Genomic DNA, 57,671 nt, shown 5'->3' on the forward strand with positions numbered 1-57,671 from the left:
GAGCGGCGCGAGCGTGCGCGCGAGTGAATCGGGCAGCGTCGCGGCCGATTGCGCGATCCACGGTTCGTCGAGCATGGCGGCGCGCGTGCCGGCGTTCGCCGGCTGCGGCACCGGCAGCGCGGCGAGCTGTTCGTCGAGCCGCTCGATGCTGTGATCGAAATCGAGCGCGGCGAGCGCGACATGTTCGATCGCCGAAAGCCATTGCCAGAGCGCGGCGACTTCGCCGCCCGTCGATGGCGCCGCCTGCAGCGACGCCGCGATCGTCAACGGAAAATGCCGCCCGACGCGGTCCACCGACGCCATCACCACGCCCGTCCAGCATGCGCCGAGCGCCGGCGCGATGGCGCCGGGCATCGCGAAAAAGCGCCACACCGGGCACGTCAGATAGATCGAGAGCCACGCGTCGCCGAGCGCGAGCTGCGTTTCGCCGACGCGCTCGGCGAGCCATGCGTCCCACGGCGCGACGAACGCGTCCGACAGCCGCCGCGCCGCGAAATCGCCGAGCGACGGCAGCTTGCCGTACCAGCCTGCGATCGCCGCGCCGTCGTCCGCGAGCGTGCCGCCGAGCGCGTCGTTCATAGCCGCTCCGGACAGGAGAACTTGCGCAGATCGGCGAGCCGGAACGGATTCTCCACGCTGTTCGCCGTCACTTCGAAGCGCGTCTTGCGCCCTTCGACATCGAACGTGACGATGAAGCGCTCCGGCTGATCGGTCGGCTGCACGTCGAGCCGGTCGAACATGCGAAACAGCGCCCACGGCCCCTCGAACACCAGATTGCTCGCGCCGCTCGTCGGCGGCGGCGTGAGTTGCAGGCTCACGCGTCCCGAGCCGCGCGTGCCGGGCCACTGAATCGCGGTCGCGATCTGCGGGCCGTGCGCGTAGGTGAGCACTTGCCCGTCGACGTCGAGCGTGAAGGAGAGGATCGACGGGTCCATGTCGAGCGGCTTGAACTGCAGCGCGAGCGCGGGCGACTTGCCGCCGCCGCGGAAGAACACGCCGCGGATCGTCGCGGCGCGCTCGAACTGCGCCAGACCGGCCGGACTGATCTGCGACGCCGACGAATCCGACTTCTTGAACGCCCACGGCTTCGCGGAAACATCGACGTCGGGCGCGAGGTTCTTCTGGAAGAAATCGTCGAACTTGCCGCCCGGCGCGAACAGCGTGCCGAAGTCTTCAGGCAGCACGTCGCGCGCGGAATTCGGGCTGAACGGATAACGCCCGCCGACCGCGCGAACGCAGAACGCCGAGATCGACTCCTTCAAGTCCGCCGACAGATTCACGCGCCGCGCCTCCTGCGACTGCGCCGCGCCCTGGCTGCCGAGATCGAGCAGCGCGGTGCGGATCGGCTCGGGGATGCGCGCGGCCTGCGTGCGCAGCTTCGCCGGCGCGTCCGATGGCGGCGGCGCGGTCTTCTGCTGCAGGGCTTCGTCGGTGGCGCTGAGATACGTGTAGACATCGTTGATGACGGCGAGCGTCTGCGCGATCGGCGCGGGCTGCCCCGCGCCCGGGCTCGTCACGAGCGCGCGCAGGCCGGTGAACCGGTCATCGACGATGCTTTCCAGTTGAGCGCCCGGCGCGACCGGCGCGATCTGCGTCGGATCGGCCCCGCGAATCACCTTCAGCAGCTTTTCGCGCGCCGCGCCGAGCTTGTCGCCCGCGCGATCGACGACGGTCGTTTCGCTTTCGGGCTTCGCGCTGAGCGTCGTTTCGCGCGACGCCGCCTTCGCGAGCGCGGCGAGCGGCGAATCGGGCGCGGAGAGAATGCGCGCGATCTGCGTCGATTGCGACAGCGTGTCGGCGCGCACGATGCGGACATCGTTCAGGAACTCGGTCCAGATCCGCGCGTAATCCTGAAGATAGAGCAGCCGCACGTCCTCGGTGATGCGCTGCATCGCCGCCGGATCGCCGCGCGGCAGGCCGCCCTGATCGCGGATGCCGAGCACCCACGGCTCTTCGGCGGCGAGCTGGGCGGCGGTTTCATCGACGGCTTTCAGGAACGCCTTGTGATAGCCGTCGAACGAATAAAGCCCCGCCACGCCGCGCGTGAGCGGCGCGCCGCTCGAACGCGTGAACACGAGCGACGCGTTCGGCCCGCCCGCGTGCGCGATCGTGAACTCCGGATAATCCGCGCCGACGCCTTGCTGCTTCACGCGCCCGTACACGCGCTGCGCGAGCGTGTTGGCGGCCAGCATGGCGCGCAGATGCGCGACGAGACGCTCGTCGAACGGCAGATTCGGATGCACGAGGCCGCGCGCCAGCAACGCATCGAGATGCCCGGCGAGCGCCGCGCGCTCCTCGTTGCCGACCTCGCGCGGCAGCGAGCGGTCCCAGTCGGTGAGAATCCACGCCTTGAGCGCATCGGCATCCTGATGATCGGGCTGATTCAGCATCAGATACGCCTTGAGCGCTTCGTACGCGTAGCCGGGATTCGCGGGCGTCGCGCCGCGCGCCTGTTGCTCGATGCGCGCCGCGAGCTTCGGCAGGAACAGATCGGTCAGAAGGCGCTCGTACGCGAGCGTCGCGGCGGCGTCGAGTTTCGCGCCTTGCCAGAGGCCCCATTGCATCGCGATCGGCGGATGCGCGGCATCGACCTGAGGCGTCGATGCGAGGCCGCGCACCGCCGACAGCAACGGCAGCAGCGCGACGAGATTCGTGCCCGCCGCCGATGTCCCCGCCACGGCTTCCTTCGCCGCGCGCGCGGTGTGATCGACGTTCGCGACATAGCTGCGATTGCGCACATAGCTCGTGCCCCAGAGTCCGAGCACGCCAGCCGTTACGGCCGCGATGACCGCATACGCGCCGAGCCGCCACAGATGCCGCTTGCGCGCCCATTGCAGATTCGATCCGGCGAGTCCCTGTTCGGCGAACACGACCTGCGTCAGAAGCCGCTCCAGAAAGAAGCTGCGCCCGCTCGACGGACGCGGCGGCTGCACGCCCCGCTCGATGCCGAACGCGCGCGCGAGCGAGCCGAGCACGCGATCGATCGGCGTGCCTTCCTGCGTGCCGCTCGTGAAATAGACGCCGCGCAAAAGCGGTGCATCGTCGTGTTTCGACTGGACGAAGGTCGCGCGCAGCGCATCGGCGACGAGCGGCTTCAACGCGGCGAACTGCTGCGGAAAACTCATGATCGCGGCGCGTTGCGCGAGTCCGCTTTCCGCGTTCAGGCGCTCCGGCAGACGCGCGACGAGCCGGGCTTCGAGCGCGTCCAGCTCGGCATCGATCCGTTCGCCGAATGCGGCCTGCGTGAGCGTGCGTTTCGGCTCGTAGGCAAACGTGAAGCCGAACACCTGCGCGCGCTCTTCCTTCGACATATCCGCGAAAAACTCCGTGAAGCCCGCGAGCAGATCCGTCTTGGTGACGAGCACGTAGACCGGAAAGCGCGTGCCGAACGCCTGCATCAGTTCGCGCATGCGCGCGCGCAAGGTCGATGCGGTTTCGTCGGTGCTCGCGGGCGTCGCGGCGAGCAGATCGGGGACGGCGAGCGTCAGCAGCACGCCGTTGATCGGCTGGCGCGGGCGCGTCTTTTTCAGGAGCGCGAGGAAGCCTTGCCATGCGGTCTGGTCGGCGTCGCGGTCGCTTTCGTGGGTCGTGTAGCGCCCGGCCGTGTCGATGAGCACGGCGTCGTCGGTGAACCACCAGTCGCAATTGCGCGTGCCGCCGACGCCGCGAATCTTGTCGGTGCCGAAGCGCTCGGCGAGCGGAAAGCGCAGCCCCGAATGCACCAGCGCCGTGGTTTTGCCCGCGCCCGGCGCGCCGATGAACATGTACCACGGCAATTGATACAGATATTGCCGGCCGGAGAGCGTGACCCAGTCGCGCCAGCCGGGTTTTCTGCCGGACGCGGTAACGCGCGCCTCGCGCAGCACGGCGAGCGCTTCGTCGAAACGCTTGCCGAGCGTCGCGACTTCCGCTTCGCCGGCGCTCGGTGCGGCAGCCTCGCGGCGCGGACTTTCGCTCTGCGCGGCGAGTCCCGCCGACAGCGCCGCCTGCGTGCGCCGCGCGCGCCACGCGGCCCAGAGCCGCCGCAGCACGAAGAGCAGCACGACGCAGCCGATCGCGATGTAACGCGACATCGCCGATTCGAGCGGATAGCTGCGCGCGAACGACAGGAGCGGCCCGGCGATCCAGATCGCAGCCGCAACGAGCAGCAGCCCGACGATCAGCAGCAGCACCGGATGAAACAGGATCGAGAGGATTTTTTTCATGTCAGGACCCGGGCTTCGCGAACAGCGTCACTTCGACGCGCCGGTTGCGCGCGCGGCCGGCGGGCGAATCGTTCGGCGCGACGGGATCGGCGTCGCCCTTGCCTTCCGCTTTGAGACGCGAAGGCGCGATTGTCGCCGCGAGCAGGTCGCGCACGTTCGCCGCGCGTTCCTGCGACAGCTCCCAGTTCGAAGGAAAGCGCGCCGAGCGGATCGGCCGGTCGTCGGTGTGGCCCGTCACGAGCACGTTGCCGGGCACCGCCTTCAGCGCCGCCGCGATCCGTTCGATGAGCGGCCGCGTCTGCCCCGACACTTCGGCGCTGCCGGGTTTGAAGACGTTGTCGCCGTGCAGCGTGACGACTGAACGGTCGACGCGGTCATCGACGGCGACGAGGCCATCGCGGATTTCCTGCGCGAGGAATTCCGCGAGACGGGGTTTCGCCGCCTGCGTCACGACGAGAGGACGCTGCGCACCCGCGCGGATCGAGGCGAGCGTGCCGAACGCGGGATCGGAGAGGCGTCCGAGCTGGAAGCTCATCGCGAGCCACGCCAGCGCGAGCACGAGCAGCGCGAAGGCGCCGACGACCCAAACCGGCAGCACGTCGGTCGTGCGCCGCCGCGCCGTCGGCACGCCTTGCCAGTGCGGCGACAGCGCGCGCTCCGGTTCGCCGCGCTCCTTGCGGATCAGTTGATACAGCCGCGCGCGGATCGCGTCGAGCGTCTGCCGGCCTTGCGCCGCCACGCGGTAACGTCCCTCGAAGCCGAGCGCGAGCACCATGCTCGCCAGTTCCAGCAGATGCAGATGTTGCGCGGGCTTCTGCGCGAGCCGCGCGAGCAGTTGAAAGACCTTCTCGCCGCCCCACGCCTCGTTGTGAAACGTCACGAGCAGGCTTTGCCGCGCCCAGACGCCCGCGCCCCACGGCGTGCCCGACGCGGCTTCGTCGAGCATCGTGCAGACGATGTAGCGCGCCGCCGTCACCTGTTCCGCCGGGATGCCATTGGTGCGCGCCTCGTCCTCGAAGCGGCGCACGCCCGCGGCGAGCGCGTCGCGCAGCGCGGCGGGATCGGCGCACGCGCTCATCGTGCGGATGCGCGCGGCGAGCTGCAACAGCGGCGCGCACGCGGCGACCAGCGGATTCACCGCGCCGCCCGTCGCGAAGGCGGCGTCGAACGCGCGCTGCCCGGAGGCCGCCGCGCCGCTCGCCGAGAACGGTCCCTGCGTGCTTCCGCCGCCCGCGCGGCGCCGCCGCGCGCCGGGGTTGGGCTTGATCATCGTCTGATCGGATTCGAATCCGGCGAAGGGATCGTCGTCGTTCGTCATGTTCGTCGATGACCTCGCTCAATGACGGATCGCCCAGAATTCGAGTTCGAGCGCCGGAAACTCGCCAGCGATGTACATCGCCAGATTGCCGGTCTGCTCCAGCTCCTTCCACAGCTCGCCGCCGCGATCCAGCTCGAAATACGAAAAGCCCGCGTGAAACGGAATCTGCCGCGGCGCGACCGGCATCGCGCGCAGGCCGATGCCCGGCAGCGCGAGATTGACGAGATCGCGCAGCTTTTCAGCGGGCGCGATCTTCACCTGCGTCGGAAAGCGCGTGCGCAGCGCTTCGCCCGGCATTTGCGCGTTCGCGGCGAGCACGAAGCCGGCGCTCTTCACGAGCTCCAGATCGTTGATGAGCGCGACGCGCACGCCGGGCTTGCGGCTTTGCAGCTCGATCGCGACGGCGTCGGGTTCGCGCACGATGCCGATCAGTTGCCGCACGTCGCGCATGAGCGGCTCGAACGACGTCGCGACATCGTCATGGCGATACGGCGGATACGCGAGCACGCGGCGGCGCTCGTCGAACGCGGCGAGATCGCCGGCGAGCGCGAGCGTCGTCTGGTACAGGCGTTCGGGATGCAGCAGCGGCACCTGCAACAGATGCGCGTACTGCGGCTCGAAGCGATTGAGCGTTTGCAGCAGCAGAAAATCGGCGATCTCCGCGACGCCGCCGCGCCCCGGATTCGCGAGGCGGCTCGCCAGGCGGTCCGCATGTTGATGCACGAGGCCGGCGAGTTCCTGCGCATAGCCGAAGAGACGCGGGTCGGCGTGCGCGTGGAGCATCGGCGGGATGTAGCCGGGATCGAGCACGACGCGGTTGTCGGCGCGCCGTTCCAGCACGCGCGCAAGCCCGATGGTCGCGAAGGCGTCGGTCGCGTCGCGCGCGAGCATGAGCCGCACGTTCGGCGCGCCGACGCGAATCTGCGCGACGCGGTCCGTGCTCGTCGTTATATCGGCGACGGAAGTATCCGTCGTGCGAAAGCGCAATCCGTCGATGCGGCCATCGGCAGCGCCATCGGCGTCGAATTCCTTTGCGCCCGCGCGCGCGAGCGGCAGCGCAAGCAACACGAGCTCGTCGCGCGTGCCGGCGGGAATGTCGAGCGGCGGCGGCGCGGGGAAGTCGTCGGGAAAGGAGAACGCGGTGCCGTCGGGCAGCACGCCGAACGCCGACGCAAGCGCGATCTTGCCGAGCCCGAGCGCGATTTCGTCGAGCATCACGGCGGCCCAGCCCCACGACCACGCCTCGGTCGCGCGCGCGTGCGAGCGCACGAGATGCTCGATGAAGCGGTCGTGCTGCTGGAAGTGCTGGGGTTCGAGGAACAGGCCCTCGGACCAGATCATGCGTTGGTGCCAGGTCATGGTGCCTCGTATGGGCTTGGGCTCGATGCTGAAAGAACGATTCAGCGCGGCGGATTTGCAAACCGGCGCGCGCTGTCACTTCTTCTTGCCCGATGGCGGCGGCGCGGGCTGCGCGGCGATCGATACGTCGGCGGCGTCGATACGCACGTTCATCAGCGTCGTCTGGTTCGGCGGCACCGGCGCGCTCGCCCGCCAGCGCGATCGCTCGATGTCGCGATACGCCGCCACGACCGCGACGAACTTCGTGCCGGGCTGCACCGTCTGCTCGACGCTGCGGCTGTCGCCGGGCCGCAGCACGTATTCGTTCTTCGCGTTGAGATCGCCGCCGAGCGTCGCCTGCTCTTTGCCGTAGAGCGTGAAGAAGTCGGCGCTGTCGAAGGCGGCCGTCGTCTTCAGCTCGTACACGCGCACGACGACCGGCGACGGGCGGCCCGCGTGATCGGGATTCGCGCCATCCAGCGCGCTCACGCTGATACGCACGACCGTCGGCGCGGGCGGCGGCGGCGGCGACTTGCAGGCGCTCGCCGCGAGCGCGCAAAAGAGCAGTGCGCAAAGACGCGGACGCGGGTTCTCCATCATCGGATCGTGTGACTTCGCAAGTGGCTTCGGACACCACAACAGACGAACGAAAACGCCGCGCTTTTCAAATCGCTCGCGGTGTTTCGTCTAGTGAGGGCACCGCGCTGGCGCTTCGCCGGTAGCGCCAGTGCGAAGCGGCGGTCATCGAGGAGGGCGTTCGTGAAACCGATCGGGCGGACATGCGCGGGGCTCGCGCTCTTTGCAATGCTTAACGTCTGCGCGCAGACGGCGCAGAAGGCGCATGCGGCCACGGCGGATCAGGCGCTCACGCCGGCCGCGCGTCAGGCCGAAGCCCGCGTGCGCGACGCGGAAACCATCGCGACGCTGTCGCAGGAAGGGCGGCTCCTGCTCGCGCGGGATCAGGTGAAGCTCGACGGCTACGCGTATTGCAGCATGTCGGTGGCGGCGGCCGAGCGCGGCGATTTCCGCGAGAGCATCGAGGCGGCGTCGCGGGCGCTCGTCGTCGCGCGGGAGACGGACAACGCCCATCTCGCCGCGCTGTCGCGGCGCGATCTCGCCATCGCGTACAGCTATGCGGGCGATCTCGACGATGCCGAACGCTACGCGAAGGAAGCCATCGCGGCGGGCGGGAAGAATCCGGAGCAGGTGCTCGCGCCCGCGCACAAGATCCTCGGCGATATCGCGGCGCGGCGCGGCGATCCGTCGGCGGCGCTCGGGGAATATCGCGCGGCGCTCGCGACGGCGTCGGCGCGCTATCGGCCGATGGTGCTCCTCTCGATCACCAACGCGCAGATCGCGACCGGCGACGCGGCCGGCGCGCGCGCCACGTTCGGAGAAACGTCCGGCGTGAAGGACACGTTGCTTGCGCCGTTGCGCAGGCGCATCGAAGGCAATCTGCTGCTCGCGGAGCACAAGCCGCAGGCGGCGCTCGAAGCGTTTTCCGCAAGCGCCACAAAAGGCGGCTCGGACGCGAGCTACGACAACCTGTGGGCGCACGAGGGCATGGGCCGCGCGTATCTCGCGCTCGGCGACCGCGGCAAGGCGCGCGAAGCCTGGCTCGCCGCGCTCGACGATTCGGAAACGATCCGCGCGCGCTTTCGCAGCGACGAGTTCAAGACCGGCCTGTTCTCCGATACGCAGACGGTCTTCGAGGAAACGATCGCGCTCGTCGTCGAGGACGGCGACTACAAGCAGGCGTGGGCGCTTTCCGAGAGAAGCCGCAGTCGCGCGCTGCTCGATGTCGTGCGCAACCGGCTCGCGACGAACGTCGATGAAACGCAACTGAACGGCCGCGCGCTCTCGCTCGACGACGTGACGAGCGCGCTGAATCCCGGCGAGGCGATCGTCGAATATCACGGCCTGCCCGACAAGCTGATCGCGTGGGTCGTGCGCCGCGACGGCATTCAGGGCTTCACGCTGCCGGTTCCGCGAAAGGATATGACGCTCGCCGTCGGCGATTTCCGCACGTCGATCATCCGCGGACGTCCGCAGGCGCTGACCTACGGCGCGAAGCTCGATGCGCTCCTGATCCAGCCGCTCGGCTTGCGGCCGAACGAACGGATCGTCATCGTGCCGAACGGCTCGCTGCATTACATGCCGTTTCAGGCGCTGAGGAACGCGCAAGGGTTTCTGATCCAGCGGCATGCGCTTGCGCTCGCGCCATCGGCGAGCATCGCGGTGCAGCTCGTGCGGCGGCAGCAGCGCATCGCGAGCAATCTCGTCGCGTTCGGCAATCCGCGCATCTCGCCGGAATTCGATCTGCCCGGCGCGGAAGCCGAAGTCCGCGCGATCGGACCGCTCTTCGCGCAGCGCGAGACCTTTCTGCAAGGCGACGTCACGCGCAAGACCTTCAGCGACAACGCGCCCGAGGGCCGCATCGTGCATGTGGCGACGCATGCGCAGGCCGACACCATCGATCCGCTGCATTCGCGCGTGCTGCTCGCGCCCGCGAAACAGCCCGCCGACGGCCCCGACCCGATGCTCGCGCAGGACATCTACAACCTGAAGTTCGATTCGGTCGCGCTCGTCACGTTGTCGGCGTGCGAGACGGCGCTCGGGCGCATCGAGCGCGGCGACGAAATCATGGGCTTCACGCGGGCGTTCTTCTATGCGGGCGCGTCGGCATTGCTCGTGTCGATGTGGCCCGTTTCGGACGAATCGACCGCGCTCACCATGCGCACGTTCTACGGCGCGCTCACGAAGGGCGAGGAAGCCATCGACGCGATGCGCGACGCGCAGCTAGCCGTGCTCGCCGACGGCAAGTTCGCTCATCCGTTCTACTGGGCGCCTTTCGATCTGATGGGCAACTGGCGGCTCTCGGTCGCGCGCTGAAAGACGTTTTCCGATCACCGGTGAGGATTGCAGAAGTGAACCAAGCTACGAAATCCCCATGCTTTTCCTCACGTTCGAAAGCGCGTGCGGCGGGCGTCGGCATCGTCTGTGCAAGCGCGTTCTCCGCGTGGGCGCAGCAGGTGCCGATGCCGGGCACGGCGCAAGTGCCGAGCGCGGGCACGCTGCTCAACGAGCAGCCGCGTCCGTCGACGTCCGCGCCGCCGCCGGGCGGTTCGAGCGCGCTGCCCGCGCCGCCGGCCGCCGCGCCGGAAGTGCCGGACGGCAAGAAGTTCACGCTGAAGAGCATTCGTTTCGCGGGCAACGAAACGCTGCCCTCGGACACGCTGCTCGCGCTCGTTTCCGACAGGATCGGCCAGGAAGTGTCGATCAACGATCTGAACGCCATGAGCACGAAGGTCGCGCAGGCGTATCGCGAGCGCGGCTATCCGCTCGCGCAGGTCGTGATTCCGCCGCAGGACGTGACGAACGGCGACGTCACGTTCACCGTGCTCGAAGGCAAGATCGGCCGCGTGCGGCTGACGATGGCGCCCGGCGCGCCCGTCAAGGAATCGATGGTGCGCGCGCGGCTCGCCGCGATTGAGCCCGGCAAGCCGCTGCGGCAAAACGAACTCGAACGCACGATGCTCCTGCTGTCGGACCTGCCCGGCATTCGCGTGAGCTCGGCGCTGGAAACGGGCAGCGCGCCCGGCACCGTCGATCTGAACGTGACGGTCGAGCCGACGCGCCGCTGGAACTTCGCGGTTTCCGTCGACGACTACGGCGCGGCGCCCGCCGGGCGCTGGCGGCTCGGCGCGGTGGGACGGCTCGCGTCGCCGTTCGGCATCGGCGACAACCTGGACATCAACCTGCTCGCGGCCGAGCGCGCCGATACCGTCTACGGACGCATCGGCTACGACGCGCCCGTCGATGCGAGCGGCACGCGCGTCGGCATCGCGTATTCGCATCTGTATTACTACCTCGGCGAGCAGTTCTCCTCGCTGAACGCGCATGGCGATGCGGATGTCGTCACCGCGTCGGTGTCGCATCCGCTGATCCGCTCGCGCAGCCAGAACCTGCTGTTGCGCGGCGCGCTCGAATACCGCTCGCTCACCGACAAGATCGACAGCGTCAACTTCGACAATCCGCAGAAGCTGTATGTGGCGAGCGTCGGGCTGTCGTACGAGAGCCGCGACAGCTTTCTCGGCGGCGGCTTCAACAGCGCGGACGTGCAACTGGCGTTCGCGCATCTGAACATCGATTCGGCGCTCGCCGAGGCCATCGATCAGGGACCGTTCGGGCGCAACACGCAAGGCAACAGCGTGCGCCTCACGATGCAGGCCAATCGCCTGAACGCGATCACGCGCAATACGAGCTTTTTCATCGGCGTGTCGGGGCAATGGGCGAACCAGAACCTCGACAGCTCGTCGCGCATCACGCTCGGCGGGCCCCGTGCGGTGCGCGCGTATTCGCCGTCGGAATCCGTCGTCGATGAAGGGCTGATCGCCACGGCCCAGCTTCGCTATGCGGTGATTCCGTCGCTGACGCTGTCGACGTTTTTCGATATCGGCGTGGGCCGCTACAACGCGCGCTCGATTCCCGGACAGGGCGCGAACACCGTGACGCGCAGCGGCGTGGGTCTCGGCGCGTTCTGGAGCGGGCCGTACGGCATCACCGTGGATGCGAGCGTAGCCTGGCGCACGACCCGCGCCGACACCACCGGCGACGACAAGGTGCCGCGCGTCTACGTGCAGGTATCCAAATCGTTCTAGCGCGGAAACAGGAAACGAGGAGTTCGACATGAGCGACATCACCTGCCTACGGACCCGCAGGCATCGCCGGGAATGGGAGCGCGCGATCAGGCGTTTCGCCAGACGCGCCGCCCGTCACATGGGCGCCGATCTGAGGGTATCCGCGCTGTTGCCGCTCCTCGTGGTCGTCGCGGCGCCGGGCGCGTTCGCGTTGCCGGTCGGCGAGCAGGTTCAGGCGGGCAGCGTGACGGTCAACCGGCCAAACGCGACGTCGATGACGATCACGCAAGGCTCGCAGAAGGGCATCGTGAACTGGAACGGGTTTTCGATCGCGGGCAACGAGCGCGTCGATATTTCGCAGCCGTCGGCGCAGGCGGTGCTGCTCAATCGCGTCGTCGGCAATGAAGTCAGCCGCATCGCGGGGCAGCTCAACGCGAACGGGCAAGTGTTTCTCGTGAATCCGGCGGGCGTCGTGTTCGCGCGCGGGGCATCGGTGAATGTGGGATCGCTCGTCGCATCGACGCTCGGCATTTCGAACGACGCGTTTCTCGCGGGCAAATATCACTTCGCGCAGGGCGGCGCGGCGGCCGGCAAGGTGTCGAACCAAGGATCGATCACGGCCGCGACCGGCGGCGCGGTCGCGTTGCTCGGCGCGCAGGTCGACAACAGCGGACTCGTCAGCGCGACGCTCGGCAAGATCGCGATCGGCGCGGGCAGCGACATCACGCTCGATTTCGCGGGCGACGGCCTCACGATGCTGAAGGTGAACGACAAGGTCGCGAACGCGCTCATCGGCAATTCGGGGACGCTGCAGGCGGACGGCGGACAGATCGTGATGTCGGCGCGCGCCGCCGACGACGCCGCGGCGAGCGTGCTCAACCAGACGGGCACGGTGCGCGCGAGGAGCGTCGAGTCGCGCAACGGGCGCATCGTGCTCGATGGCGGATCGGCGGGCGAGACGGATATCGGCGGCAGCGTCGATGTCAGCGCGCCCGATTCGGGCAAGGGCGGACAGATCGACGTGACCGGCTACCACGTCGCGGTGAGCGACGGTGCGCGTGTCGACGCGAGCGGCGCGGGCGGCGGCGGCCGCGTGCGTGTGGGCGGCGGCGCGGCGGGCAAGGCGCCGGACATCGTCAACGCCGATGCGCTCTGGATGAGCCCGAACGCGCACGTCATGGCCGATGCGCTCGTCGCGGGCGACGGCGGCAACATCGTCATGTTCGGGACGGAAGCGGCGCGCGTGTACGGCGAGCTTTCCGCGAAGGGCGGGCCGGGCGGCGGCAACGGCGGGCTCGTCGAGACGTCGGGCAAGTATCTGGCGACGGACGGTGCGCGGATTCACGTCGAGGCGCTGCGCGGGCACGGCGGGCAATGGCTGCTCGATCCGTCGAGCATCGAAATCGTCAATACGGCGCCGTCGAGCGTGAGCACGGGCACCACCGACAGCACGTCATGCTGCTCGCTTCAGGCGCTCAGCACGAGCCTGGGTCCGGCTCTTTCCACGACGACGAATCCGGTGACGTTCACGCCGGGCGCGGGCGACAGCTACGTGCTCGCGTCGGACATCACGTCGCAACTGAACCGGGGCGCGTCGGTGACGATCTCGACCAGCAAGGACGGCGGAGGCGAATACAACGGCGACATCACGATGCTGAAAGGGACGAGCATCACAAAGACCGCCGCCGACAACGAAGGCACGCTCACGCTGAGCGCCAACGGCTCCATCACCGTGCTCGGAACCATCGGCGGCGCGGCGGGCGACCAGCGGCCGGCGGGCAAGCTGAACGTCGTGCTCGACGCGAACACGGGCGCCTCGGGGCAAAGCAACATTCTGCTTTCCGGCGCGTCGATCAGCACGAATGGCGGTTATCTGGCCATCGGCGTGCCGCAAAGCGTTGCCGGGACGCCCGCGGCCGCGAAGCGCTTCGACGGCGCGGCGGTCGGCATCATCGACTCCAGGATCGACACGACCGTGCCGCAAGGCCCGACCGGTCTCGCGAGCGGCTCGGTGACGGTCAACGGGCAAGGCACGCTCAAGGTTCCGGACACGATTTTCGGGATCAGCGACACGGACGTGGGCCTAACGAAGAACCAGGCCTATGCGCCCGTCACCATCAGCAGTTCGAGCATCGCCACTTCGGTCAGCGACATTTCCGTGTCGGGGCAGGCCGGCGGCGACTTCGGGGCGCCGGCGGGCGTCGCCATCGGCGGGACATCGAGCCTGCGCACGTCGTCGGGCAACATCAGCATCACAGGCAGCGCGCCGACCACCAAGGAGCGCGTGCAGACGTTCACCGACATCTACGGCGTCGCGCTTCGTCCGGCATCGCTCAGTCCGTCGACGGCGCTATTGAGTACCACGACGGGCAACATTTCCATCACCGGTACGGGACCGGCGATGGATAGCGCGGTCAGCTCGGTGAGCGGCGGCGGCGTCCTGATCGCGCCGACGGCACGCCTCGACCAGAGCACCACGGTCATACGGACCGGGTCGGGAAACGTGAACATCATCGGCAACGGGATGTCGATCGGCACCGCGTTCGGCGGCGTGAGCGGCGCGGGCGTGATGTTGCGGCCGGAATTCCTCGGCTCGGGCGTCGGTCCGCTCGTGCATACCGGCTCGGGCAACGTCTCGATTTCGGCCTCCGCGACCACGATCGCGAACCTGAACGGGGGAACGCTGTCCGGCTCGGGCGTGAGCATCGCGGCGGACGGGGGCCAAGGCTTTCCCTTCAGCCCGTCCGTCGTTTCGGATGCCGGCGATATCTTCGTTACGGGCAACGGGGCGAGCGTCACGGGAACCGTGAGCGGCGGAACGGTCGGCGGCTCGGGCATCGCCATCGGCGGATCGTCGGTCGCGCTGAGCACAGGCGGCGCGGGCAGCATCACGCTCAACGGCAACGGGCCGAAGGTGCAGGCGCTCAACACCGGATCGGTGTCGGGTTCCGGCGTGAGCATGGTGGCGGCGTCCGTCTCCACGAACATCAACTCGATCAGCACGGCGAACGCACCGCTCGTGCAGACGCAGACGGGCCGCATTTCGATCGACGGCAAGGGGCCCGCCGTGCAGACCGTGGCCTCGCTTTCGACTTCGACCTCGGTGTCGACCGGCATCGGCAGCGTGACCGGCGACGGCGTGAGCCTGCTGCGGGCTTCGCTCAGCACGAGCGCTGGCGGGATCGTTCCGGTGATTTTGTCCGCGAGCGGCGACGTCGATGTTCACGGCACCGGGGCGGTCGTGCAGCGTTCGCCCGGGCGTGTCGGGGGCAACGGCGTGCGGATCATCGGCACGTCGCTCGGCACCGGCGGCGCGATGAGCATTACGGGAACGGGCGCGACGGCCGGCGGCGGCAGCGCCGCCGTCGCGGGCGCGGGTGTGTACGCGCAGAACGCGCGGATCTCATCGACCGGCGCGGACGTGTCGATCACCGGCACGTCGGCGAACGGCAAGCGGCGCTACGTTCCGGCGATCGAGGGCAGCGAAGAACCGGTTCATTTCGACGGCGTGCATCTCGAAGCATCGGATGTCGCGGCAAGCGGCGGCAGGCTGTCGATTCGCGGCACCGCGCCCGATGGCATCGCCGCCTACGGCGTGTTCGTGGCGGGCATGAGCCCGGCGCTCGGCTTGCACGCCGACGGCGCGGTCACGATCTACGGTCTGGGCAGCGGCGCGGACGGCGTGGCGCTGGCAGGCACGTCGTCGTCGAATCGCGGCGTCGTCGGCTCGGCGAACGGTTCGATGGATATTCGCGGCGGCACCAACGGCCAGCTCGACGCGAACGGCGCGCATGGCAAAGGCGTATCGCTCGCCGATGTGACGCTTCAGGCCAACGCGCCCGCGCAGACGGTGTCGGTCACGGCATCGACACCCGCCGACGCCGCCACCGCGCTGTATATGAACCGGGCGACGCTCTCGGCGGGCGACTACGGCACGATCGTCGTGCGGGCGTCGAACTCGGGCAAATACGGCTTCGTGTTCGACGATTCGGGCAGCACGTTCTCGTCGCGCTTCGGCACGGTCGTGTTCGTGCCCGGCAAGGTCGGCGCGGACTTCGACATCGTCGGCGACAACGCGCAGGCGATCAACGTGCTCGGCGCAAGCAGCGGCCTCAGCATCGGACCGTCGATGCTCGGCGCGATCGCGTCGAACATCGCGACGGTCGTCATCGGCTCGTCGACCCAGACCGGGAAGATCACGGTCAGCCTGCCGCAAGGCTTCGCGCACGACCTCACGCTGCAGAACACGGGCGCGGGCAGCCAGGGCATCGATCTGCCGTCGGGCGCCGCGATGCCGGACAGGACGCTCGCGCTCGATTCGTCCGGTCGCGTCACCGATCCGGGCGGCATAAAAGCGCAGACGCTTTTGCTCGCGGGCGGCGGCGACTTCGATCTCGCCGACGCGGGCAACGACGTCAAAGTGCTCGCGCTGTCGGGCGCGCATGACGTGCGGTTTGCGACGGCGGGCGGCTTCACGATCGGCACGGCGAGCGCCAATGGTTTCGACGGCGCGACGGGCAACCTCGCCAGAATCGGCGGATCGCAGCCGAACGTCACCGGCAACCTGACCGCGATTTCCGATGGCGGCGCGATCGCGATCGGAACACCCGGCACACCCGGCACGCCCGGCGCGCCGACGCACCTGAGCGCGGGCGGCAGCATCGACCTCGTGATGGAGCGCGGCGTCTTCGACAACGCGTCGGGCGGCACGATCGGCGCGGGCAACGCGTGGCGCATCTGGGCGGCGACGCGCAACGGCGAGAACCGCAACGGCGTCGATCCGGGCGGCGCGCTGCCGAACTTCTACGGCTGCGTCTACGGCGGATTCTGTAGCTGGAACAAGCAGCCGTCGCAGAGCGTCGTGCCGGCGGACGGCAACCACTTCGTCTACGCCGACCGGCCGACGGTCACCGTCACCATCGGCAGTCAAACGCGCGAGCAAGGCGGAGCGAACGGCGCGTTCGGTTTCGACGTCAGCGGTCTGCTGGCCGGCGATCGGCGCAGCACGTCCGTCGTCGCGGGGCGGCTCGGCTCGTCCGCGACGACGATATCGGCGGCGGGCGTGTATGGCATCGACGGCACGTTTTCGTCGCCGGTTGGCTACAACGTCGTCGTGGAGCCGGGCACGCTGACCGTCACGCCGATGCAGCTTCAGGGCGCCGTTTTCAACACCAGCGGACTTCAGCCGCTTTTCACGGCGCAGGAACAGACCTTCGTCTACGAGAGCAATCTGGGCGCGGTCAACATCTGCGTCGGCACGAACGAGCCGATCCTCGCGCTGCAACAGCCCGAAGGCGACGCCGACGCGCTCGCGGCGGAATGGAAGCGCGTGCGCTCGCGGCCGAATCTGAACAACTGTCTGGTCGTGAACGGACAGCACGGCTGCGGCGAGTTTTGAGGAGCCGCGATGATCGACATCGAACCGCTCCTCGCGCCGACAGAAACGACGCCGCCCGCAGGCATCGATCTGGAATACGACCCGGCGTTTCTCGAATTCGAAGCGCTCGCGCGCGGCATGCCGCAGCGTCAGTTCGACGTGCTCGTCGAGCCGCCGCCGTGGAACGACGTGCTGGAGCAGGGCGACGCGCTGCTCGCGCGCTCGAAGGATGTGCGCGTGGCGATTGCGTGGACGCGCGCGGCGGCGCATGTCCACGGACTCGCGGGCTTTCATGCGGGTTTGCGCCTGCTGACGGGCCTCGTCGAGCGCTATTGGGACGGCCTCTTCCCGCCGCTCGATCACGATGACGACAACGATGCCGTATTGCGCATCAACGCGCTTGCGCCGCTCGCCGATGCCTACACGCCGTTCGCGGAAGCCGAGACCTTGCTGCACGATCTGCGCGAATGCGAAGTGTGTCGCGTGCATGGCGAGCGGCTCGCCGTGCGCGACATTCTGGTGGCGCAGGGCAGGCTCGCGCCGGAGGAAGGCGCGAACGCCGCGACGCCGGCGCGCGTGGAAGGCATGCTCGCCGATGCCGTGGCGCAGGATGCCGAGCTTCTCGCGAATGGGCTCGATCTGCCGCGCGCCGTGCAGACGCTGTGCGCTTGCCTGACGGAGAAGCTCGGCGCGGAACGCGCGCCTTCGATGACCGCGCTGACGATCGCGACGCGTCACGTCGCCGCGCAGTTTCGCGCGTTCGCTTCGACGGACGCGCCCGAAGCATCCGCCGACATCACGAAGATGAAAGCAGCGCCGACGCTTCGTCGCGCGATTGCTCGCCCCGGCGAGATCGCGACGCGCGACGATGCGCTCGCCGCGCTCGACGCGGTGTGCGCGTTTCTCGAACGCACCGAGCCGACCAATCCCGCGCCGCTGTTGATCCGCCGCGCGCGCGGATTGATGGGCAAGGATTTTCTCGCGGTGATGCAGGATCTCGCGCCCGACAGCCTCGCGCAGATTCATCTGATCGCGGGGACGAGGCCGCAGTGAGCGCGGGTTCTCGAATCGAGTCTTCAATCCGGCCACAACTCGTTCGTTTTAATTGCGTGGCTCATGCCCACTCGAAGGAGACGTCATGGCAACCAGCAGTCAGAAATTCATCGGGCGCAATCGTGCGCCGCGCGTGCAGATCGAATACGACGTCGAAACTTATGGGAGCGAGAAGAAGATTCAGCTTCCGTTCGTGATGGGCGTGATGGCCGATCTCTCCGGCAAGCCCGCCGAAGCGCTGCCGCCCGTCGATCAGCGCAAGTTCCAGGAGATCGACATCGACAACTTCGACAGCCGCATGAAGGCGATGCATCCGCGCGTCGCGTTTCAGGTGCCGAACAAGCTGACGGGCGAGGGCAACATCAGCGTCGATATCACGTTCGAGAACATGGACGATTTTTCGCCCGCGGCCGTCGCGCGCAAGGTCGATGCGCTCGCGAAGTTGCTCGAAGCGCGCACGCAGCTCGCGAATCTCGTCATCTTCATGGACGGCAAGAACGGCGCGGAAGAACTGATCGCGCGCGTGCTCGACGATCCCGCGCTGCTCAAGACGCTCGCCACGGCTGCGCCATCCGCGGCTGCTGCAGCCGAATGAGACCCGAGAGCCTTGAAAGGAAACGACCATGTCCGACATTCCGCAATCCGCCGAACCGCAAGCCGAAGCGCCTTCCGCTTTGCAGGGCGCGCTGCTCGAAGGCGACGATCTCGCCGCGCTGCTCAACCGTGAGTTCCGTCCGAAGAGCGACGAAGCCAAGAGCGCCGTGCAGACGGCCGTGCAGACGCTCGCGCAGCAGGCGCTTTCGCAGACGAAGCTCGTTTCCGGCGATGCGATCCGCTCCATTCAGGCGATGATCGCCGAGATCGACGCGAAGCTCACCGAGCAGGTCAACGAAGTCATGCATCACGCGGACTTCCAGAAGCTCGAGGGTTCGTGGCGCGGGCTGCACTATCTCATCAACAACACCGAAACCGACGAGATGCTCAAGATTCGCGTGATGAACATCTCGAAGAAGGATCTAGGCAAGACGCTCAAGCGCTTCAAGGGCGTCGCGTGGGATCAGAGTCCGCTTTTCAAGCAGATTTACGAGCACGAGTACGGGCAGTTGGGCGGCGAGCCGTTCGGCGCGCTGATCGGCGATTACTACTTCAACCAGACGCCGCCCGATGTCGAGATGCTCGGCGAAGTGTCGAAGATCGCGGCATCGGCGCATGCGCCGTTCATCGCCGCCGCCGATCCGAGTCTCTTGCAGATGGACTCGTGGCAGGAGCTGGCCAATCCGCGCGATCTCACCAAGATATTCGGGACACCGGAATATGCGAGCTGGAGATCGCTGCGCGCATCCGAGGATTCGCGTTACATCGGTCTCGCGATGCCGCGTTTTCTGGCGCGCGTGCCGTACGGCGCGAAGACCGAACCGGTCGATGAATTCGACTTCGAGGAAGACACCGGTTCCGCGGATCACACGAAATACACGTGGGCGAATTCCGCTTATGCGATGGCGGTGAACATCAACCGGTCGTTCAAGTTGTATAGCTGGTGCTCGCGGATTCGCGGCGTGGAATCGGGCGGCGCGGTCGAAGGTTTGCCGGTGCACAGTTTTCCGACCGACGACGGCGGCGTCGATATGAAATGCCCGACCGAGATCGCCATTTCAGACCGGCGTGAGGCGGAACTGGCGAAGAACGGCTTCATGCCGCTGATTCATCGCAAGAACTCGGATTTCGCGGCGTTCATCGGCGCGCAGTCGCTGCAAAAGCCGTTCGAGTATGAAGATCCGGACGCGACCGCGAATGCCGCGCTTGCCGCGCGGTTGCCGTATCTCTTTGCTTGCAACCGCTTTGCGCATTATCTGAAGTGCATCGTGCGCGACAAGATCGGCACGTTCAAGGAACGCTCGGATATGGAGATCTGGCTCAACAAGTGGATCACGCAGTACGTCGATGGCGATCCGGCGAATTCGTCCGAGCACACGAAGGCGCAAAAGCCGCTCGCGGCCGCGGAGGTCAAAGTGCAGGAAGTGCCGGGCGCGCCGGGGTATTACACGTCGCAGTTCTTCTTGCGGCCGCATTATCAGTTGGAAGGGCTGACGGTGTCGCTCAGGCTGGTTTCGAGGTTGCCTTCGGCGAAGCAGGCGGCTTGATGCGTGGTTGGTTGGATGATGCCCGCGATGGTTACGTCGCGGGCATTTGCATCACCGTCACCTGCGAAGCATCCCCCACCCAAACCGCGCTGGCACTAAAGTTATCGTGCCCCGGCCGCGCGGCCTCACGCAGATGCGCCACCATCAGATCCAGCCACGCTTGAGGCGTCCGAGCGCGCCCGATCGCATCGATCATCACCGACTCGTCGAGATACTCCCAAAACCCATCGGTGCAAAGCAGAAAGGCGTCGCCCTCCGCGATGAGAAACGGCTCATCCGACGCCGCGATCGACAGATCATCCGCCGTTCCGAGCGCCGAAAACAGCACGTTACGGCGCGGATGCGTTCGCACGTCGCGGCTCTCCAGCAGATTCGCATCGATCATGCTCTGCACGAGACTGTGATCCTGCGTTTGCACAACCGTCGCGCCGCGCCGGAAGCAGTAAAGCCGCGTGTCGCCGCAATGCGCCCACGCCGCGATGCCCGTGCTTTCGTCGATGCCGAGCAGCACCGCCGTCGAACGCATCTGCGAAAGATCGCGGTCGTGCTCCTGCGCATCGATGATCGCGTCGTTCGCGCGCAGCAACACGCGCAACAGGTTCGGCCCGGTCAGCGCGACGCCCGCCGATGCCACGCGCGTCAATTCCGCGAGCACGGTATCGACCGCGATGCGCGATGCCGCATCGCCGCCGCCGTGACCGCCCGCGCCGTCCGCGACCACGCTCGCAAAGAGCGCCGCATGCCGCCACGTCGCCAGCGCGTCCTCGTTGCGCGACCGGCCGCCCACATCGCTCACGCTCGCGGTTTGCAATTGCATGTCGTGTCTCTCGTTACCGGCGTTGTTTAAGCTCGTCGATCTGCGCCTCGTAGGCGGCGACGAACGCCCGGCCGAACAGCGTATGGAAATCTTCGGTGGCTTCGCGCGAAAGCTGGCCGTACATCTCGATGAAAAGATCCCAGCAGCGCGCGCGGCGATTCAATCCTGGCAGCACGCCGTCGAGCAGCGAGCGCCCGGACAGCCGCGCCTCGATGCGCTGCGGCTCGAAGCGCTCGAACACGCCGTCGAGCGCCGCGCGCATCCCCGCGACCATGCCGACCTGATGCGCCCGCAGATCGGCGTACGCATCGTCGAGGGCGGCGGCGGGCGGCATGAAGCCGCGCATCTGCGGATTGAGCAGATGCATGAGCGCGGCCTCCACGTTCGGCGAAAACTTGAGCGGATTGTTGTCCGACGCTTCGATCATCGTCGCGCCCGTTCGCATCTCGCGCTTGAGCGCGGCGCGCGCGGCGAGCAGTTCGAGCGTGCCGCGCGCCGCTTCGCGCAGCAGCTCGCCGAGAAGCTGCATCAGCGCGGGCGTCAGCGCATCGATGCGCACGCCGTGCGTGTTCAGCCCGCGCAGGAAGGCATCGACGAGCGCGCGATCGTCGGCGAGCTCCGCTCTCGATGCAACCGCTGACGGCGTCGGCGCCGATCGCGGACGCGGCGGCGTGAACGCGCTGTGCAGTTCCGATCCGGCGTCCGGCCGCGTCGCGGGCGTCCCGGCGGGGCGCGCCGCGGCCGTCAGGCTGGCGAACGGATCGGCATCGTGCGCGGTGTTGGGCTGCGCAAGCGGTTCGACGAGCGGATCGGTGATCGACGCTCCGTCGGACGACGCGCCCGGCGCGAGGTCGAACAACTCGTCGATCGAGCGTTTGCCCGCCGGATCGTCGAAGCCGAAGTCGAAGTGTTCGGCAGCTTTCGGCTTCGGCGTGTGGAGGTTGGCGTCGAAATCGCCAGGCGCCGACGAACCCGCGTCGAACAATCCCGCGAACGGATCGTCCGATGGCGCGTTGGCCGTGACCGTATCGTCATCGACGCCGATATCCGCGCGCAGCTGATAGCCGCCGATCTGCACTTCGTCGCCGTGCGCGAGCGCGACTTCCTGGCCCGGATCGAGCGGCGCGCCGTTGACGAGCGCCGGATTGCTGCCGCGGTCGATCAGCAGAAAGCGCCCGTCGCGCCACTCGATCTGCACATGCAGACGCGAGACCGTGCGCTCGGCGTCATCGAGCACGAGCCGGTTCGTGACCGCACGCCCGACCGTGCCGCCGTCGGCATCGAAGGTCGCCCAGAGCGGCACGCGCGGCGGCTGTCCGTTGTGAAGCGTCACCGTGAGCGTGAGCATGGTTCACTCGAACGCGTAGACGAAGTCGCCCGCGCTCGCCGAGAGCCGGATGTGCGCCAGCGCGCCGCCTTCGGTGAGACGCGTCAGATATTCCGTCGAGATGCGCGGCAGGACGGTGTTCGTGAGCAGCGCGTCGATCACGCGGCCGCCCGATTCGGCTTCCGTGCAGCGCGAAACGATGAGCCGCACGGCGTCGTCGTCGTACTCGAACGGAATGCCGTGATTGTCCGCGACGCGCCGCCGGATGCGTTCGAGCTGAAGCCGCACGATGTCGGCCATCATCGCGTCGGAAAGCGGGTAGTAGGGCACCGTGACGAGCCGGCCGAGCAGCGCGGCGGGAAACACGTCGAGCAGCGGGCCGCGCAACGCGCGCGCGAGTTCCTCCGGCGCGATCGCGCGCGCGGGATCGCGGCACATCGACATGATGACTTCCGAGCCGACGTTCGACGTCAGCAGGATGATCGTGTTCTTGAAGTCGATGTAACGCCCTTCGCCGTCTTCCATCCAGCCCTTGTCGAAAACCTGGAAGAAGATTTCGTGGACGTCGGGATGCGCCTTCTCCACTTCGTCGAGCAGCACGACGCTGTACGGACGGCGGCGCACCGCTTCGGTCAGGATGCCGCCCTCGCCGTAACCCACATAGCCGGGCGGCGCGCCCTTCAGCGTCGAAACCGTATGCGCTTCCTGAAACTCGCTCATGTTGATGACGATGACGTTCTGCTCGCCGCCGTAGAGCGTTTCGGCGAGCGCGAGCGCCGTTTCCGTCTTGCCGACGCCCGACGTGCCCGCGAGCAGGAACACGCCGATCGGCTTGTCGGGATTGTCGAGCCGCGCGCGCGAAGTCTGGATGCGCTTCGCGATCATCTCGAGCGCGTGGCGCTGGCCGATCACGCGGCGATCGAGCGCATCGGCGAGATTGAGCACGGCGGCCAGCTCGTTCTTCAGCATTTTGCCGACCGGAATGCCGGTCCAATCGGCGACGACGCCCGCGATCACGCCCGCGTCGACGCTCGGCAAAATCAGCGGCGCATCGGCCTGCAATTCGGCGAGACGCGATTTGAGCGACGCGAGGCGCGCGAGCTGGTCATCGCGTGAAGCGGCGTCGGCGGCTTCGCGCAACGTCGCGCGCAACGCAAGCAGTTCGTCGACGACGCGCTTTTCCTCGTTCCAGCGCGCTTCGAGCCCGCCGAGCGCATCGCGTTCGCGTGCGAGCATCGCGGCGACATCGGCTGCGCGCGTGCCGACATCGACGCCCGCATTCGCCTCCCGCGCGACGATCTGCGCCTCGACTTCGAGCGCCTCGATACGGCGTTGGCAGTCGTCGACGAGCGGCGGCGTCGCGTGCTGGCTGACGGCGACGCGCGCACACGCCGTGTCGATGAGCGACACGGCCTTGTCGGGCAACTGCCGCGCCGGAATATAGCGATGCGACAGCCGCACGGCCGCCTCGATCGCCTCGTCGAGCAACTGCACGCGATGATGCCCTTCGAGCACCGCCGCGACGCCGCGCAGCATCCGCACGGCCTTGTCCTCGTCCGGCTCCCGAACCTGCACGACCTGAAAGCGCCGCGTGAGCGCGGGATCTTTCTCGATGTGCCGCTTGTATTCGGCCCACGTCGTGGCCCCGATCGTGCGCAGATCGCCGCGCGCGAGCGCCGGTTTCAGCAGATTGGCGGCATCGCCGGTGCCGGCCGCGCCGCCCGCGCCGACGAGCGTATGCACTTCGTCGATGAAGAGAATCACCGGCTTCGGACTCGCCTGCACATCCTCGACGACCTGACGCAGACGCTGCTCGAACTCGCCCTTCATGCTCGCGCCCGCCTGCAAAAGCCCGAGATCGAGCGACAGCAGCGCGACCTCGCGCAAGGGCGGCGGCACGTCACCGCGCGCGAGCCGCTGCGCGAAGCCTTCGACAACGGCGGTCTTTCCGACGCCCGCTTCGCCCGTCAGCAGCGGATTGTTCTGCCGCCGCCGCATGAGAATATCGACGAGCTGGCGAATCTCGTCGTCGCGGCCCGTAACGGGGTCGAGCTGGCCGCGGCGCGCCTTGTCGGTGAGATCGGTCGCGTATTTGCGCAGCGCTTCCTGCTGGCCCATGGCGGCGGGCGCGGCTTGCGCATCGGCCGCGTCCGGCTGCGGCTCGGCTTCGCTTTCCTCGACCGAATCCGCGACGATGCGCGCGAAATTGTCCGACAGGTCTTCCGGCTTGATGCGCTCGAATTGCCGCGATATGCCGACGAGCACGCTGCGCAGCCGCTGCGTCTTCAGCATGCCGACGAGCACATGCCCGGTCCGCACTTTGTTCGCGCCGAACAGCAGCGTGCCGTAGACCCAGCCGCGCTCGATCGCATCGCCGATGTGCTCGGAGATGTCGGAGATCGACGTCGCGCCGCGCGGCAGGCGATCGAGCGACGCCGTCAGCTCGCGCGCAAGGGCGGCGGCGTCCACGCCGTAATGCGCGACGATGCGCTGCCAGTCGGAGTTCGGCGTCTCCAGAATCTGCATGATCCAGTGCGCCAGCTCGACATACGGATTGCCGCGCATCTTGCAGTAGACCGTCGCGCTTTCGACGGTCTTGTAGCCGAGCCTGTCGAGCTTGCCGAACAGCGCGACACGACTGATTTCCGCCATCGCCGGACTCCTTTTTTTACGATGCGCGCGGATCGAAGGCGCGCCTCCATCCGATAAGACGGCGCAGCGGCGGCTTTTTTTCAACGTGTCCGCGTTCAGGCGAGATGCGCGTCGGCGTCGAGCGCGAGATCGGCGCAATCGGCGCGGCGCGCGGCGAGACCGAGCCACGCCGAATAGCCGAGCCGTCCGTAGCGGCCGAGCTGCGCGGTCGGCACGTCGTCGGCGGCGAGGACGAGTTGCGCGTCCCATGCAAGCTCGCCGTTCAGATGCCGGCGCACCACGGCGACGAGCGTCGGCAGCGCGGCGCCGCCCGGCAGCAGCGACTCGAACTGCGCGAGCGACAGCGGCCCGATCGCGAGGCGAAACGCGTGCTGCCGATCCCACACCGCGCGTCCCAGCACCGCGCCGCGTCCGAGTTGGGCGAAGCCCGCTGGATCGCCGGGACCGCGCATCGCCCGATGCCGCAACGCAGTGCGCTCGTCGCGTTGCAGCGTCATCCAGTGCCCGCGATACGGCTCCACGCGCACCGGCACGCGCAAGAGCGCGCTCGCGATCGCTTCGAGCGCGTCGGCGGGACGCGTCTGCATGTTGGCGAGGCCCGCGAAATGCAGCTTCGCGTGATCGGAGACGGCGTCGCGATTGCGGCTGGCTTCATCCGCGAGTCCGATCAGCGCGCCCGCATAGAAGGCGAAGCGGTCGTGGCCGGGACGATCCAGCCACGCTACCGGCCGTCCCTGCGCCCACGCGCGATAGAACAGCAGCAGGAATCGATGCAGCAGCGTATCGAGCAGGTGCGCGAAAGCCGTGTCGCCGCGATGCAGCGCGCGCTCGCGGGCGAAGTCCGTCAGATGCAGCGGCAGCGGGCCGTTCGGTCCGAGATAACCGAAGAAGCGCTGTTCGAGGCGCGGCGCGCGGGCGTTCTCATCGCGTGTGAGCGCGGCGAGCGGCGCGGGCGCGAACGAAAGCGATACGTCCTGCGCGAGACGCAGCGGCTCGTCGGCGGGACGCGCGCCGCAGCCGAGACGCGGCAAGTGCGGCGTCAGTGCCTCGACGTGCCGCATCAGGCGATAGAAATCGTGCCGATGCGGCTCGGCGGCGACTGCATCGAAGAGATCGACGAGTGCGCGCGCAGGCTCGGGCAGCGCCGCCGCGCTCAGAAGATCGCTCTCGTCCCGCATCGCGGTGCCAGGCGCAGGATTTCGCCGCGCGCGCTCGTGCGCAAAGCGGTCTGCACGAACGCGTTGATCGACACGTAGCGCGCGAAAAAGCGGTCCAGCACGCAGCCGAAGAGCCACGCGCTGCCGCCCTGAAAGGCGAGATCGTCGACGAGCACGTCGATCATGAGGCCGCGACCGAACGCGATCGGACCGGGCATCGGCAGACGGCGCACGACGCCGCGCGCATCCACGGCGGCGACGCCCGCGACCTGGCTTCGCCCCGCCTGATCGGCGTCCGCGACATGCAGCATCAACAGCGCGCGCAACGCGGCGGCGGCTTCGCGCGGCCCGTTCGACACCGACAGGTAATGCAGCGACAATTGATCGATGAGCCGCCAGCTCCGCGCCGCGTCGAGATTCGCGGGCGCGGGCCGCGACGGGCCGCTCACACAGCGCACGCGGCTCACGGGCGCGGCGATGTCGAGCGAGAAATCGTCGCCGGTGGCGCTGCGCGGCATCATCAAAGGCAGATCGCGATTGGTGCAGAGCGTCGCGAACGACAGTTGCCGCAGCGAGCCGCGATACGGCGCGGCGTTGGGGTCGACGATCGATACATACGTCTCGCTGCCCACGTATTCCGTGCGCGCGCCGCTCTTGCGCCGTCCGGCGGGCACGATGCGCGGCTCGCGCTCGGTCGTGAAGTACGCGGCCTCGCCGGGGCGGTCCGCGAGAAAGTCCGCGTAGAACGGATGGAATGTCTGCTCCGCATCGTCGTTCGCGCCGTAGCCCGAGACGGCAGTGACGGAATGCACTTCGAAGTCGAGCGGATGCGTGCGGTCCGGCACGACATGAAAGCGCGCGGCGGCTTCGGTCACGAGCGCGCGATCCGCGTGCTTCGCGAAGAGATTGATCGCGGGCACGCAATCGAGCAACACGTTGTCCTTGGTGACGATGCGTTCGAGCGACGCATCGCCGTTCGCGAGCAGAAACGTCAGTTCGATTTCGCGCGATGCGAACGACGGCAGCACATCGGCGAACCCGGCGAGGCGCGCGAATCGAAACCGCTCGGGCAGCGCGAAATACTCATGCAGCAGCCGATAACCCTGAAACGCGTTCGGCGTGACGGGCAGGAGCGCTTCGCGATCGCCGAAACCGGCGGGCGCGACGGCATCGGCAGGCAACGCGGCAAGCGCGCGGCTCGGGCGCTCGGGCGTCGATACGACGACGGCGAGCGTCCCCGACATCACGAGTTCGTACAGGCGATACGCGGTTTCGTCGCCGCCCGCGAAATGCAGGTTCAGCGCATCGAGACGCAATGCGTCGAAGGACAGGCCTTCGGGCGTCGCGAGGCGGATGCGCAGCGCGCCCTTCACGCGCGGCGCGAGCGTCTGCGTCGCGGGAATCGCGGCGAGCGGCAGGTCCTGCATCTGCGCGACATAGCGCGCGTCCGTCAGCTCGATCGGCCAGAGCGTGAGATCGGCGCCGGTGCGGAATTCGCACGGCGTCATGTGCGCGCTCGCGGCATGCCGGGCGATGAGCGCGGTGCCGCGCGGCACGGTGAAGCCATCGGCGAGATTCGGATTCGCGAGATCGGGCGCGAGACGGGCGATCAGCATCGAAGGCGTCGGGCAGGCGGCCTGCGGCAGCACGACATGCGCGAGTTGCTGCGTGAAGCGCGGAAACTCCTCTTCGATCTTCAGTTGCACGCGCGCCGCGAGAAACGCCGTGCCTTCGAGCAGACGCTCGACATAGGGATCGGCCACGTCGATGCCGCTCATGCCGAGGCGCGCGGCGATCTTCGGAAACTGCTGCGCGAACTCCGCGCCCATCTCCCGCAGATGCGCGAGCTCGGTGTTGTAGTGACGCAGAAGTCGCGGGTCCATGTGCGTGGTCGTCGTGGTCAGCGCGGGAGTTCCATCACCGTGATGCCGCCTTCTTCCAGATCGATCTGCGTGCGCAGCGCGAATTCCAGCGGCACGGGCTGCGCCCAGAGCAGGCCGCGAATCACGAGCGCGATCTGGTTGTGCATGTCGAGCACGGAACGGTCGAGCACCGGCTCGATTTCGAGCGTCGAGGGATCGATGCGCGGCTCGAAGCGCTCGATCGCCTGGCGAATCGCCTGTTCGAGCAATACCGTGTCGATGGTCGATGCGAATCGCCCCGAGAAACACGGCAAGCCGTAATTGAGCACCGATGCGAACGCGTGCGGAAAGTCGTCCTCGACGATCGCGCCGCCGAGATTCGTCGTGTTGAAGAGCCACGACACGTCGCGCAGCACGGCCGCGCGCAGCCCGCGATGCGACATGAAGCGCTCGCCGGGCGGATCGGCGCGCGTGGCGGGATCGTCGTCGATCAGGCGGTCGAGCAGCGTGGGCTGCAGACGGTCGGCGGCGCTGGGCTCGTTCATCGCGCGGTCCTTGCGCTCAACTCACGCGCCGCGTCGATACATCGAGCGCGAAGGTCACTTCCGCCCCGCGGCTGCCGGTCGCGGTCTGCGGCGCACAGGTCATCGTCAGTTGTTGCGCCGACAGTTCGAAGACCTCGCAGGGCCGCGCAAGGCGCACGCTCGTGTAGATCTGATAGTTGCGGATGTACGCCTGCTCCAGCTTCATCGACAGATATTCGATCTGCACGCCGTGGTCCGTGCCCGCCGCCTTGAAGCACTTCACATGCGCAACCGCGAGCAGTTCGGCCTGCGCGCACAGCTTCGCGAGGACGGGCGAGGCCGAGTCCACCGACTTGATGACGCAAAGCGCCGTGACGCGCATGTCGTTGGCATTGAGCGCGGCGGCGTGCGGCGCGGCGTCGTAGCCTTGCGCCCAGCGCCAGCCGTGGATCTGCATCGGCGTGTCCCAGTCGCCGCGCTTGGCCGCTTCGCCCTTGACCGGCGTGTTGCTGCGCTTGGGGACGACGTGCAGGAACATGTCGTCCGATTCCGTGAGCGCGAGCAGATCGAACTGGCGCAGGGCGTCGAGCGTGAGGTGGCTGTCGGGGCGCGTATCGCTGGGTTGCATCGTGCTCATCCGGTGGACGACGGTCTGAACACAAGACGGCGCACATCGCGCGATTTTGAAGTTCAAAAATGCGCGGTGCGTTTCGTTTTACCAGTGGATTGCACGCGCGGCGCGCAACGAAAGCCGATCACGACGGAGGATCACATGGCTACGACCGACTGTTATCTCAAGATCGATGGAATCGACGGCGAGTCGAAGCACAAGGGGGCGGAAGGGCAGATCGAAGTGCTGAGTTTCAACTGGGGCGTGACGAACGCGAGCAACCCGATGACGGGCAGCGGCAGCGGCATCGGCAAGGCGTGCCCCGGCGTGTTCCAGTTCGTGCATCAGTACGACAAGTCCGCGCCCACGCTCAAGAAGAACTGCGCGAGCGGCAAGCACATGGCGAACGCGAAACTCACCGTCAGCAAGGCGGGCGAAGGGCAGAAGGAATTTCTCACCGTCACGATGAAACAGGTCACGGTGACGAAGGTCTCGCTGATCTGCGTGCCGAATGGCCATCCGGAGCAGACGGTCGATCTGAGCTACGCGGACATCGAGTTCGAATACAAGCCGCAGGACGACAAGGGCGCGCTCGGCGGCGCCGTGAAGTTCGGCTGGGACGTGCGCAGCACCGAAGTGCGTTGATCCGTCAGGCGCTTCCCGCGCGGTCGGCCCGCGAGCGTGCTCGCTGACGCGCCAGCGGTCCGAGCAGATGGCTGATTTCGGCGACCGACAGAACCTGATCGGGGCTATCGAAATTCAGGGCGTTCATCGGCATTTGCGGCGCTTCGGCCTGCGCGGGATGTTGCACGATGCTCATTCCGCCCGCCGCCTTGATCGCCTGCAAGCCCCGCGTTCCGTCGCCCCCGCCGCCCGTCAGCACGACGCCCACGACGCGTCCGTGAAAGCACGCCGCCGCCGATTCGAAGAGCGGATCGGCCGCCGGGCGCACGTGATGGACCTTGGGACCGTCGTCGAGCGCGAGATGGCCGTCAGCCGATACCACGAGATGACGGCCCGGCGGCGCGAGATAAATGCGTCCGGGCTCGATGCTTTGTCCGTGACGCCCGTATTCCACGGTGAGCGACGTATGCCGCTGGATGCACTCGCCCAAAAGACGCGGCCCTGTCATTCCCGAATGGAGCACGATCAGAAGCGAGCCTTCATAGTCGGGATCGAGCGCACTCACGAGCCGGCATAGCGCCTTGAACCCGCCCTGCGAAGCTGCAACGACTGCAATGTCGCGTCGCACCGTCATGCTTGTCCTTGATTGTCTCTGAAGTTTTCTCCGTGGACCTAGCAAAGAAGATGCCGCGCGCCCGGATGACCGGCGACGGGCGCGCCTGTTTCAACGAACGCCGGCTTCTTCCAGCAGCCATTCCTTGAACGCGATCACGGGTGCATGGGCCGCGCTTTCCGGCCGATGCACGAGGTAGTACGCCAACTCGCAACTCTGGACGATATCGAACGGCTTGACGAGGCGGCCTTCGGCCAGATCGCGTTCGACGAGCGTCGTGCGTCCGAGCGCCACGCCGTAACCGGAAATCGCGGTTTGCAGGCCCATCGCAGAATCGTTGAGCTGCAGTCCGCGGTCGGTATCGATGCGGTAGCGGCAGCCGGCATGCAGCAGCCACGAACGCCACGTCGGGAAGAGACCGGCGCCGGTCATCGACGTATCGTGGATGAGCGGATGATGTTGCAAATCGGACGGCGCTCCGAGCGCGTGCTCGCCTTCCATCAGCGCCGGGCTGCATACCGGAAAAAATTCGTCGCGCAGCAGGAACGTAGAGACGAGGCCCGCCCATGCTCCCGCGCCGTAGCGTATGCCGACGTCGATCCGTTCGGCCGTGAAGTCGGTGAGGCGGCCGCTCGTGTCGATCCGCAGGTCGTAGTAAGGATGTCTTCGCTGAAAGCGTTCGACGCGCCAGAGCAGCCAGCGATCCGCGAAAGCCGGCGGCACGGTCAGCGTAAAGACGATGCGCGACTTGCTGGCCTTCAGCCGTTCGACGGCACTCGACAGCAGATCGAAGCCGCCTTGCAGATCCGGCAGCGCAGCGCGGGCAGCGTCGGTCAATGTGAGACGCGACGGTCCCGATGCCGATCGATGGAACAACTCGATATCCAGATAGCTTTCGAGTCCGCGAATCAGTTGGCCGACCGCGGCCGGCGTGACGTTCAACTCGTCCGCCGCCGCAGCGTAGCTCAGATGCCGCGCGACCGCCTCGAAGGCTCGCAGCGCGTTCAGATTGCTGGGCGCTCGCATGTTTCTTCATTCAGCCGTGGAATCTCGTGAATGTACAGAATCATGGTGACGCGTGCATCCGCCATCGAAGGCGATGCGTCAGAGCTGCGTCAGTCCGCCATCCACGACGACTTCGGTGCCGGTCACGAACGATGCATCTTCGCTCGCGAGAAAAAGGGCGGCACGCGCGACTTCCTGTGCTTCGCCGAAACGCTTGAGCGGCACGGCGGCTTCGATGGCCGCGCCCGCATCGGCGAGTTCCTTGTCCGACAAGCCCAGTTTCGTGTGAAACGGCGTGGCGATCGGGCCGGGGCTCACCGCATTGATGCGAATGCCACGCGGCGCGAGTTCGGCGCCGGCGGTGCGAACGAGCGAACGCAGCGCGGCTTTCGTCGCGGAAAGAATGGACAGTCCCGGCGTGCCGGTTTCATTCAGGAACGAAGTCGTGACGACGATTGCGCCGCCCTTCGGCAGATGCGGCGCCGCCTTCTGGATCGTGAAGAACACGCCGTTGAAGTTGAGCGAGAATTGCGCTTCGATCTGTTCGGGCGTCACGGCTTCGAGCGGCGCGGCCTGGCCGGCTCCGGCGTTGGCGAACACGATGTCGATACGGCCGTGGCTCTCCACGATATCGACGATCGCGCGATCGATCTGCGCCGGATCGCGCGAATCGACTTTGAGCGCGATCGCCGAATCGCCGAGAATCCGCGCTGCTTCGTCGAGCCGGCTTTGCGTCGTGCCGGTGACGATGACCGTCGCGCCTTCCTTCTGAAACAGCTTGGCCGCTTCCAGTCCGATTCCCGACGTGCCGCCCGTGACGAGCGCGACTTTGTTCTTCAGTTTCATGGCTTGCTCCTTCGATCGATGTTTGAGGTCAGGGGCTTTCGCTTGATTGCGCTGCCCGGTGACTCAACTATCGGCGAGAGGCCCGACACCGGCAAACGAGAAGATCTGCCAACGCGGAGAAGAAAAACTTTTCGGGTGTTGGAGAGGCGCAAGCGATCCTGATGCGCGCGGATCGCGTGGGCGCAGCGGGCCGATAGGCCAGCCGAGTTCGATTCTCAGGCCGCGGCGTCCGAGCGCGCTCACGTATGCCAGCGCCCGTGAATGCGTCAACGAAAGCAGATTCGCGCGCTCATGCCTCGATGCCGAGCGGCGCGAGCACCTTGCGCATGCGCTCGATCGCGAGCGCCGGATCGCGCAGCAGACGCGCCTGATCCGCGAGCCGGAACACATCCGCGAGATAGGCGGGCGGGCGCATGCCGTGATGTCCGCCCGGCATGAAGAAGTGATCCTGAAAGCCGTTCAGATACGAGAGAAAGACCACGCCCGTCTTGTAGTACTGCGTCGGTGCGCGAAAAATGTGGCGCGACAGCGGGACGGTCGGCGACAGCAACGCATGAAAGGTGTCGAGATCGTCGTTTGCGAGTGCGGCGAGCGCCTGCGACGCCGCTGGCGCGATCGCATCGAAAATGCCGAGCAGCGCGTGCGAAAAGCCGTGCTCGTCGCCGGCGATGAGACTCGGATAGTTGAAGTCATCGCCCGTGTACATCTTCACCGATGACGGCAGGCTTCGGCGAAACGCGATTTCCTTCGCGTCGTCGAGCAGCGAGATCTTGATGCCGTCCACCTTCCCGACGTTCTCGCCGATCACGTCGAGGCACACGCGCGCCGCGCCTCGATGATCGTCCGCGCCCCAGTAGCCTTCGAGCTCGGGATCGAACATCTCGCCGAGCCAGTGAAGGATCACCGGCTGATCGCACATCGCGAGCACTTCCCGATAGACGCGCCGGTAATCGTCCGGCGTGCGCGCGACTTTTGCGAGCGCGCGGCTCGCCATCAGAATGACGCGGCCGCCCACGCGTTGCACGGCTTCGAGTTGCTGCCCGTAGGCGCGGATGACTTCATCGCACGTCGAGATATCGCGCGGCGCGACATGATCCGTGCCGCAACCGGACGCGATGCGCGCGCCGGGAATGTCGCGCGTGCCCGCGATCGTGCGCGTGATCAGTTCGAGCGCGCTCGGCCACGGCAAGCCCATGCCGCGTTGCGCGGTATCCATCGCTTCGGCGATACCCAAGCCTTGCTGCAACAGATAGCGCCGATAGTCGAGCGTGCGCGCCCAGTCGATGGCGGGCGTGCCGTTCAGTTCGACCGCGCGCAACGGATCCGCGACGACGTGCGCCGCCGAATACGCGATGCGGTTGAAGGGCGCGGCGGGCGTGCGTACGTCGAGCGGCACGCCTTGCAGACGATATGTCTCGAGTGTGCCGGATGCGGTCGGGAGCGTGATGGTCGAGTTCATGTCGGATCAGTATTTGGTGACGAGCAGGCCGCCGTCGACACGGATGGCCTGGCCAACGCTGTAGGGCAATCCGCCGGTGGCGAGCGTGCGCACGGCGACGGCCACTTCCTGCGGCGTGCCCCAGCGATTGATGGCGGTGAGACCTTGCTCCATTTGCTGGTCGTAGCGTTCCTTCGACGGCGCGGTCATCTCGGTCGCGATGAGTCCCGGCTGCACTTCATACACGCCGATGCCGTGCGGCGCGAGCCGCAGCGCGAACAACGTGTTCGCCATCGAAAGCCCGGCCTTCGATACGCAGTATTCGCCGCGCAACGGCGACGCCGCGACTGCATTCGACGACGTGATCGTGATGACGCTCGGATGCGCCGCGACGCTCGCGCGCGTTCGAGCCAGCATGTGCTTCGCGAACGTCTGCATGAGAAAGAACGTGCCGCGCGTATTGACCGTCATGCAGCGGTCGAAACTTTCCGGCGTGACGTCGAGCAGATCGCCGCGCGACATGACCGAGACGCCCGCGTTGTTCACGAGGCAGTCGATCGTGCTTTCGAGCCGCGCTTCGATATCGAGCAGCATCGGGCGATGGCTGTCGATATCTGCGAGATCGTTGATGACGGCGATGGCGCGCGCGCCGCTTGCCTCGACATCGCGCACGGCCTGATCGAGTTCATCGGATGCGGCGATATCGGTGAGGGCGATATCGAAGCCCGCGCATCCGAGTTCGATGGCGATCGCGCGTCCGATGCCGCGCCGGCTGCCCGTGACGAGCGCAATGGGCCGCGCGCTCACAGCGATGCTCCGTTCGCGACGAGATCGCGCGCGATGATCGTGCGCTGAATCTGATTGGTGCCTTCGTAGATCTGCGTGATCTTCGCGTCGCGATACAGCCGCTCCACTTCATAGCCGCGAATGTAGCCGCTGCCGCCGAATATCTGCACGGCGTTCGCGCTGTGCTTGACGGCGGTGTCGCCCGCGAAGCATTTCGCCATCGAACAGGCGATGCTGGCGCGGTCGCCCGTATCGAGACGCTCGGCCGCGTCGTGCACGAGCAGGCGCGCGGCCTGAATGTCTTTCGCCATGTCGGCGAGCATCCACTGCACGCCCTGAAATTCGGCGATATGGCTGCCGAACTGCTTGCGCGTCTGCGCATAGTCGAGCGCGGCTTCGAGCCCCGCCTGCGCGATGCCGACCGCCAGCGCCGCGATGCCGACACGGCCCTTGTCGAGCACGCTCATCATGATGTGAAAGCCGCGTCCTTCTTCGCCGAGCAATGCATCGTGACGCAGCTTCACGCGATCGAAATGCAGCTCGCCCACTTGCGACGCGCGCTGGCCCATCTTGTGTTCCTTCGGTCCCTTCGACACGCCTTCGAGATCGCAATCGACGATGAAGATGCTCATGCCGCGCTTGCCCGCGGCGGGATTCGTGCGCGCGAGCACGAACGCGACATCCGCGACGGGCGCGTTGTGAATCCACAGCTTCGCGCCGTTCAGCTCCCAGCCGTCGGCGGTGCGCGTGGCCGTGGTGCGAATGCCGGAGACGTCGGTGCCCGCATCGGATTCGGTGATGCAGTACGCGGGCCGCAGCGCCGCGCGCAACAACGGCTCCATGTACTGCGCGCGCTGCGCCTCGGTGCCGTGCACGCTCAGCAACGTGCCGACGAGTTCGAGCAGGCCGCATTGATCCGCCACCGACGAATAGCCGCGCGACAGTTCTTCCATGACGAGCGCGTACGCGGCGGCATCGAGACCCGCGCCGCCGTATGCTTCCGGCACCGTGATGCCGAAAAGCCCGAGCTCGCCCATCTGCCGATAAACCTCCGCCGGAAAGCGCTCTTCGCGGTCGAGTTCTTCCGCCAGCGGACGGATGACTTCCTGCGCGAAACGGCGCGTCGTGTCGCGAATCTGTTGATGTGTTTCCGAGAGTTTCATGCCGTCTCCGATCGATATGAAAAGGCCCGCAATTTGCATTCGGCCGACCCGTTCAGATAAACCGGAGCGCCTCGCAGAAGACCTTGAATTACGTGGTTTTGTGTGCCGGCATTCGCAGCAAGTAACCATCTGGTGGGTTATTTAAGACCAACGAAACGCCGCTGTCAACGTGTTTCGCGGCCGATGAAAACGGAGGATGACTTGAGCAAGTGGATGCAGGCCGCCGACGCGGTGCTCGCGCAACTTGAGGCGCGTTTCCTTGGCGACCGGGCACTCGCGCGCTCTGACGATCGTTCGTGCGCTCGGCATCGGCGATGGCAAGGGCAGCGGGCTAGGCCGCCTGGCTCACGAGGGAAGGGTCAGGCGTGTGAGCGGCTTCTCGCGGCCGCATAAGCGGCGCGAACGTATTCGCTATTTGCGGATGGTCCGCAGCACCGTGTCGATGTTGAAGGCGAGGCGCGCATCGAGCGCTTCCTTCTCCATGAAGTCGAAGTCGAAGATCAGCCCGCTCGTAAAACGGTTGGTCAGATAGTAGTAGCTGATGCCGGCCATCGTGATGTGCAGCTGCCGCGGATCGATGCCGCTGCGAAATGCGCCCGATGCGACGCCGCGATCGAGGATGCGCTGCAGCATCGACGTGAAGTTCTGATGGAGTTCCATGAAGCGCGCGGACTTCTTCACGTGACGAGCCTTGTGAAGATTTTCGTTGCTGACGAGGTTCAGGAATTCCGGATGACGAAGGTAGTGGTTCCAGGTATGCGTGACGAGGGCGGCGATCGCATCCTCGGGTGACAGATGATCGAGATCGAGTTTTTGCTCGGCGGAACGGATGTCGGCGTAGACATCCTCCAGCACCTCGAGGAACAGGTTCTCCTTACTGCCGAAGTAGTGATAGATCATCCGCTTGTTGGACTTCGCGCGGGCCGCAATGGCTTCGACGCGAGCGCCATCGAGACCGAGTTTCGCGAACTCCTTCTTCGCCGCTTCGAGAATGCGGGCGCGTGTGACTTCGGGATCGCGCTGTCTGGGTTGGCGAGTGGCGGTAGCCTTCGTGGCTTTGGCGGATTTCGCGGCCGCTTTTTCTGGCGTGGTCGCAATGGTCATGGGGTTCTCATGCACAGAAGTCCGGGAGCCGGCCAATGCCGGCGGTCTGGCGACGACTATAAACCAAAACGTTCGTCTTAAGAGAGTAACCGGGTAGTGCATGGAATGAGGCAGACAGGGTGACGACGAGTGAATCGAAAGCAGCCCTGAAGCTCCCGCGCGAGGCGATATGCACCGCGATGTATATCGACGGCAGGCATCACGCGAACGCGGAGTGCGAATTCATCGCGCGCAAGCGTTCAGGCCATGGCGTGCCGGTGGCGGCGACGGCGCGCCCGCGGCCGCACGTCGATGCGGCCATGCTCTCCAACGTCAAACTTCGCTGCGCTTCAGAAGATAATCGAGACCGCCTGCGCGGAACCATCGATAGCCATACGGCTCCAGCACGACCGTATGCTGTCCCTTCGCATCGCCCTGACTATGATCGTCGGATAACAGATTGACCAGCACGTCGTTCTCTCCAGCGCCGAGGCCGACCCGAAACTTCACGGTGCACGCCGCGGCGCTGAAGTTATGCAGGCAGACCACCGAGTTGTTTCGCCAGTCGTAACGCAGCGCAAGCACGTCGTCGCGCGATGCCTTCAGAATCGCGAAGTCGCCCCAGCTTATCTCGGGCACTTCCTTGCGCATCCGGATCATTCTCTCCATCCAGTTCAGCAGCGAGTCCGGATCGCGGCGCTGGCTCGCGACGTTCACACGTTCGTAGCCGTAGGGTCCGCCAGAAATCACCGGGCAAACGGGACGCGCGTGCTTCGTGAAACCGGCATGCGGCTCCGTCGACCATTGCATCGGCGTTCGCACGCTTTCGCGCTCGGGCAGGCGCAGGTCGTCGCCCATGCCGATCTCATCGCCGTAGCGCACGACGGGCGTGCCCGGCAGCGTCAGCATCAGACTGTACGCAAGCTCGAGCCGATGACGATCTCCGTCGAGCATCGGTGCAAGACGACGGCGAATGCCGCGCTTGTACAGTTGCATGTCCGGCTCCGGGGCGAACGCCGCGAACACGGCTTCGCGCTGCGCGGGCGATAGACGGCCAAGATCGAGTTCATCGTGGTTTCGCAGGAATACGCCCCACTGCGCGGTTGCGGCGCGCGATTTCGTCGCGTCGAGCGCGTTCTTTAGAGGCGTGGCGTCGGCGCACGCGAGCGCATGAAACGTGTTCTGATTGACCTGGAAGTTGAACATCATCTGCAATCGCTCGCCCGCGTCGCCGAAGTATTTCATGTCGGTGTCGGGCAGCACGTTCGCCTCCGCGAGAATGATCGCGTCGCCCTGACGCCATTGCAGGAACTCGCGAAACATACGCAGCATGTCGTACTGCTCAACGGGCCGCTTCACCTGTGCGCCCTTGGCGGCGATGACGAACGGGACCGCATCCATGCGAAAGCCCGAAACGCCGAGCTGAATCCAGAAGCCCATGATCTTCAGCAACTCCGCCTGCACGAACGGATTGGATGTATCGAGGTCGGGCTGAAACTCGTAGAAGCGGTGGAAGTACCACATGGCCGCTTCCTTGTCGTAAGTCCACGTCGTCTTTTGCACGCCGGGGAAGACCACGCCGTCCTTCGCGTTGGCCGGCCGCTTCTTCGACCAGACGTACCAGTCGCGATATTTCGAATCGGGATCGCGCCGCGCCTCACGGAACCACGGATGCTGATCCGACGTGTGATTTACGACGAGATCGATCATCACGCGCAACCCGCGTTGACGGCACGCGTGCGTGAACTCCGCGAAGTCGCCGAGCGAGCCGTATCGCGGATCGACGTTGTAGTAATCGCTGATGTCATAGCCGTTGTCGCGGCCAGGCGACGGCTGGAACGGCATCAGCCAGATGGTGGTGATGCCGAGCCCCTGAAGATAGTCGAGCCGCCGCAGCAAGCCCTGAAAGTCGCCGACGCCATCGCCGTTCGCGTCCATGAACGTGCCGACGGACAGGCAATAGATGATCGCGTTCTTGTACCAGAGGTCGTTGACCATACCGATCGCGTGAAGTCGATGAAGGGCGAACCGGGACGGTGCGCCCCTGCATTGCTTATTGCATATGCTTATTGCTTCTTCGCGGCATCGACCTTCGCTTCGGCCGCTTTCTTGTTCGCGTCGTTCTGGGCTTCGACCTTGTTTTCATCGGCCTTGGCCTGCGCTACGTTCGCATCGTGGGCGGCGTCCTGCTTCTTCCTGTCCGCCTTCGCCTGGGCATCGTGCATCTTCTTGTTGGCCTTGCTCTGCGCGTTGGCCGCGTCGTTTCGCGCGCCCGATGCCTCCGCAGCCGTGGTCGCCTTCGCGCCCTTGGCGGCCTTCTTGTCGGCATCGGCCTGAGCGGAAGCCTTGTCTTCGTCCGCCGATGCCTGTGCCTTGGCCGCATCGCTCCGAGCTTCGGCCTTCTTCTTGTTCGCCGTCGCCTGCTCCTCCATCTTTTCGCTGTTTGCCTTCATTTGAGCCTTTTGCGCGTCCGAGGCATCTGCGGCGACTGCCGCGTGCTGAAACGCCGTCGTGGCGAGGAGTGTGGACGCGATAACAGCGATGAGCTTTTTCATGATCGATATCTCCTGTACATCTGTTTTTGAATGACTGCTCCCGACGCGGCGGGCTAACGGCATCGCCGATCAATGAAGTTCGCTTCAGAGTTCCGGGGGCACGTTGCGATACGTTGCGTCGTCCCGCTCGAAGCGTTGCCAATAGGGCGGCCGGCTGTAGTACCGGTGAATCGAGTCGGCCCACGAGCGATCTGCCATCGATGGCCACGCATCCTTGTCGAAGCCGGGCGCGCTCTTCACTTGTTCCGTGGTCGCTGAAATCCGAAAGCACTTGTTGTTGGTATCCAGCGTCAAGGCGCTCCATGGAATCGCGAGCAGCTTGTCGCCGATCCCAAGGAAGCCGCCGCTCGAAAGGACCGCATACGCGATGCGTCCGGATGTGACGTCGAGCATGATCTCCTTGATCTTGCCGACATCGTCTCCATCGGAACTCAGTACGTTGTTTCCATCCGGCGTGCTCGCGGCCATGACGTCGGGGCCAGGACCATCCGCGGTCTCGGCGCCTTTCCCGACAATGTTCATCTGGCTTGTATCGACTGACATGATTTGTCTCCCAATGAGCCGACGTTCGACATCGGCATGTCGTTATCGACGCAAAGAACGTTCCGCATATTGGGAGACTGCTTTCGTACGACCGTCGGATGTTTCGCGACTGGATGCTTCTCAGTTCGCCGCGGGACGGACCGTTGCAGTCAGTGCTCCAGTCAGCGTGCCGTCACGCGAATGAGCCTTGCTGCCGGACCTTGATCGATGGGCGCGTCTGCGCGATCAGCGGCGACGCGCCACTTCGGGAACGTGCCGGAGCTGTCGACTTGCCACGCATCACCCGCTTCATCGACGTAGATCGCGCTCGCGCGTCCCTTGGCAGCCGATGTCCTGCGCGCACGCGGCGCATCGCGGTCGAATGACCGGCTGCCCAGCTCGTTGAAGACCGTCGCAAGCGGGCGGTCTGCCTGACCCGACTCGCTGAGCGGAGCGGCGAGCGGTCCTGCGGGCGCGCGCAGCACTGCTTCGGCAGGCTTGCGACCAGCGAGGATCGCGGAGAGCAGCGCCGACGGACCAGTCCAGGCAGATGCTTCGGAAACCTTATCGTCTGCACGCTTCGCGGATGCCGCACCCGGTGAATCGAGCGTGAGCGGCTCGCTCGCGTTGTCGATCTGCACGACGAGGATGACGTGCCAGTCGTCCGGCGTGTTCCTGTAGCGCGGCGCGAGCGACACGAGACGCATGCGCGCGATGTCGAAGCCCGCGTCGCGCAGCAGCAGATATTTGGCGACGGCGAAATCCTTGCACACGCCGCTTTCGATGAAGAAACGCGCCGGCGCGTAGTAGCTGCCATCGGTTCCGTCGCGGTAGCGGATCTCGTTGACGAGCGCGTCGGCGAGCAGCGCGGCGGAGCGATCGCCGGTCTTTGCGCGCGCGGCCTTGACCTGCGCAACGAGCCGAGTCCATCCGGCGGGTTCGCGCATCTGATGGATGCGCACCGCTTCGCGCAGGCGCTGCACGCGGCCGATCGCATCCGATGATGGCTCGAGCTTGCTGTCGGCAAGGGGCAAGAGAAAGATCAGGTCGCCGACCTGCGCGAGTTCCGGGCGCATCTTGCGGTTGGCTTCCCACCATGTGCCGGTGCGCAGGCGCTCGATGCCGGCTTTGAGCGCGTGAGGCGTGGCCGTATCGTCAGGAACCGCGACATGCGCGCCGGATGCGGCTACGTTCGCTGCGCCCGCGACGACGGGCAAAAGCAGCGCGGCTGCCAGCGAGCACTGGAGAAAGCAGACAAGCAGTCGGGCGAGTGGCATGGGCGGACTCCTGACAACCGTACCGCGCGCCAATGCGCCCGGTGACTGGAAGCCGCTCATGCTGTTCGTATCGATGGCAACGCGGGCTTTGAACCGACATTGCATGCGACGTGCCAATTTTCAGTGGCACGCCAGATCGTTGATTAGACGAGACATTGCGATCGTGAACGGGAATGCCGCAAGTCCGCGGTGATGGCCGCCGACCAACTGTCGCGCGATATCTGTTGCCGTCCCGCGGACATTCCGGCGCGCGCGCATAGACGTGGCGGCCAATCTGGCCCCGTCATCCATTCACGATAATTAATCCAAACTGAAATTTTTAATAACTTTCCCTTATATTTTTTCTCGCGCACGATGCTCACACTGTCCACTCTCGATACCACTTGGAGGAAAGCGCGGACGTAGCAGGAAACGACGGCACACCTCGATCGCGTGCCCGTCGAGCGAAATCGTTGCCTCAATACACGCGCCACTCGCGCGCGTCAATCGGCTTTCCCCCTGCACGCCCGTCTCGCAAACAAACCTGACGCATCGGCTTTTCAGCACGACATCAAGCGCCGAACGAGCGCAATGACACATAACGGAGACAGACATGGTGAGCGCAGATACGACGGTGGCCGGGCAGTCGCACGGGCGTCGTCAGAACAGGTGGGTGCAGTTGGTCATCGGCATCGTCTGCATGGGGCTGGTCGCCAATTTCCAGTATGCGTGGACGTTGTTCGTCATGCCGATGGACGCAAAGCACCATTGGGGGCAAGCGGCGATTCAAACCGCCTTCACGATCTTCATCGTGACCGAAACGTGGCTCGTGCCTGTCGAAGGCTGGCTCGTCGATAAATTCGGACCGCGCCCGGTGGTGATGGGCGGCGCGATCTTCGCTGCGATCGGCTGGATCATCGACGCCCATGCCACCACGCTCATGCATCTGTACATCGCCGCAGTCGTTGCGGGCATCGGTGCCGGCTGCGTGTACGGTACATGCGTCGGCACGGCGCTCAAGTGGTTCCCGGACAAACGCGGTCTCGCGGCCGGCCTGACCGCGGCGGGCTTCGGCGCGGGCGCGGCCGTCACGGTGATTCCGATCTCGAACATGATCCAGAGCTCAGGCTACGAGCATGCGTTCATGTTCTTCGGCATTCTGCAAGGCGCCGTCATATTCGTGCTCGCGCTGATGCTCGTGCGGCCGAATCCGCCGAAAGGCATCGTGCCGGCCAAGCGCATCGTGGCGACCAAGATCGACTACACGACCGGACAGATGGTGCGAGCGCCCATCTTCTGGGTGCTCTATGCGATGTTCGTCGCGGTGGCGGCGGGCGGTGTGATCGCCACTGCGCAATTCGGGCCGATCGCCAAGGAGTACGGCTTCGCAAGTTTGCCAGTGAGTCTGTTCGGCGCGACCTTGCCGCTGCTCGCGATGACCTTGTCCATCGACAATCTGTGCAACGGCTTCACGCGCCCGCTATGCGGTTTCATCTCGGACAAGATCGGTCGCGAGAACACCATGTTCATCATCTTCTTGGGCGAAGGCGTCGCGCTGCTGGGGTTGATGCAGTTCGGGCAGAACCCCTACATGTTCATGCTGTTCGCGGCGCTGACCTTCCTGTGTTGGGGCGAGATATTCTCGATCTTCCCGGCGACCTGCGCGGACACCTTCGGCAGCAAGTACGCCGCCGCCAATGCAGGAACGCTATACACGGCCAAGGGCACGGCTTCGATGATGGTGCCGCTCGCGTCGGTGCTCGCGTCGCTCGGTTCCTGGAACGCCGTGTTCATCGCTACCGCGATCACGTCGATCGCGGCGGGCGTGTGCGCGAAGTTCGTACTCGCGCCAATGCGTCGCCGATGGATAGAGAACACGGTCACGCAGGCTTCGCCGCAGTCCTATATCGACTTGCCCTTCCAGACCGACTGGACGGACGCGCCGAGCAAGTCGTCGACGCGATGAATCCCGCCTGCTGATACCGAAGCGACGCGTTTCAAGCGCACGCTGTCGCGCGTCCTCCGCAAGAGCTGCGCATTCGATTTGAAAAAAGAAAGGCCGCGTGACAGATGTCCGCGGCCTTTCTTTTTTTAGCAGTGCCGCGCCTGATCTGATGATCGTCAGCGCCTTGACACCGAAACATCTCATCTAAGGGTTCATCCCGATCCCGAACAGCAAACTAAGCTTTGACAAATTCTGTATCTAATATCTAGTATATCACCAACATAACCGGCCCTCTGGGGGAGACAAATGGCAGACGTACTCGAGGCAAGAACACAGGAAGCCGCCGAAGTTCAGGCGCCGCAATTGACCGACGGTTTCCATCTCGTCATCGACGCGTTGAAGCTGAACGACATCGATACGATCTTCGGCCTCGTCGGGATTCCCATCACCGACCTCGCGCGACTCGCTCAGGCCGAAGGCATGCGTTTCATCGGCTTTCGCCATGAGCAGCATGCGGGCAACGCAGCCGCGATCGCGGGCTACATGACGCAGAAGCCGGGCATCTGCCTGACGGTGTCGGCACCGGGCTTCCTGAACGGACTCACGGCGCTCGCCAACGCGACCACCAATTGCTTCCCGATGATCCTGATCAGCGGTTCGAGCGAGCGCGAAATCGTCGATCTGCAGCAGGGCGATTACGAAGAGATGGATCAGCTGAACGCGGCGAAGCCGTATGCGAAGGCCGCCTATCGCGTGCTGCATGCGGAGGACATCGGCATCGGCATCGCGCGTGCGATCCGCGCGGCCGTGTCGGGCCGTCCGGGCGGCGTGTATCTCGATCTGCCCGCCAAGCTGCTGTCGCAGACGATGGACGCGCTCAAGGGCCAGCAATCGCTCATCAAGGTGGTCGATGCCGCGCCGCGTCAGTTGCCGTCGCCGGATTCGGTGAAGCGCGCGCTCGACGTCATCAAGGGTGCGAAGCGTCCGCTGATCCTGCTGGGCAAGGGCGCAGCGTATGCGCAGGCCGACGCGCAGATTCGCGAACTGGTGGAGAAGAGCGGCATCCCGTATCTGCCGATGTCGATGGCCAAGGGCCTGCTGCCGGACACGCATGCGCAATCGGCGTCGGCTGCGCGGTCGTTCGTGCTGCAGGAAGCGGACTGCGTCGTGCTGATCGGCGCGCGTCTGAACTGGCTGCTCGCGCATGGCAAGGGCAAGACGTGGGGCTCGGCGCCGAAGAAGTTCGTGCAGATCGATATCTCGCCGACCGAAATCGACAGCAATGTCGCGATCGCCGCACCACTGATCGGCGACATCGGCTCGTGCGTGGCGGCGCTCGTCGAGGGCATCGGCGCGGAGTTCCCGAAGCCGTCCGTCGAATGGACGGGCGCGATCAACGAGCGCAAGAACAAGAACCTGGAGAAGATGGCCGCGACGCTCGCGAAGAATCCGTCGCCGATGAACTTCCACAGCGCGCTGCGCGCCATTCGCGACGTGTTGAAGACGCGCCCGGACATCAACGTCGTCAACGAAGGCGCGAATACGCTCGACTATGCGCGCAGCATCATCGACATGTACGAGCCGCGCAAGCGCTTCGATTCCGGAACGTGGGGAATCATGGGCATCGGCATGGGCTTCTCGATCGGCGCCGCGGTGACGAGCGGCAAGCAGGTCGTCGCGATCGAAGGCGATAGCGCGTTCGGCTTCAGCGGCATGGAACTCGAAACCATCTGCCGATACGACTTGCCCGTCTGCACCATCGTGTTCAACAACAACGGCGTGTATCGCGGCACCGATGTGAATCCGACCGGCGGCAAGGACGTCGCGCCGACCGTGTTCGTGAAGAACGCACGCTACGACAAGATGATCGAGGCATTCGGCGGCATCGGCTACAACGCGACGACGCCCGAAGAGCTCACGCATGCGCTCGAAGAAGCGATCAAGTCGGGCAAGCCGACGCTCATCAACGCAGTGATCGACGAAACGGCCGGCACGGAGAGCGGTCGCCTGACGAATCTGAACCCGCAAAGCGCGGCATCGAAAAAGTAACCAAGACTAGCCACCCAGGAGAAATTCGTGAGCAAGAAACCACTCGAAGGCATCAAGATCATCGACTTCACGCACGTTCAGGCGGGTCCCGCATGCACGCAGATGCTGGCCTGGTTCGGCGCCGATGTCATCAAGGTCGAGCGTCCCGGTTCCGGCGACGTCACGCGTAACCAGCTGCGCGACATTCCGGATGCGGATGCGCTGTACTTCACGATGCTCAACAGCAACAAGCGCTCGTTGACGCTCGATACGAAGCAGCCCGAAGGCAAGGAAGTGCTCACGAAGCTCATCAAGGAATCGGACGTGCTGGTCGAGAATTTCGGGCCGGGCGCGCTGGACCGGATGGGCTTCTCCTGGGAGAACATCAGCAAGCTGAATCCGAAGATGATCGTGGCGTCCGTCAAGGGCTTCAGCGACGGCCATCACTACGACGATCTGAAGGTCTACGAAAACGTCGCGCAATGCGCGGGCGGCGCGGCATCGACGACGGGCTTCTGGGACGGCCCGCCGACCATCAGCGCGGCGGCGCTCGGCGACAGCAACACCGGCATGCACCTCGCGATCGGCATTCTCACGGCGATCATCGGCCGCCAGCAAACGGGCAAGGGACAGAAAGTCGCCGTGTCGATGCAGGACAGCGTGCTCAATCTGTGCCGCGTGAAGCTGCGCGATCAGCAGCGTCTCGATCGCGTCGGCTATCTCGAGGAATATCCGCAGTATCCGCACGGCACGTTCAGCGACGTCGTGCCGCGCGGCGGCAATGCGGGCGGCGGCGGTCAGCCGGGTTGGGTGCTCAAGTGCAAGGGCTGGGAAACCGATCCGAACGCCTACATCTACTTCACCATTCAGGGGCACGCGTGGGCGCCGATCTGCCGCGCAATCGGCAAGGAGCAATGGATCGAGGACCCGGACTACATGACGGCCGAAGCGCGCCAGCCGCATATTTTCGATATCTTCGGCAAGATCGAAGAATGGCTCGCCGACAAGACCAAGTTCGAAGCGGTCGATATCCTGCGCAAGTTCGATATTCCGTGCGCGCCGGTGCTGACGATGAAGGAACTCGCGAACGATCCGTCGTTGCGTGCGAGCGGTTCCATCGTCGAGGTCGATCACAAGGTGCGCGGCAAATATCTCACGGTCGGCAGCCCGATCAAGTTCTCGGACCTGAAGCCGGAGATCACGGGCTCGCCGCTGCTCGGCGAACATACCGAAGAAGTGCTGCTCGAACTCGGCTATAGCAAGGAGCAGGTAGCGCAAATGAAGGAAGCGCGAGCTGTCTGACGCGCTTGAAAAGGTAACCGCTGCCGTCCACGAAAGCCCAAGACGGCAGCGGCCCTTCAGAAATCAGTCTCGATCGATACCCAAGCATGGACGACACAATGACCCCCACGATCGACTACGAACAACTCGTCAATGCGATCGGCGATGCCGTGATCGTTTCGGATGCGAGCGGCGCGATTACGCTATGGAATCCGGCGGCGCAACGCATGTTCGGCTTCACCCAGAGCGAAGCTTTGGGGCAGTCGCTCGATCTGATCATTCCGGAGCGCCTGCGCGGTCGTCATTGGGACGGCTATCACAAGACGATGGCGACCGGCGAGACGCGCTATGGGCACGATCTGCTCAAGGTTCCCGCCGTCGATAAGGCCGGACGCGCGATGTCGATAGCGTTCACCGTCGCGCTGCTGCATTCGCCGCAAGGCGAGCTGACCGGTATCGTCGCGATCATCCGCGATGAAACGGCGCGGTTTCAGGAAGAGCGTGCGCTCCGCAAGCGTATCGCCGAACTGGAGGCGAAAGTCGACGCCTGATGATTCAGCGATTCAAAGTATAAAAAGCACCATAGAGATAACGGCTCGCGTCCGCGCAACAAAAGGCGCATGAACGCAGCTCAAGGACGAAGCGGCCACCCATCCCACCGGCCGCTTCGCTCGATGCCCGTATACGCGGCTGACCGACCAGACACTGACCATTATTCGTAACTCGCGCCAGCTTTCTCGCTGATGCGAGGTTTGGCATGCTCGCCAGCCGAATGCAGGCGCGCGCCACTGAAGAATTGAAACCGTCGATTGGGAATTTAGTCATGCCAATGATGATTGCTGTGCCACGGGAACGCTTTCCCGGGGAGCGTCGTGTCGCGTTGACGCCGGAAGTAGTCGGGCATCTGCTGAAGCTCGGATTTGAAGTGAGCGTCGAGGCCGGCGCGGGCGAGCTTGCCGCATTCTCCGACGATGCCTATCGCGCTGCGGGTGCGCGAATCGTGGAGAATGCGCCGTCGCTCTATGCGGACGCGCATATCGTCGTGAAAGTGCGTGCGCCTTCCATTGCGCCCGTGGGCGATGAAGTCGAGTTGCTGCGCGAAGGATCGACGCTCATCAGTTTCATCTGGCCGGCGCAGAACGAAGCGTTGTTGACGCGCCTCTCTGCGCGCAACGTCACCGTGCTCGCGATGGACTGCGTGCCGCGCATCTCGCGCGCTCAAAAGCTCGATGCTTTGAGTTCGATGGCCAACATGGCGGGCTATCGCGCGGTCATCGAAGCGGCGCACCAGTTCGGCCGCGGCTTCATGGGACAGATCACGGCGGCGGGCAAGATCGCGCCCGCGAAAGTGATGGTGATCGGCGCGGGCGTCGCGGGACTGGCGGCGATCGGCGCGGCGCGCAGTCTCGGCGCGATCGTCCGTGCTTTCGATACGCGGCCCGAAGTGCGGCAGCAGGTGGAAAGCATGGGCGCCGAGTTTCTCGAACTGGACTACGTCGAGGACGGCAGCGGCAGCGGCGGCTACGCGAAAGAGATGAGCGCCGAATTCATCGCGGCTGAAATGGCGCTGTTCGCCGCGCAGGCAAAAGACGTCGACGTCATCGTGACGACCGCGCTGATTCCGGGCAAGCCCGCGCCGAAACTGATCACCGCCGACATGGTGCGCAGCATGCGCCAAGGCAGCGTGATCGTCGACATGGCGGCGGAGCAGGGCGGCAACTGCGAGCTGACGCGGCCGGGCGAGGCGGCATCGATCGAAGGCGTCACGATCGTCGGCTATACGGATCTGCCATCGCGCATGGCAACGCAATCGAGCCAGTTGTACGGCACCAACCTGCGGCATCTTCTGACCGATCTGACGCCGCAGAAGAACGGCGAAATCACGCTCGATACCGATGACGAAGTGATGCGCGGCGTCACCGTCGTGCTGCGCGGCGAGGTGAAATGGCCGCCGCCCAAGAAGCCGGAGCCCGCGATTGCGCCGCCCGCTGCCGCAAAGCCCGCTGCAACGATTGCCGTGACCATCGAACAGAAGCGTCGCGCGGGATGGATCGGCGTGGCCGGGCTCGTCATCGCGGCTGCGTTGCTTGCCGCGCTCGGCGCCGTTGCGCCGCCTGCGTTCGTCGCGCACTTCACGGTGTTCGTGCTGGCGATCTTCGTCGGCTTTCAGGTCGTGTGGAATGTGACGCCCGCCTTGCACACGCCGCTGATGAGCGTGACCAACGCGGTCAGCGGAATCATCGTGACGGGGGCGCTGCTGCAGGTCGGCACGCCGGATCATCTGGTCGCGATTCTCGCGGGCCTCGCGATCCTCGTCGCGACAATCAATATCGCTGGCGGCTTTCTCGTCACTCAACGCATGTTGAACATGTTCCAGCGCTAAGGAGATCGACATGCAAACTGGAATCGGAAGCATCGCCTATCTGGCGGCGAGTGTGCTGTTCATCCTGAGCCTGCGCGGGCTCAGTCATCCATCGACGGCGCGGCGCGGCAATCTCTATGGCGTCGCCGGCATGGCGATCGCGATCGTCACCACGCTCTGGCTCAACGGCGGGGAAGCGCTGCCGGCCGTCGCCGCGCTGATGGCGATCGGCATCGCGGGCGGCGCGATCCTCGCGCGGCGCGTCGAGATGACGCAAATGCCGCAACTCGTCGCGGCATTGCATAGCTTCGTGGGCCTCGCGGCCGTGCTGGTCGCCATTGCGAGCTACCTGTCGCCGGCAGCCGGCGCGGAATCGGACAGCGCGGCGCAGTCGGTCCACAACGTGGAGATCTATCTCGGCGTGTTCATCGGCGCGGTAACGTTCACGGGGTCCATCGCCGCGTTTCTGAAGTTGCAGGGCGTGGTAGGCGGCAAGCCGTTGCTGCTGCCGATGCGGCACACGCTGAATCTCGTCGGCGTGTTCGCGTGCATCGCGCTCGGCTATGTGTTCCTGACAGCGCCCGACGCCGATGTGGGCATCAGCTCGCTCTTGACGATGACCGTCATCGCCGCGCTGATCGGCGTGCATCTGGTGATGGCGATCGGCGGCGCGGACATGCCGGTGGTCGTGTCGATGCTGAACAGCTATTCGGGCTGGGCCGCCGCCGCGACGGGTTTCATGTTGAGCAACGATCTGCTGATCGTGACCGGCGCGCTGGTCGGGTCGAGCGGAGCGATTCTGAGCTACATCATGTGCCGCGCGATGAACCGCAAGTTCCTCTCCGTGATTCTCGGCGGATTCGGCACGGCGACCTCGACCGCTTCGAAGACGATCGAGGGTGAAGTCGCGCCGGTCACGGTCGATGAAGTCGGCTCGCTGCTGCGCGATGCGTCGGAAGTCGTCATCGTGCCCGGTTACGGCATGGCGGTCGCGCAGGCTCAGGCGACGATCAGCGAGATCACGAAGAAGCTGCGCAGCAAGGGCGTGAACGTGCGATTCGGCATTCATCCGGTGGCGGGCCGCTTGCCGGGGCACATGAACGTGCTGCTCGCGGAGGCGAAGGTGCCCTACGACATCGTCCTGGAGATGGACGAAATCAACGACGACTTTTCCAACACGGATGTCGTGCTGGTGATCGGCGCAAACGACATCGTGAATCCTGGCGCGCTGGAGGATCCGGGCAGTCCCATCGCCGGGATGCCCGTGCTCGAAGTGTGGAAGGCGCGCACCGTGGTCGTGTCCAAACGAAGCATGGCGGCAGGCTACGCCGGCGTCGACAATCCGCTCTTCTATAAGGAAAACACGCGGATGCTCTTCGGCGATGCGAAGGGCAGTGTCGATGCGTTGCTCAGTCATCTTGGCGCTTGAGATAGGGGTTTAAACGATGAAGATCTGTGTGTATGGCGCCGGAGCGATCGGTGCATATATGGGCGCGCAACTGGCGTCGGCGGGCGCGGACGTGAGCTTCGTTGCGCGTGGTCCGCATCTCGCGGCGATGCAGGAAAACGGTGTACGGCTGCAAATCGATGGCGGGGAACGTGTCGTCAAGGTCAGATGCGCGTCGGATCCGCGCGAGCTGGGTCCGCAAGACTACGTGATCATCGCGTTGAAAGCGCATTCGGTGCCGGGCGTCGTCGGCCAGATCCAGACTTTGCTCGGACCAGAGACGGCTATCGTCACGGCCGTCAACGGCATTCCGTACTGGTACTTCTACAAGCATGGCGGCGAGCTGGAAGGCTCCACGCTCGACAGCCTCGATCCCGGCGCGAAGCAATGGAACGCGCTCGGACCGGAGCGTGCGATCGGTTGTGTCGTGTATCCGGCGGCGGAAGTCGTCGCGCCGGGCGTGATCCGCCATGTGTACGGCAAGAAGTTCCCCATCGGCGAACCGAATGGAGCGCGCAGCGAGCGCGTTCAGAAGCTGCATGAAATCATGAGCGCGGCGGATCTGGATGCGCCCATTCGGGAGCGTATTCGCGATGAAATCTGGCTGAAGCTCTGGGGCAACCTCTGCTTCAATCCGATCAGCGCATTGACTCATGCAACGCTCGATGTCATTACGAGCAATCCGGCCACGCGCGCCGTGTCGAAAGCGATGATGCTGGAGGCGAAAGCGATCGCGGATCGCTTCGACGTGCATTTCCGTGTCGATGTCGAAAGACGTATCGACGGTGCGGGTGCGGTCGGCGCGCACAAGACGTCGATGCTCCAGGATCTCGAGGCCAACCGGCCGATGGAAATCGATCCGCTCCTTACCGTCGTCCAGGAAATGGGGCGTCTCGTCGGGCAGGCGACACCGACGATCGATACGGTGCTCGCGCTCATCAAGCTGCGAGGACAGATGGCGGAGCCTTCGCTTCAATCGGCGGGACAATCGACCCCCGTGGCCGAGAAGTCTTCGCGGACGGGCTTGGCAGCAGTAGCCAGCGCGTAATTGCAGCGTAGCGACACGTCGGGCAGGCGTGCCCGACGTTTCAAGGCGCGAGTGCGTTCGAGAATCGCGGGTCGCCGAGATACGCGACATTGAAGCGAAACCACGGCGAAACGATGTTCGCGTGCGCGGAAAAAATCGTCCCCGGCGCGAGGATCACGTGCTTGCCGAGCATCTCCTTCGCGAACGCTATCGAATCGTCGTGCCCGGGCAAACGCGCCCATAGATAAAGACTCTGATCGCTGACCTTGAAGATGGTCGCGCCAAGACGCGTCAACGCTTCGACGCCCGTCGCCGTCGCGCGTTTGAGGCGGTCCTGCAAGCGGTTCGTGTGACGCAGAAAGTGTCCGTCGCCGACGATCGCATCGAGCGTGCGCTCGCAGTATTCGCTGCTGCTTACGTGCGTGAGCATCTTCACGTCGGCGAGATCGCTGGCGAGATCGGCATCGCAGGCGAGAAAGCCCACGCGCAGCGCCGCCGACACCGACTTCGAAAAGCTGCCGATATAAATCGTGCGCCGCAATTGATCCAGCGCGCTGATGCGCGTCGCCGAGCGCGGCTTGAGATCGGCGAGGGCGTCGTTCTCGACGACGATCAGATCGTGCGCTTCCGCCAGTTGCAGAACGCGGTGCGCCTTCGCCGCGCTGATGTCCGTCGCGGTCGGATTATGTCCGACCGATTGCGTGAAGAAGAGCCGCGGCCGATGCGTTTTCAGCCGCTCCTCCAGCGCCGCGATATCCGGCCCGTCGACCGCGCGCGGCACGCCGACGATATTCGCGCCCGACAGCTTCAGCTTGCCGAACAGCGCGTAATAGCCGGGATCGTCGACGAGCACGGTGTCGCCCGGGCGCACGAAGTAACGCACGACCATGTCCATCGCCTGATTCGCGCCGTGCGTGAGGACGATCTGTTGCGGCGCGGCTTCGATCTCATAGCCGGCGAGCTTTTGCTGCAGATGCTGACGCAAGGGCAGATAGCCGAAGCGGCTGCCGTAACGAAACAGCGACGCGACACCGGTTCGCACCACGCGCTGGTGGAAGTGATCGAGCCGCGTCTCTTCGAGCCATGCGACGGGCGGAAATCCCTCACCGAGATTGAGAAAGTCCGGCTTGCTCTGCAACTGTTCGCGCATGAGCCAGACCGAATCCATCGCGCGATCGAGCGTCGGCGCATCTTCGTCATGCTGCTGCGGCTTCGCCACGCTCGCGACGTAAAAGCCCGCGCCGCGTCGCGGCTCGATGAGACCGTTCGCCGTCAGCATGTCGAACGCGCTGATGACGGTGTTTTTTGCGCAGCCGTTCGCCTCAGCGTATTCCCTGATCGACGGGAGTTTGTCGCCCGCGCGCAGCACACCTTCGGTGATCTGTCTGGCGAGATTGTCCGCGAGTGTCGCAGACAGGCTCGGCTTCTCATGCCGCATCGTATCGACCTGTTCTGAAAATGATCCTGCTGTCATGGGTACAGCAAGGTCACTGTTTGTCGGAATTGTACCTTTGAAATGGGTACAGTCAGCCTATTATTCGCTCACCCGGTGCGTTGCTGCAAGCATCGAAAGCGAACACTCACGACACACATCCAGACAGAAGAGGAAGACACATGATCGATTCGAAGTTGCCGAACTTCCGCGCGATGTCGCCCGCGCAACGCCTCTCGCACATCGCGCAGGCAGCGGACCTCGACGACGCCGAGCACGCGCTCCTCGCGAAACCCGGCGCGCTGCCGCTCGAAACCGCGAACGGCATGATCGAAAACGTCGTCGGCACGTTCGAATTGCCGATGGCGGTGGCGGGCTACTTCCAGATCAACGGCCGCGACGTGCTGGTGCCGATGGCGGTCGAAGAGCCGTCGATCGTCGCCGCGGCGTCGTTCATGGCGAAGCTCTCGCGCGAGGCGGGCGGCTTTCGCACCTCCAGCACCGGGCCGTTGATGCGCGCACAAGTGCAGATCGTCGGCGTGTCGGACCCGTATGGCGCGCGGCTTGCGATTCTCAAGCATCGCGACGAGCTGATCGAAATGGCGAACGCGCGCGACAAGGTGCTGATCGGTCTCGGCGGCGGCTGCCGCGACATCGAAGTGCACGTGTTTCCGGACACGCCGCGCGGCGCGATGATCGTCGCGCATCTGATCGTCGACGTGCGCGACGCAATGGGCGCGAACACCGTCAACACGATGGCCGAAACCGTCGCGGGCCGCATGGAGGAAATCACGGGCGGCAAGGTGCGTCTGCGCATCCTGTCGAATCTCGCGGATCTGCGCCTCGCGCGCGCGCAGGTTCGCTACAGTGCGGCCACGCTGCAAACGAAGGAATACGCGGGCGAGGACGTGATCGCCGGCGTCGTCGATGCGTATCTGTTCGCGGCGATCGATCCGTACCGCGCCGCCACGCACAACAAGGGCATCATGAACGGGATCGATCCGGTGATCGTCGCGACGGGCAACGACTGGCGCGCGGTCGAGGCGGGCGCGCACGCGTACGCGAGCCGCGGCGGGCGCTATACGTCGCTGACGACGTGGGAAGTGGCGAACGACGGCGACCTCGTCGGCACGATCGAAATGCCGATGCCCGTCGGACTCGTCGGCGGCGCGACGAAGACGCATCCGCTCGCGCGTCTCGCGTTGAAGATCATGAACGTGGGCTCGGCGCAGGAACTCGGCGAGATCGCGGTCGCGGTCGGTCTCGCGCAGAACATGGGCGCGTTGCGTGCGCTCTCGACGGAGGGCATCCAGCGCGGCCACATGGCGCTGCACGCGCGCAACATCGCGCTGGCAGCGGGCGCGAGTGGCACGGATATCGACTGGGTCGTGAAGAAGATGGTCGCCGCGCGCAACGTGAGCGTCGATTACGGCATGAGTCTTCTGCAAGGGCCGCGCGATGAATGAGCTGCCAAAGCGCGTACGCATCGTCGAAGTCGGTCCGCGCGATGGCTTGCAGAACGAACCGTCGCACGTATCGGCCGATGTGAAGGCCGAACTCATCGAGCGCCTGATCGATGCGGGCGTGCGCTATGTCGAAGCGGCCTCGTTCGTATCGCCGAAATGGGTGCCGCAAATGGCCGATGGCGCGCACGTGCTCGAACGCGTGCGCGACAAGGCGCGCGCCACGCACACGACGCTCGCCGCGCTCGTGCCGAACATGAAGGGCCTCGACGCCGCGCTCGCATCGCATGTCGATGAAATCGCGGTCTTCGCGGCGGCATCCGAATCGTTCTCGCAGAAGAACATCAACTGTTCGATCGACGAAAGCATCGCGCGCTTCGAACCGGTGATCGCGGCGGCGCGCGAGGCGAACGTACGCATTCGCGGCTATGTATCCTGCGTGCTCGGATGCCCGTTCGAAGGCGAGATTGCGCCGCAAGCCGTCGCGCGCGTCGCAAGGAAGCTCTTCGACATGGGCTGCTACGAGATCAGTCTCGGCGATACCATCGGCGCGGGCACGCCGCGAAAAACCCAGGCGATGCTCGACGCGTGCATCGAACACATTCCCGTCGATGCGCTCGCCGGTCACTTCCACGATACGTGGGGCATGGCCGCCGCGAACGTGCACGCGGCGCTGCAACGCGGCGTCGCGGTGTTCGATGGCTCGGTATCGGGCATCGGCGGATGTCCGTATTCGCCGGGCGCGACGGGCAACGCCGCAACGGAGGACATCGTCTATTTGTGCGAGGGCATGGGCATCGAGACGGGCGTCGATCTGAACGGACTTGTGCAAGCGGGCGCATTCATTTCGACGGCATTGAAGCGCGAAACGTCATCGCGCGTGGCGCGCGCACTCGAGGCCAAGCGTCAGCGACAAGAAGAGCAGTGCATCTGATCACTCCATTCAAGGAGGAGACATGGAACAGCAACTCGCCGCGCACGAGCGCGGCCGGGCGCTCTCGCAAAGCGCCGAAACGACGGAGTATCAGCTCGTCGAAATATGGGGCGATACCGTCGATACGCGGCATCTCGCGTGGTCGGTCGTGCTCGGCATCGCGATCAGCTACGGCGCGTTCGCCATCGCGAATCGCGTGCTCGCCGCTTATGTGCCCGATGCCGCGATGGCCCGCGCTTACGCGATGCTCGTCGGCCTCGCCGGATGCCTGATCGCGGGCGTGGTCTGCGCGAAGCTCTTCAAGCCGAAGCGCGAAGTGGTCGAGGAAGCGCACGGCGCGGCGGGCCGCGAGGAAGTGCTGAAGCAGCTCGCGAACGAAGCGGGCGGACTCGGGCGCGTCGCGGACCTGCCGCCTTCGGTCGTCGCGGAAATGAAGGAGCTCGGTTTGTACGAGCTTTTCGCCGAATATGAACAACGCGATGAACAACGCGATGAACAACGCGATGAACAACGCGAAGGAGCGCGCTGATGGAACCGTTCGTCACTCAACTGCTCGTCGCGCTCGGCATGGGACTCATCGGCGCGATCGTGTTCTCCGGCATCGGCCTCATTTCGGGCACCGATGAAACCACGACGCTCGCGCCGCTCACCTTGCTCGTCGTGCTGCTCGGCGTGCCGCCCGTCGGCGTGTTTTCGTTCTTCATGGCGGGCGCGGTTTCGAAGCACATGACGCACGCGATTCCGACCGCCTTGCTCGGCATTCCCGGCGACACGCTCGCCACGCCCCTGCTGCAGCAAGCGACGATGCTGCGCAACCTCGGCGTGCCGCATATCGCCCTGCGCAAGATGATCTCGGGCGCGATCGTCGCGGCGTTCGTCGCCGTGCCGCTCGCGGTGCTGTTCGCCGTGCTGCTCGCGCCGTTCGGGCCGGTCATCACGAAGGCCGCGCCGTGGGTGTTTCTCGCGGCATCGGTCGCCATTGCGTTCTTTTCGTCGGGACGATGGGCCTCGGTGTTTCTGCTCGTGCCGTTCGTGCTGGTGATCGTCGGTCTTCAGGCGCTCACGGGCAAATACGGCGTGAAGCTCTCGGTGAGCTACTTCCTCGGCATCGCGATCGGGCCGCTCATCGCCGATCTGTTCTCGATACTCTCGCCCGCCGATCGCGCCCGCATGCGCCGCGAACGCGTCCGCACGTTCTCGCTCGCGCCCGACGTGAAGGGCTGGAGCGGCTACTTCCCCAATCCGATGAAAGTGCTGGACGGCCAGCAACGCGGCTGGGTCACGGCCACCGCGGCGATATCGAGCGCGACATTCGTGTTCAGCCCGGTCGCGATGACGGTCGTGCTCGGCGAACTCGTCGGCTCGCGTGTGAAGCATGCGTATCATCGCCTGACGACGGTGATCTCCGCGCGCAACGGCGTGACCGAAGCGACTTACATCGCCGAAGCGCTGATTCCGCTGATCGCGTTCGGTCTGCCGCTGAGTCCTGTCGCGGCGGGACCGGCCGCGCCGCTATTCAACGCGCCGCCGCGCTTTTTCGTCGATACGGCGACGGGCCACATCAACAATCTGCATACGTTGATGACGACGTGGCAGTTCCTCGGCTTCGGCTTGCTCGCGGTCGTGCTCGCGGCGCTCGTCGCGTATCCGCTGTCGATGAACTACGCGCATCGCGCGGCGTCGTTCGTCGCGAGGAAGCTGAGTCACGAGGCGATCATCGCGACGTTCGTCGGTCTGATCGTCGTAATCAGCGTGTGGGAAGGGCAACTGCTCGGTCTGCTCGTGATTCTGAGCGTGGGCTTGCTCGGCGGATTGCTGTCGCGCAACTTCGGCTTCAATACCGGCGTGCAGTTCATGGGCTATTACACGGCGGTGTTGAGCGTGCCGGCTTTGACGAAGGCCTTTGGCGCGTGACGCGGTGCGCGCTGCGTTTCGTTATCCGACCGGCGGCAACCGGTCGGACGCCGCCGATCGAGGGCGCAAAGGCGACCGCTCACTGCCGGCGCGGATGTTCGAGAAAGAATCGCAGCATTTCGGCACTGGCGTCGGGGCCGGACGGATCGGTATAGCTTCCGCTTGACGAGCCACCGGACCACGCATGCGGCGCGCCGTGGATGATCCAGAGTTCTGCATCCACCCCGGCTTGCGACGTCATGTGCCGGACCGTATGTTTGCGCGCCCGGCCGTCACCGCTCGACGCGCGGGCGGGTGCCGCTTCGCTCGCAGAAAACTCGCGTACCAGTTCGTTGGCGTTCGAAGGATGCACGGTAGCATCGGCATCGCCGTGAAAGACGATCAGCGGGCATTGCGACGCCTGCGCGTGATGAATGTCCGCCCGGCCGGCTTTGCGCGCCTTGGATCGGGCCTTGCCACCGCGCATGGCCGCCAGCGCCGATGGCAAGTCGTGCGCGCATCCCACGGGCAGGCCCGAGTGAATGCCTGCTGCCGCGTAAAGGTCGGGATAGGTTTGCGCCACGATCGCCGCCATTGCGCCGCCGGCCGAAAGCCCCGCAACGAAGACGCGTTTCGGATCGACGTCGTGATCGGCCATCACCTCTCGCGTGATGCCCGCGATCAGCGACGGCTCGCCGTGGTCGCGCTGCTGGTCGCCGTGCCTGAACCAGTTCCAGCATTTCGACGTATTCGCGTTCTGCGGCTGGATTGGATAAGCGACGATAAAGCCGTGCGTTTCGGCGAGCGCGTTCATCCGCGTGCCGGATGCGAAGTCGTCGGCGTCCTGGGTGCAGCCGTGCAGCATGACGATCAGCGGTAAAGGATCGCGACGTGAATGAGCGGGAACGTAGACCTTGTAATCGCGTTGACCGGCGGCGCCGACATAA

Annotated in this window: 43 protein-coding genes (2 of these 43 cut by a window edge); 18 read left to right on the forward strand and 25 right to left on the reverse strand. The window is 65.6% G+C overall.

Annotated elements, in window-relative coordinates; genetic code table 11:
* The 5 genes from tagF to tssJ form a co-directional block, all read right to left on the reverse strand.
* Positions 1-579, reverse strand: the 5' portion of a protein-coding gene (gene tagF, locus LDZ23_RS29290) for a type VI secretion system-associated protein TagF (protein WP_008346435.1). Its footprint begins 183 nt before the window's first position; 579 of the gene's 762 nt are visible here — the first part of the coding sequence; its start codon is at positions 577-579; its stop codon lies off the left edge, out of view.
* Positions 576-4,205, reverse strand: coding sequence for a type VI secretion system membrane subunit TssM (gene tssM, locus LDZ23_RS29295; protein WP_244808286.1), 3,630 nt, complete (start codon positions 4,203-4,205; stop codon positions 576-578). The genes tagF and tssM overlap by 4 nt, the downstream gene beginning before the upstream one ends.
* 1 nt (position 4,206) lies before the next feature.
* A complete protein-coding gene (locus tag LDZ23_RS29300; RefSeq protein WP_008346439.1) occupies positions 4,207-5,523 on the reverse strand; it encodes a DotU family type VI secretion system protein in 1,317 nt (438 codons plus the stop codon).
* Positions 5,524-5,541: 18 nt separating this feature from the next.
* A complete protein-coding gene (tssK, locus tag LDZ23_RS29305; protein WP_008346440.1) occupies positions 5,542-6,882 on the reverse strand; it encodes a type VI secretion system baseplate subunit TssK in 1,341 nt (446 codons plus the stop codon).
* 75 nt (positions 6,883-6,957) lie between these two features.
* Positions 6,958-7,458, reverse strand: a complete 501-nt coding sequence (gene tssJ / locus LDZ23_RS29310) for a type VI secretion system lipoprotein TssJ (RefSeq protein WP_008346442.1) — start codon at positions 7,456-7,458, stop codon at positions 6,958-6,960.
* Between the two features lie 162 nt (positions 7,459-7,620).
* Between tssJ and LDZ23_RS29315 the strand changes: the two genes are divergently transcribed.
* The 6 genes from LDZ23_RS29315 (at position 7,621) to tssC (ending at position 20,072) form a co-directional block, all read left to right on the forward strand.
* Positions 7,621-9,753, forward strand: coding sequence for a CHAT domain-containing protein (locus tag LDZ23_RS29315; protein WP_008346444.1), 2,133 nt, complete (start codon positions 7,621-7,623; stop codon positions 9,751-9,753).
* A 35-nt stretch (positions 9,754-9,788) separates the two neighbouring features.
* Positions 9,789-11,522 (forward strand): ShlB/FhaC/HecB family hemolysin secretion/activation protein, encoded by a 1,734-nt coding sequence (locus LDZ23_RS29320; RefSeq protein WP_008346446.1) that lies wholly within the window; start codon positions 9,789-9,791, stop codon positions 11,520-11,522.
* A gap of 28 nt (positions 11,523-11,550) precedes the next feature.
* On the forward strand, positions 11,551-16,899 hold the full coding sequence (locus tag LDZ23_RS29325) for a beta strand repeat-containing protein (protein WP_081987198.1): 5,349 nt from the start codon (positions 11,551-11,553) through the stop codon (positions 16,897-16,899).
* 9 nt (positions 16,900-16,908) lie between these two features.
* Entirely contained in the window at positions 16,909-17,931 is a 1,023-nt protein-coding gene (gene tssA / locus LDZ23_RS29330) for a type VI secretion system protein TssA (RefSeq protein ID WP_008346449.1), read from the forward strand.
* Positions 17,932-18,016: 85 nt separating this feature from the next.
* On the forward strand, positions 18,017-18,526 hold the full coding sequence (tssB, locus tag LDZ23_RS29335) for a type VI secretion system contractile sheath small subunit (protein WP_008346450.1): 510 nt from the start codon (positions 18,017-18,019) through the stop codon (positions 18,524-18,526).
* Positions 18,527-18,554: 28 nt separating this feature from the next.
* Complete coding sequence (gene tssC, locus LDZ23_RS29340) at positions 18,555-20,072, forward strand: type VI secretion system contractile sheath large subunit (protein ID WP_008346451.1); 1,518 nt, start codon at positions 18,555-18,557, stop codon at positions 20,070-20,072.
* A 31-nt stretch (positions 20,073-20,103) separates the two neighbouring features.
* Here the strand turns inward: tssC and LDZ23_RS29345 are convergent, their stop codons facing one another.
* From LDZ23_RS29345 to LDZ23_RS29375, 7 genes are all read right to left on the reverse strand, one after another.
* Positions 20,104-20,889, reverse strand: coding sequence for a PP2C family protein-serine/threonine phosphatase (locus tag LDZ23_RS29345; protein WP_008346453.1), 786 nt, complete (start codon positions 20,887-20,889; stop codon positions 20,104-20,106).
* 13 nt (positions 20,890-20,902) lie between these two features.
* On the reverse strand, positions 20,903-22,237 hold the full coding sequence (gene tagH / locus LDZ23_RS29350) for a type VI secretion system-associated FHA domain protein TagH (RefSeq protein WP_008346455.1): 1,335 nt from the start codon (positions 22,235-22,237) through the stop codon (positions 20,903-20,905).
* Positions 22,238-22,240: 3 nt separating this feature from the next.
* Positions 22,241-24,868: a type VI secretion system ATPase TssH gene (gene tssH, locus LDZ23_RS29355; RefSeq protein ID WP_008346457.1), complete on the reverse strand. Its 2,628-nt coding sequence runs from the start codon at positions 24,866-24,868 to the stop codon at positions 22,241-22,243.
* A gap of 95 nt (positions 24,869-24,963) precedes the next feature.
* Positions 24,964-26,046: a type VI secretion system baseplate subunit TssG gene (gene tssG, locus LDZ23_RS29360; protein WP_008346458.1), complete on the reverse strand. Its 1,083-nt coding sequence runs from the start codon at positions 26,044-26,046 to the stop codon at positions 24,964-24,966.
* Complete coding sequence (gene tssF, locus LDZ23_RS29365) at positions 26,022-27,908, reverse strand: type VI secretion system baseplate subunit TssF (RefSeq protein WP_244808287.1); 1,887 nt, start codon at positions 27,906-27,908, stop codon at positions 26,022-26,024. Before tssF ends, tssG begins: the two co-directional genes overlap by 25 nt.
* Before the next feature lie 17 nt (positions 27,909-27,925).
* Positions 27,926-28,432 (reverse strand): type VI secretion system baseplate subunit TssE, encoded by a 507-nt coding sequence (gene tssE, locus LDZ23_RS29370; RefSeq protein ID WP_008346462.1) that lies wholly within the window; start codon positions 28,430-28,432, stop codon positions 27,926-27,928.
* Positions 28,433-28,448: 16 nt separating this feature from the next.
* A complete protein-coding gene (locus LDZ23_RS29375; RefSeq protein ID WP_008346463.1) occupies positions 28,449-29,039 on the reverse strand; it encodes a type VI secretion system tube protein Hcp in 591 nt (196 codons plus the stop codon).
* A 144-nt stretch (positions 29,040-29,183) separates the two neighbouring features.
* Here LDZ23_RS29375 and LDZ23_RS29380 point away from each other — a divergent pair, with 144 nt between their 5' ends.
* The gene (locus LDZ23_RS29380; RefSeq protein WP_008346465.1) at positions 29,184-29,666 is read left to right on the forward strand and encodes an Hcp family type VI secretion system effector; all 483 of its coding nucleotides are present in this window, start codon (positions 29,184-29,186) and stop codon (positions 29,664-29,666) included.
* Between the two features lie 4 nt (positions 29,667-29,670).
* Here the strand turns inward: LDZ23_RS29380 and LDZ23_RS29385 are convergent, their stop codons facing one another.
* From LDZ23_RS29385 to LDZ23_RS29435, 11 genes are all read right to left on the reverse strand, one after another.
* Positions 29,671-30,279 carry a chemotaxis protein CheB gene (locus LDZ23_RS29385; RefSeq protein WP_008346467.1) on the reverse strand — a complete coding sequence of 203 codons (609 nt, stop codon included), beginning with the start codon at positions 30,277-30,279 and terminating at the stop codon, positions 29,671-29,673.
* A gap of 90 nt (positions 30,280-30,369) precedes the next feature.
* Positions 30,370-31,284 carry a LysR substrate-binding domain-containing protein gene (locus LDZ23_RS29390; protein ID WP_008346469.1) on the reverse strand — a complete coding sequence of 305 codons (915 nt, stop codon included), beginning with the start codon at positions 31,282-31,284 and terminating at the stop codon, positions 30,370-30,372.
* Between the two features lie 78 nt (positions 31,285-31,362).
* Entirely contained in the window at positions 31,363-32,109 is a 747-nt protein-coding gene (locus LDZ23_RS29395; protein ID WP_008346471.1) for an SDR family oxidoreductase, read from the reverse strand.
* Between the two features lie 289 nt (positions 32,110-32,398).
* Entirely contained in the window at positions 32,399-33,568 is a 1,170-nt protein-coding gene (locus LDZ23_RS29400; RefSeq protein ID WP_008346473.1) for a dihydrodipicolinate synthase family protein, read from the reverse strand.
* A 6-nt stretch (positions 33,569-33,574) separates the two neighbouring features.
* Positions 33,575-34,354, reverse strand: a complete 780-nt coding sequence (locus tag LDZ23_RS29405) for a 3-ketoacyl-ACP reductase (RefSeq protein ID WP_008346475.1) — start codon at positions 34,352-34,354, stop codon at positions 33,575-33,577.
* On the reverse strand, positions 34,351-35,496 hold the full coding sequence (locus tag LDZ23_RS29410) for an acyl-CoA dehydrogenase family protein (protein ID WP_008346477.1): 1,146 nt from the start codon (positions 35,494-35,496) through the stop codon (positions 34,351-34,353). The genes LDZ23_RS29405 and LDZ23_RS29410 overlap by 4 nt, the downstream gene beginning before the upstream one ends.
* Before the next feature lie 411 nt (positions 35,497-35,907).
* Complete coding sequence (locus LDZ23_RS29415; RefSeq protein ID WP_404989944.1) at positions 35,908-36,702, reverse strand: TetR/AcrR family transcriptional regulator; 795 nt, start codon at positions 36,700-36,702, stop codon at positions 35,908-35,910.
* 210 nt (positions 36,703-36,912) lie between these two features.
* Positions 36,913-38,577, reverse strand: a complete 1,665-nt coding sequence (locus LDZ23_RS29420; protein ID WP_008346480.1) for an alpha-amylase family protein — start codon at positions 38,575-38,577, stop codon at positions 36,913-36,915.
* 68 nt (positions 38,578-38,645) lie between these two features.
* Positions 38,646-39,134, reverse strand: a complete 489-nt coding sequence (locus tag LDZ23_RS29425; RefSeq protein WP_008346481.1) for a hypothetical protein — start codon at positions 39,132-39,134, stop codon at positions 38,646-38,648.
* An 84-nt stretch (positions 39,135-39,218) separates the two neighbouring features.
* Positions 39,219-39,677, reverse strand: coding sequence for a PRC-barrel domain-containing protein (locus LDZ23_RS29430; RefSeq protein ID WP_244808288.1), 459 nt, complete (start codon positions 39,675-39,677; stop codon positions 39,219-39,221).
* Between the two features lie 161 nt (positions 39,678-39,838).
* Positions 39,839-40,933: a transglutaminase-like domain-containing protein gene (locus tag LDZ23_RS29435; protein ID WP_008346484.1), complete on the reverse strand. Its 1,095-nt coding sequence runs from the start codon at positions 40,931-40,933 to the stop codon at positions 39,839-39,841.
* A gap of 592 nt (positions 40,934-41,525) precedes the next feature.
* On the opposite strand from LDZ23_RS29435, the gene oxlT reads away from it, so the two are divergent.
* The 7 genes from oxlT (at position 41,526) to LDZ23_RS29470 (ending at position 51,023) form a co-directional block, all read left to right on the forward strand.
* Entirely contained in the window at positions 41,526-42,878 is a 1,353-nt protein-coding gene (gene oxlT, locus LDZ23_RS29440) for an oxalate/formate MFS antiporter (protein WP_008346486.1), read from the forward strand.
* A gap of 285 nt (positions 42,879-43,163) precedes the next feature.
* Positions 43,164-44,906, forward strand: coding sequence for an oxalyl-CoA decarboxylase (gene oxc, locus LDZ23_RS29445; protein WP_008346488.1), 1,743 nt, complete (start codon positions 43,164-43,166; stop codon positions 44,904-44,906).
* 27 nt (positions 44,907-44,933) lie between these two features.
* Complete coding sequence (frc, locus tag LDZ23_RS29450) at positions 44,934-46,187, forward strand: formyl-CoA transferase (RefSeq protein WP_008346490.1); 1,254 nt, start codon at positions 44,934-44,936, stop codon at positions 46,185-46,187.
* Positions 46,188-46,285: 98 nt separating this feature from the next.
* The gene (locus tag LDZ23_RS29455; protein ID WP_008346492.1) at positions 46,286-46,717 is read left to right on the forward strand and encodes a PAS domain-containing protein; all 432 of its coding nucleotides are present in this window, start codon (positions 46,286-46,288) and stop codon (positions 46,715-46,717) included.
* 272 nt (positions 46,718-46,989) lie between these two features.
* A complete protein-coding gene (locus tag LDZ23_RS29460; RefSeq protein WP_033536005.1) occupies positions 46,990-48,549 on the forward strand; it encodes a Re/Si-specific NAD(P)(+) transhydrogenase subunit alpha in 1,560 nt (519 codons plus the stop codon).
* Positions 48,550-48,559: 10 nt separating this feature from the next.
* Positions 48,560-49,957, forward strand: coding sequence for a Re/Si-specific NAD(P)(+) transhydrogenase subunit beta (gene pntB / locus LDZ23_RS29465; RefSeq protein WP_008346496.1), 1,398 nt, complete (start codon positions 48,560-48,562; stop codon positions 49,955-49,957).
* 16 nt (positions 49,958-49,973) lie between these two features.
* Positions 49,974-51,023: a 2-dehydropantoate 2-reductase gene (locus LDZ23_RS29470; RefSeq protein ID WP_244808289.1), complete on the forward strand. Its 1,050-nt coding sequence runs from the start codon at positions 49,974-49,976 to the stop codon at positions 51,021-51,023.
* A 40-nt stretch (positions 51,024-51,063) separates the two neighbouring features.
* Here LDZ23_RS29470 and LDZ23_RS29475 read toward each other — a convergent pair whose 3' ends face one another.
* On the reverse strand, positions 51,064-52,440 hold the full coding sequence (locus LDZ23_RS29475) for an aminotransferase-like domain-containing protein (RefSeq protein ID WP_008346500.1): 1,377 nt from the start codon (positions 52,438-52,440) through the stop codon (positions 51,064-51,066).
* Positions 52,441-52,616: 176 nt separating this feature from the next.
* Here LDZ23_RS29475 and LDZ23_RS29480 point away from each other — a divergent pair, with 176 nt between their 5' ends.
* Genes LDZ23_RS29480 through LDZ23_RS29495 form a run of 4 tightly spaced genes read left to right on the forward strand, consistent with a single transcriptional unit; the run spans position 52,617 to position 56,745 of the window.
* Entirely contained in the window at positions 52,617-53,900 is a 1,284-nt protein-coding gene (locus tag LDZ23_RS29480; RefSeq protein WP_008346501.1) for a hydroxymethylglutaryl-CoA reductase, degradative, read from the forward strand.
* Positions 53,893-54,831, forward strand: coding sequence for a hydroxymethylglutaryl-CoA lyase (locus tag LDZ23_RS29485; RefSeq protein WP_008346504.1), 939 nt, complete (start codon positions 53,893-53,895; stop codon positions 54,829-54,831). The genes LDZ23_RS29480 and LDZ23_RS29485 overlap by 8 nt, the downstream gene beginning before the upstream one ends.
* Positions 54,832-54,853: 22 nt before the next feature.
* The gene (locus LDZ23_RS29490; RefSeq protein ID WP_008346506.1) at positions 54,854-55,360 is read left to right on the forward strand and encodes an HPP family protein; all 507 of its coding nucleotides are present in this window, start codon (positions 54,854-54,856) and stop codon (positions 55,358-55,360) included.
* On the forward strand, positions 55,360-56,745 hold the full coding sequence (locus tag LDZ23_RS29495; protein WP_008346508.1) for a tripartite tricarboxylate transporter permease: 1,386 nt from the start codon (positions 55,360-55,362) through the stop codon (positions 56,743-56,745). The genes LDZ23_RS29490 and LDZ23_RS29495 overlap by 1 nt, the downstream gene beginning before the upstream one ends.
* 79 nt (positions 56,746-56,824) lie before the next feature.
* On the opposite strand, the gene LDZ23_RS29500 is transcribed toward LDZ23_RS29495, so the two are convergent.
* Positions 56,825-57,671: the 3' portion of an extracellular catalytic domain type 1 short-chain-length polyhydroxyalkanoate depolymerase gene (locus LDZ23_RS29500; protein WP_008346510.1), read on the reverse strand. The gene runs 257 nt beyond the window's last position; 847 of the gene's 1,104 nt are visible here — the last part of the coding sequence; its start codon lies off the right edge, out of view — the gene reads right to left on this strand; it ends in the stop codon at positions 56,825-56,827.

This window comes from Caballeronia zhejiangensis (assembly GCF_022879815.1).
Lineage (GTDB): Bacteria > Pseudomonadota > Gammaproteobacteria > Burkholderiales > Burkholderiaceae > Caballeronia > Caballeronia zhejiangensis.

Excerpts from the sequence above, each read along its gene's own strand:
- LDZ23_RS29475 (WP_008346500.1), bottom strand. The coding sequence starts at position 52,440 with ATGCGGCATGAGAAGCCGAGCCTGTCTGCGACACTCGCGGACAATCTC.
- tssJ (WP_008346442.1), bottom strand. The coding sequence starts at position 7,458 with ATGGAGAACCCGCGTCCGCGTCTTTGCGCACTGCTCTTTTGCGCGCTC.
- LDZ23_RS29385 (WP_008346467.1), bottom strand. The coding sequence starts at position 30,279 with ATGACGGTGCGACGCGACATTGCAGTCGTTGCAGCTTCGCAGGGCGGG.
- LDZ23_RS29395 (WP_008346471.1), bottom strand. The coding sequence starts at position 32,109 with ATGAAACTGAAGAACAAAGTCGCGCTCGTCACGGGCGGCACGTCGGGA.
- oxlT (WP_008346486.1), top strand. The coding sequence starts at position 41,526 with ATGGTGAGCGCAGATACGACGGTGGCCGGGCAGTCGCACGGGCGTCGT.
- pntB (WP_008346496.1), top strand. The coding sequence starts at position 48,560 with ATGCAAACTGGAATCGGAAGCATCGCCTATCTGGCGGCGAGTGTGCTG.
- LDZ23_RS29495 (WP_008346508.1), top strand. The coding sequence starts at position 55,360 with ATGGAACCGTTCGTCACTCAACTGCTCGTCGCGCTCGGCATGGGACTC.
- LDZ23_RS29415 (WP_404989944.1), bottom strand. The coding sequence starts at position 36,702 with ATGCACTACCCGGTTACTCTCTTAAGACGAACGTTTTGGTTTATAGTC.
- tagH (WP_008346455.1), bottom strand. The coding sequence starts at position 22,237 with ATGCTCACGCTCACGGTGACGCTTCACAACGGACAGCCGCCGCGCGTG.
- tssB (WP_008346450.1), top strand. The coding sequence starts at position 18,017 with ATGGCAACCAGCAGTCAGAAATTCATCGGGCGCAATCGTGCGCCGCGC.
- tssC (WP_008346451.1), top strand. The coding sequence starts at position 18,555 with ATGTCCGACATTCCGCAATCCGCCGAACCGCAAGCCGAAGCGCCTTCC.
- LDZ23_RS29470 (WP_244808289.1), top strand. The coding sequence starts at position 49,974 with ATGAAGATCTGTGTGTATGGCGCCGGAGCGATCGGTGCATATATGGGC.
- LDZ23_RS29485 (WP_008346504.1), top strand. The coding sequence starts at position 53,893 with ATGAATGAGCTGCCAAAGCGCGTACGCATCGTCGAAGTCGGTCCGCGC.
- LDZ23_RS29490 (WP_008346506.1), top strand. The coding sequence starts at position 54,854 with ATGGAACAGCAACTCGCCGCGCACGAGCGCGGCCGGGCGCTCTCGCAA.
- LDZ23_RS29430 (WP_244808288.1), bottom strand. The coding sequence starts at position 39,677 with ATGTCAGTCGATACAAGCCAGATGAACATTGTCGGGAAAGGCGCCGAG.
- LDZ23_RS29420 (WP_008346480.1), bottom strand. The coding sequence starts at position 38,577 with ATGGTCAACGACCTCTGGTACAAGAACGCGATCATCTATTGCCTGTCC.
- tssE (WP_008346462.1), bottom strand. The coding sequence starts at position 28,432 with ATGAACGAGCCCAGCGCCGCCGACCGTCTGCAGCCCACGCTGCTCGAC.
- tssH (WP_008346457.1), bottom strand. The coding sequence starts at position 24,868 with ATGGCGGAAATCAGTCGTGTCGCGCTGTTCGGCAAGCTCGACAGGCTC.
- LDZ23_RS29380 (WP_008346465.1), top strand. The coding sequence starts at position 29,184 with ATGGCTACGACCGACTGTTATCTCAAGATCGATGGAATCGACGGCGAG.
- LDZ23_RS29390 (WP_008346469.1), bottom strand. The coding sequence starts at position 31,284 with ATGCGAGCGCCCAGCAATCTGAACGCGCTGCGAGCCTTCGAGGCGGTC.
- LDZ23_RS29435 (WP_008346484.1), bottom strand. The coding sequence starts at position 40,933 with ATGCCACTCGCCCGACTGCTTGTCTGCTTTCTCCAGTGCTCGCTGGCA.
- LDZ23_RS29455 (WP_008346492.1), top strand. The coding sequence starts at position 46,286 with ATGACCCCCACGATCGACTACGAACAACTCGTCAATGCGATCGGCGAT.
- LDZ23_RS29460 (WP_033536005.1), top strand. The coding sequence starts at position 46,990 with ATGCCAATGATGATTGCTGTGCCACGGGAACGCTTTCCCGGGGAGCGT.
- LDZ23_RS29300 (WP_008346439.1), bottom strand. The coding sequence starts at position 5,523 with ATGACGAACGACGACGATCCCTTCGCCGGATTCGAATCCGATCAGACG.
- LDZ23_RS29375 (WP_008346463.1), bottom strand. The coding sequence starts at position 29,039 with ATGCAACCCAGCGATACGCGCCCCGACAGCCACCTCACGCTCGACGCC.
- tssK (WP_008346440.1), bottom strand. The coding sequence starts at position 6,882 with ATGACCTGGCACCAACGCATGATCTGGTCCGAGGGCCTGTTCCTCGAA.
- LDZ23_RS29410 (WP_008346477.1), bottom strand. The coding sequence starts at position 35,496 with ATGAAACTCTCGGAAACACATCAACAGATTCGCGACACGACGCGCCGT.
- LDZ23_RS29480 (WP_008346501.1), top strand. The coding sequence starts at position 52,617 with ATGATCGATTCGAAGTTGCCGAACTTCCGCGCGATGTCGCCCGCGCAA.
- tssA (WP_008346449.1), top strand. The coding sequence starts at position 16,909 with ATGATCGACATCGAACCGCTCCTCGCGCCGACAGAAACGACGCCGCCC.
- LDZ23_RS29425 (WP_008346481.1), bottom strand. The coding sequence starts at position 39,134 with ATGAAAAAGCTCATCGCTGTTATCGCGTCCACACTCCTCGCCACGACG.
- tssF (WP_244808287.1), bottom strand. The coding sequence starts at position 27,908 with ATGGACCCGCGACTTCTGCGTCACTACAACACCGAGCTCGCGCATCTG.
- LDZ23_RS29400 (WP_008346473.1), bottom strand. The coding sequence starts at position 33,568 with ATGAACTCGACCATCACGCTCCCGACCGCATCCGGCACACTCGAGACA.
- LDZ23_RS29325 (WP_081987198.1), top strand. The coding sequence starts at position 11,551 with ATGAGCGACATCACCTGCCTACGGACCCGCAGGCATCGCCGGGAATGG.
- oxc (WP_008346488.1), top strand. The coding sequence starts at position 43,164 with ATGGCAGACGTACTCGAGGCAAGAACACAGGAAGCCGCCGAAGTTCAG.
- LDZ23_RS29345 (WP_008346453.1), bottom strand. The coding sequence starts at position 20,889 with ATGCAATTGCAAACCGCGAGCGTGAGCGATGTGGGCGGCCGGTCGCGC.
- tssM (WP_244808286.1), bottom strand. The coding sequence starts at position 4,205 with ATGAAAAAAATCCTCTCGATCCTGTTTCATCCGGTGCTGCTGCTGATC.
- tssG (WP_008346458.1), bottom strand. The coding sequence starts at position 26,046 with ATGCGGGACGAGAGCGATCTTCTGAGCGCGGCGGCGCTGCCCGAGCCT.